Origin of the sequence: Streptococcus suis, from assembly GCF_017601095.1 — a bacterium.
GTDB lineage: Bacteria > Bacillota > Bacilli > Lactobacillales > Streptococcaceae > Streptococcus > Streptococcus suis_Z.
In genome coordinates this window covers 1-57,090 of the sequence record NZ_JAGFUX010000005.1, presented here as the reverse complement: position 1 = coordinate 57,090, position 57,090 = coordinate 1, and the positions used below count along the sequence as shown (strand labels likewise).

Annotated in this window: 57 protein-coding genes, 12 tRNA genes, 1 rRNA gene and 1 riboswitch (1 of these 71 only partly in view); of the genes, 12 read left to right on the top strand and 58 right to left on the bottom strand. The window is 44.7% G+C overall.

Annotated elements, in window-relative coordinates; genetic code table 11:
* Positions 1–778 carry the 3' portion of an L-threonylcarbamoyladenylate synthase gene (locus J5566_RS05685; RefSeq protein ID WP_208562466.1) on the top strand. It extends 8 nt beyond the left edge of the window, so the window shows 778 of its 786 coding nt (coding positions 9–786); the start codon falls outside the window, past its left edge; its stop codon occupies positions 776–778.
* A 29-nt stretch (positions 779–807) separates the two neighbouring features.
* Positions 808–1,362 (top strand): GNAT family N-acetyltransferase, encoded by a 555-nt coding sequence (locus J5566_RS05680; RefSeq protein ID WP_208562465.1) that lies wholly within the window; start codon positions 808–810, stop codon positions 1,360–1,362.
* Positions 1,363–1,588: 226 nt separating this feature from the next.
* Here J5566_RS05680 and J5566_RS05675 read toward each other — a convergent pair whose 3' ends face one another.
* Positions 1,589–2,083, bottom strand: a complete 495-nt coding sequence (locus tag J5566_RS05675; protein ID WP_158456022.1) for a DUF536 domain-containing protein — start codon at positions 2,081–2,083, stop codon at positions 1,589–1,591.
* A gap of 125 nt (positions 2,084–2,208) precedes the next feature.
* Entirely contained in the window at positions 2,209–2,409 is a 201-nt protein-coding gene (locus tag J5566_RS05670; protein WP_105122269.1) for a cold-shock protein, read from the bottom strand.
* Positions 2,410–2,579: 170 nt separating this feature from the next.
* Here J5566_RS05670 and J5566_RS05665 point away from each other — a divergent pair, with 170 nt between their 5' ends.
* From J5566_RS05665 to J5566_RS05650, 4 genes are all read left to right on the top strand, one after another.
* Complete coding sequence (locus J5566_RS05665; RefSeq protein WP_208562464.1) at positions 2,580–3,752, top strand: NAD(P)/FAD-dependent oxidoreductase; 1,173 nt, start codon at positions 2,580–2,582, stop codon at positions 3,750–3,752.
* Between the two features lie 9 nt (positions 3,753–3,761).
* Positions 3,762–4,454 (top strand): GNAT family N-acetyltransferase, encoded by a 693-nt coding sequence (locus J5566_RS05660; protein WP_208562463.1) that lies wholly within the window; start codon positions 3,762–3,764, stop codon positions 4,452–4,454.
* An 82-nt stretch (positions 4,455–4,536) separates the two neighbouring features.
* On the top strand, positions 4,537–5,235 hold the full coding sequence (locus J5566_RS05655) for an ABC transporter ATP-binding protein (RefSeq protein ID WP_208562462.1): 699 nt from the start codon (positions 4,537–4,539) through the stop codon (positions 5,233–5,235).
* 9 nt (positions 5,236–5,244) lie between these two features.
* Positions 5,245–6,867 carry a hypothetical protein gene (locus tag J5566_RS05650; RefSeq protein ID WP_208562461.1) on the top strand — a complete coding sequence of 541 codons (1,623 nt, stop codon included), beginning with the start codon at positions 5,245–5,247 and terminating at the stop codon, positions 6,865–6,867.
* A 35-nt stretch (positions 6,868–6,902) separates the two neighbouring features.
* On the opposite strand, the gene J5566_RS05645 is transcribed toward J5566_RS05650, so the two are convergent.
* The 6 genes from J5566_RS05645 to tsaB all read right to left on the bottom strand — a co-directional run bounded on the left by J5566_RS05645 (position 6,903) and on the right by tsaB (position 11,366).
* A complete protein-coding gene (locus J5566_RS05645; protein WP_208562460.1) occupies positions 6,903–7,925 on the bottom strand; it encodes a YeiH family protein in 1,023 nt (340 codons plus the stop codon).
* Between the two features lie 9 nt (positions 7,926–7,934).
* Positions 7,935–8,258 (bottom strand): AzlD domain-containing protein, encoded by a 324-nt coding sequence (locus J5566_RS05640; RefSeq protein WP_208562459.1) that lies wholly within the window; start codon positions 8,256–8,258, stop codon positions 7,935–7,937.
* On the bottom strand, positions 8,245–8,946 hold the full coding sequence (locus tag J5566_RS05635; protein ID WP_208562458.1) for an AzlC family ABC transporter permease: 702 nt from the start codon (positions 8,944–8,946) through the stop codon (positions 8,245–8,247). The genes J5566_RS05640 and J5566_RS05635 overlap by 14 nt, the downstream gene beginning before the upstream one ends.
* A gap of 302 nt (positions 8,947–9,248) precedes the next feature.
* Complete coding sequence (tsaD, locus tag J5566_RS05630; RefSeq protein ID WP_208562457.1) at positions 9,249–10,256, bottom strand: tRNA (adenosine(37)-N6)-threonylcarbamoyltransferase complex transferase subunit TsaD; 1,008 nt, start codon at positions 10,254–10,256, stop codon at positions 9,249–9,251.
* On the bottom strand, positions 10,246–10,686 hold the full coding sequence (gene rimI, locus J5566_RS05625; RefSeq protein WP_208562456.1) for a ribosomal protein S18-alanine N-acetyltransferase: 441 nt from the start codon (positions 10,684–10,686) through the stop codon (positions 10,246–10,248). Before rimI ends, tsaD begins: the two co-directional genes overlap by 11 nt.
* Positions 10,683–11,366, bottom strand: coding sequence for a tRNA (adenosine(37)-N6)-threonylcarbamoyltransferase complex dimerization subunit type 1 TsaB (gene tsaB / locus J5566_RS05620; RefSeq protein ID WP_208562455.1), 684 nt, complete (start codon positions 11,364–11,366; stop codon positions 10,683–10,685). The genes rimI and tsaB overlap by 4 nt, the downstream gene beginning before the upstream one ends.
* Before the next feature lie 550 nt (positions 11,367–11,916).
* Between tsaB and J5566_RS05615 the strand changes: the two genes are divergently transcribed.
* Positions 11,917–12,147: an RNA polymerase epsilon subunit gene (locus tag J5566_RS05615; protein ID WP_208562454.1), complete on the top strand. Its 231-nt coding sequence runs from the start codon at positions 11,917–11,919 to the stop codon at positions 12,145–12,147.
* Positions 12,148–12,150: 3 nt separating this feature from the next.
* Positions 12,151–13,830 (top strand): ribonuclease J1, encoded by a 1,680-nt coding sequence (gene rnjA / locus J5566_RS05610; protein WP_208562453.1) that lies wholly within the window; start codon positions 12,151–12,153, stop codon positions 13,828–13,830.
* Positions 13,831–13,882: 52 nt separating this feature from the next.
* Here the strand turns inward: rnjA and J5566_RS05605 are convergent, their stop codons facing one another.
* The 16 genes from J5566_RS05605 to J5566_RS05530 form a co-directional block, all read right to left on the bottom strand.
* Positions 13,883–14,281, bottom strand: a complete 399-nt coding sequence (locus J5566_RS05605) for a GNAT family N-acetyltransferase (protein WP_348002278.1) — start codon at positions 14,279–14,281, stop codon at positions 13,883–13,885.
* A gap of 176 nt (positions 14,282–14,457) precedes the next feature.
* On the bottom strand, positions 14,458–15,804 hold the full coding sequence (gene glnA, locus J5566_RS05600) for a type I glutamate--ammonia ligase (RefSeq protein WP_208562451.1): 1,347 nt from the start codon (positions 15,802–15,804) through the stop codon (positions 14,458–14,460).
* A 29-nt stretch (positions 15,805–15,833) separates the two neighbouring features.
* On the bottom strand, positions 15,834–16,199 hold the full coding sequence (locus tag J5566_RS05595) for a MerR family transcriptional regulator (protein WP_205031128.1): 366 nt from the start codon (positions 16,197–16,199) through the stop codon (positions 15,834–15,836).
* Between the two features lie 75 nt (positions 16,200–16,274).
* Complete coding sequence (locus J5566_RS05590; RefSeq protein WP_208562450.1) at positions 16,275–16,790, bottom strand: FUSC family protein; 516 nt, start codon at positions 16,788–16,790, stop codon at positions 16,275–16,277.
* 556 nt (positions 16,791–17,346) lie between these two features.
* Complete coding sequence (locus J5566_RS05585; RefSeq protein WP_208562449.1) at positions 17,347–18,546, bottom strand: phosphoglycerate kinase; 1,200 nt, start codon at positions 18,544–18,546, stop codon at positions 17,347–17,349.
* 149 nt (positions 18,547–18,695) lie between these two features.
* Positions 18,696–19,706, bottom strand: a complete 1,011-nt coding sequence (gene gap, locus J5566_RS05580; RefSeq protein ID WP_172044055.1) for a type I glyceraldehyde-3-phosphate dehydrogenase — start codon at positions 19,704–19,706, stop codon at positions 18,696–18,698.
* A 229-nt stretch (positions 19,707–19,935) separates the two neighbouring features.
* On the bottom strand, positions 19,936–22,017 hold the full coding sequence (gene fusA, locus J5566_RS05575; RefSeq protein ID WP_172074629.1) for an elongation factor G: 2,082 nt from the start codon (positions 22,015–22,017) through the stop codon (positions 19,936–19,938).
* Between the two features lie 556 nt (positions 22,018–22,573).
* Positions 22,574–23,044, bottom strand: coding sequence for a 30S ribosomal protein S7 (gene rpsG, locus J5566_RS05570; protein WP_029178040.1), 471 nt, complete (start codon positions 23,042–23,044; stop codon positions 22,574–22,576).
* A gap of 16 nt (positions 23,045–23,060) precedes the next feature.
* Complete coding sequence (gene rpsL / locus J5566_RS05565) at positions 23,061–23,474, bottom strand: 30S ribosomal protein S12 (protein ID WP_002940030.1); 414 nt, start codon at positions 23,472–23,474, stop codon at positions 23,061–23,063.
* 229 nt (positions 23,475–23,703) lie between these two features.
* Entirely contained in the window at positions 23,704–25,326 is a 1,623-nt protein-coding gene (groL, locus tag J5566_RS05560) for a chaperonin GroEL (protein ID WP_208562448.1), read from the bottom strand.
* 10 nt (positions 25,327–25,336) lie between these two features.
* Positions 25,337–25,618: a co-chaperone GroES gene (gene groES, locus J5566_RS05555; RefSeq protein WP_208562447.1), complete on the bottom strand. Its 282-nt coding sequence runs from the start codon at positions 25,616–25,618 to the stop codon at positions 25,337–25,339.
* Between the two features lie 247 nt (positions 25,619–25,865).
* Positions 25,866–26,261 (bottom strand): single-stranded DNA-binding protein, encoded by a 396-nt coding sequence (locus tag J5566_RS05550; RefSeq protein ID WP_208562446.1) that lies wholly within the window; start codon positions 26,259–26,261, stop codon positions 25,866–25,868.
* Between the two features lie 64 nt (positions 26,262–26,325).
* Positions 26,326–26,949 (bottom strand): YtpR family tRNA-binding protein, encoded by a 624-nt coding sequence (ytpR, locus tag J5566_RS05545; RefSeq protein WP_208562445.1) that lies wholly within the window; start codon positions 26,947–26,949, stop codon positions 26,326–26,328.
* 18 nt (positions 26,950–26,967) lie between these two features.
* On the bottom strand, positions 26,968–27,927 hold the full coding sequence (locus J5566_RS05540) for a DUF1002 domain-containing protein (protein WP_244228961.1): 960 nt from the start codon (positions 27,925–27,927) through the stop codon (positions 26,968–26,970).
* Between the two features lie 22 nt (positions 27,928–27,949).
* Positions 27,950–28,270, bottom strand: a complete 321-nt coding sequence (locus J5566_RS05535) for a thioredoxin family protein (RefSeq protein ID WP_208562443.1) — start codon at positions 28,268–28,270, stop codon at positions 27,950–27,952.
* Positions 28,267–28,548, bottom strand: coding sequence for a DUF4651 domain-containing protein (locus tag J5566_RS05530; protein WP_208562442.1), 282 nt, complete (start codon positions 28,546–28,548; stop codon positions 28,267–28,269). The genes J5566_RS05535 and J5566_RS05530 overlap by 4 nt, the downstream gene beginning before the upstream one ends.
* Before the next feature lie 161 nt (positions 28,549–28,709).
* Here J5566_RS05530 and pepA point away from each other — a divergent pair, with 161 nt between their 5' ends.
* The gene (gene pepA, locus J5566_RS05525) at positions 28,710–29,771 is read left to right on the top strand and encodes a glutamyl aminopeptidase (RefSeq protein WP_208562441.1); all 1,062 of its coding nucleotides are present in this window, start codon (positions 28,710–28,712) and stop codon (positions 29,769–29,771) included.
* 41 nt (positions 29,772–29,812) lie between these two features.
* On the opposite strand, the gene J5566_RS05520 is transcribed toward pepA, so the two are convergent.
* The 11 genes from J5566_RS05520 to comGA all read right to left on the bottom strand — a co-directional run bounded on the left by J5566_RS05520 (position 29,813) and on the right by comGA (position 38,128).
* Entirely contained in the window at positions 29,813–31,069 is a 1,257-nt protein-coding gene (locus J5566_RS05520) for a bifunctional folylpolyglutamate synthase/dihydrofolate synthase (RefSeq protein ID WP_208562440.1), read from the bottom strand.
* A 53-nt stretch (positions 31,070–31,122) separates the two neighbouring features.
* On the bottom strand, positions 31,123–31,674 hold the full coding sequence (locus tag J5566_RS05515) for a folate family ECF transporter S component (protein ID WP_208562439.1): 552 nt from the start codon (positions 31,672–31,674) through the stop codon (positions 31,123–31,125).
* A 43-nt stretch (positions 31,675–31,717) separates the two neighbouring features.
* A riboswitch (THF riboswitch) is annotated at positions 31,718–31,807 on the bottom strand.
* Positions 31,808–32,096: 289 nt separating this feature from the next.
* Positions 32,097–33,284, bottom strand: coding sequence for an acetate kinase (locus tag J5566_RS05510; RefSeq protein WP_208562438.1), 1,188 nt, complete (start codon positions 33,282–33,284; stop codon positions 32,097–32,099).
* 49 nt (positions 33,285–33,333) lie between these two features.
* Positions 33,334–34,296, bottom strand: coding sequence for a class I SAM-dependent methyltransferase (locus J5566_RS05505; protein WP_208562437.1), 963 nt, complete (start codon positions 34,294–34,296; stop codon positions 33,334–33,336).
* A gap of 55 nt (positions 34,297–34,351) precedes the next feature.
* Complete coding sequence (gene comGG / locus J5566_RS05500; RefSeq protein ID WP_208562436.1) at positions 34,352–34,879, bottom strand: competence type IV pilus minor pilin ComGG; 528 nt, start codon at positions 34,877–34,879, stop codon at positions 34,352–34,354.
* The gene (comGF, locus tag J5566_RS05495) at positions 34,857–35,291 is read right to left on the bottom strand and encodes a competence type IV pilus minor pilin ComGF (protein ID WP_208562435.1); all 435 of its coding nucleotides are present in this window, start codon (positions 35,289–35,291) and stop codon (positions 34,857–34,859) included. The genes comGG and comGF overlap by 23 nt, the downstream gene beginning before the upstream one ends.
* A complete protein-coding gene (gene comGE / locus J5566_RS05490; protein WP_208562434.1) occupies positions 35,278–35,571 on the bottom strand; it encodes a competence type IV pilus minor pilin ComGE in 294 nt (97 codons plus the stop codon). The genes comGF and comGE overlap by 14 nt, the downstream gene beginning before the upstream one ends.
* Complete coding sequence (gene comGD, locus J5566_RS05485; RefSeq protein ID WP_208562433.1) at positions 35,543–35,962, bottom strand: competence type IV pilus minor pilin ComGD; 420 nt, start codon at positions 35,960–35,962, stop codon at positions 35,543–35,545. The genes comGE and comGD overlap by 29 nt, the downstream gene beginning before the upstream one ends.
* Positions 35,931–36,227 (bottom strand): competence type IV pilus major pilin ComGC, encoded by a 297-nt coding sequence (comGC, locus tag J5566_RS05480; RefSeq protein WP_208562432.1) that lies wholly within the window; start codon positions 36,225–36,227, stop codon positions 35,931–35,933. Before comGC ends, comGD begins: the two co-directional genes overlap by 32 nt.
* Position 36,228: 1 nt before the next feature.
* The gene (gene comGB, locus J5566_RS05475; RefSeq protein ID WP_244228959.1) at positions 36,229–37,266 is read right to left on the bottom strand and encodes a competence type IV pilus assembly protein ComGB; all 1,038 of its coding nucleotides are present in this window, start codon (positions 37,264–37,266) and stop codon (positions 36,229–36,231) included.
* Entirely contained in the window at positions 37,178–38,128 is a 951-nt protein-coding gene (gene comGA / locus J5566_RS05470) for a competence type IV pilus ATPase ComGA (RefSeq protein ID WP_105117568.1), read from the bottom strand. Before comGA ends, comGB begins: the two co-directional genes overlap by 89 nt.
* 85 nt (positions 38,129–38,213) lie before the next feature.
* Here comGA and J5566_RS05465 point away from each other — a divergent pair, with 85 nt between their 5' ends.
* Positions 38,214–39,182, top strand: coding sequence for a S66 family peptidase (locus J5566_RS05465; protein WP_208562431.1), 969 nt, complete (start codon positions 38,214–38,216; stop codon positions 39,180–39,182).
* A gap of 9 nt (positions 39,183–39,191) precedes the next feature.
* On the opposite strand, the gene J5566_RS05460 is transcribed toward J5566_RS05465, so the two are convergent.
* The 4 genes from J5566_RS05460 to pbp1b form a co-directional block, all read right to left on the bottom strand.
* Positions 39,192–39,551, bottom strand: coding sequence for a DUF1033 family protein (locus J5566_RS05460; protein WP_208562430.1), 360 nt, complete (start codon positions 39,549–39,551; stop codon positions 39,192–39,194).
* A gap of 150 nt (positions 39,552–39,701) precedes the next feature.
* Positions 39,702–43,337 carry a DNA-directed RNA polymerase subunit beta' gene (rpoC, locus tag J5566_RS05455; RefSeq protein ID WP_208562429.1) on the bottom strand — a complete coding sequence of 1,212 codons (3,636 nt, stop codon included), beginning with the start codon at positions 43,335–43,337 and terminating at the stop codon, positions 39,702–39,704.
* A gap of 180 nt (positions 43,338–43,517) precedes the next feature.
* A complete protein-coding gene (gene rpoB, locus J5566_RS05450; protein WP_208562428.1) occupies positions 43,518–47,090 on the bottom strand; it encodes a DNA-directed RNA polymerase subunit beta in 3,573 nt (1,190 codons plus the stop codon).
* Positions 47,091–47,342: 252 nt separating this feature from the next.
* A complete protein-coding gene (gene pbp1b / locus J5566_RS05445; RefSeq protein ID WP_208562427.1) occupies positions 47,343–49,754 on the bottom strand; it encodes a penicillin-binding protein PBP1B in 2,412 nt (803 codons plus the stop codon).
* 121 nt (positions 49,755–49,875) lie between these two features.
* Between pbp1b and tyrS the strand changes: the two genes are divergently transcribed.
* The gene (gene tyrS / locus J5566_RS05440; protein WP_208562426.1) at positions 49,876–51,132 is read left to right on the top strand and encodes a tyrosine--tRNA ligase; all 1,257 of its coding nucleotides are present in this window, start codon (positions 49,876–49,878) and stop codon (positions 51,130–51,132) included.
* 57 nt (positions 51,133–51,189) lie between these two features.
* Complete coding sequence (locus J5566_RS05435; protein WP_208562425.1) at positions 51,190–51,567, top strand: HIT family protein; 378 nt, start codon at positions 51,190–51,192, stop codon at positions 51,565–51,567.
* A gap of 27 nt (positions 51,568–51,594) precedes the next feature.
* Here the strand turns inward: J5566_RS05435 and J5566_RS05430 are convergent, their stop codons facing one another.
* The 19 genes from J5566_RS05430 to rrf form a co-directional block, all read right to left on the bottom strand.
* The gene (locus tag J5566_RS05430; RefSeq protein WP_208562424.1) at positions 51,595–51,804 is read right to left on the bottom strand and encodes a heavy-metal-associated domain-containing protein; all 210 of its coding nucleotides are present in this window, start codon (positions 51,802–51,804) and stop codon (positions 51,595–51,597) included.
* Positions 51,805–51,806: 2 nt separating this feature from the next.
* Positions 51,807–52,247, bottom strand: coding sequence for a CopY/TcrY family copper transport repressor (locus tag J5566_RS05425; RefSeq protein ID WP_208562423.1), 441 nt, complete (start codon positions 52,245–52,247; stop codon positions 51,807–51,809).
* 99 nt (positions 52,248–52,346) lie between these two features.
* Positions 52,347–53,855, bottom strand: coding sequence for a metal ABC transporter solute-binding protein, Zn/Mn family (locus tag J5566_RS05420; RefSeq protein WP_208562422.1), 1,509 nt, complete (start codon positions 53,853–53,855; stop codon positions 52,347–52,349).
* Positions 53,856–53,863: 8 nt separating this feature from the next.
* Positions 53,864–54,676 carry a metal ABC transporter permease gene (locus tag J5566_RS05415; RefSeq protein WP_125266200.1) on the bottom strand — a complete coding sequence of 271 codons (813 nt, stop codon included), beginning with the start codon at positions 54,674–54,676 and terminating at the stop codon, positions 53,864–53,866.
* Positions 54,669–55,379, bottom strand: coding sequence for a metal ABC transporter ATP-binding protein (locus tag J5566_RS05410; RefSeq protein WP_208562421.1), 711 nt, complete (start codon positions 55,377–55,379; stop codon positions 54,669–54,671). The genes J5566_RS05415 and J5566_RS05410 overlap by 8 nt, the downstream gene beginning before the upstream one ends.
* Complete coding sequence (locus J5566_RS05405) at positions 55,379–55,822, bottom strand: zinc-dependent MarR family transcriptional regulator (protein WP_208562420.1); 444 nt, start codon at positions 55,820–55,822, stop codon at positions 55,379–55,381. The genes J5566_RS05410 and J5566_RS05405 overlap by 1 nt, the downstream gene beginning before the upstream one ends.
* A 112-nt stretch (positions 55,823–55,934) precedes the next feature.
* Positions 55,935–56,018: transfer RNA gene (locus tag J5566_RS05400), tRNA-Leu, on the bottom strand.
* A gap of 12 nt (positions 56,019–56,030) precedes the next feature.
* Positions 56,031–56,102 (bottom strand) — tRNA-Gln (locus J5566_RS05395).
* A gap of 11 nt (positions 56,103–56,113) precedes the next feature.
* A tRNA-His gene (locus tag J5566_RS05390) sits at positions 56,114–56,186 on the bottom strand.
* Between the two features lie 6 nt (positions 56,187–56,192).
* Positions 56,193–56,263, bottom strand: a tRNA-Trp gene (locus J5566_RS05385).
* A 7-nt stretch (positions 56,264–56,270) separates the two neighbouring features.
* Positions 56,271–56,351: transfer RNA gene (locus J5566_RS05380), tRNA-Tyr, on the bottom strand.
* Positions 56,352–56,366: 15 nt separating this feature from the next.
* A tRNA-Phe gene (locus J5566_RS05375) sits at positions 56,367–56,439 on the bottom strand.
* Between the two features lie 3 nt (positions 56,440–56,442).
* A tRNA-Met gene (locus J5566_RS05370) sits at positions 56,443–56,516 on the bottom strand.
* Between the two features lie 9 nt (positions 56,517–56,525).
* Positions 56,526–56,615: transfer RNA gene (locus J5566_RS05365), tRNA-Ser, on the bottom strand.
* Between the two features lie 8 nt (positions 56,616–56,623).
* Positions 56,624–56,695: transfer RNA gene (locus tag J5566_RS05360), tRNA-Glu, on the bottom strand.
* Between the two features lie 5 nt (positions 56,696–56,700).
* Positions 56,701–56,774: transfer RNA gene (locus J5566_RS05355), tRNA-Ile, on the bottom strand.
* A gap of 34 nt (positions 56,775–56,808) precedes the next feature.
* A tRNA-Gly gene (locus tag J5566_RS05350) sits at positions 56,809–56,879 on the bottom strand.
* Positions 56,880–56,885: 6 nt separating this feature from the next.
* Positions 56,886–56,958: transfer RNA gene (locus tag J5566_RS05345), tRNA-Val, on the bottom strand.
* Between the two features lie 5 nt (positions 56,959–56,963).
* Positions 56,964–57,079, bottom strand: a 5S ribosomal RNA gene (gene rrf, locus J5566_RS05340).
* Positions 57,080–57,090 lie beyond the last annotated feature (11 nt).

The following is a 57,090-nucleotide window of genomic DNA, read 5'->3' as shown; positions in this document are numbered from 1 at the left end:
ACAAATTCATTGGGATGGCCAACTTTCACAAGAAGGCCTTGATATTATCAAAGGGGAAGGCGGCGTTATTGTTTGCCCAACTAAGGTAGGCTACATCATCATGACCGCAGATAAGGCTGGTTTAGAACGCAAGTTTGACGCAAAAGAGCGCAAGCGCAATAAACCAGGTGTCGTTCTCTGTGGTAGCATGGAAGAGTTGCGTGAATTGGCCCAGTTAACCCCGGAAATCGATGCTTTTTACCAAGCCCACTGGAATCAGGATATCTTGCTTGGTTGCATCCTGCCCTGGAAGCCAGAAGCCTACGAAAAGCTCCAAGCCTATGGAGATGGTCGTGAGGAGTTGATGACCGATACTCGCAAGACCTCTTGCTTTGTCATCAAGTTTGGAGTAGCTGGTGAGCAAATCGCTAAGGAAATGTGGGAAAAAGAGGGACGTATGGTCTATGCTTCTTCTGCCAACCCATCTGGCAAGGGAAACCGTGGCAAGGTAGAAGGAATTGGCGAGCGCATCGCTTCTAAGGTTGACTTGGTGATTGAGGCGGATGACTATGTTGCTTCAATCCAACCTGATAAAACGATTGAAACCCGCTATGAGCAAGGGGTTATGGTGTCCATGGTTGATAAGGAGGGCAAACTTATTCCTGAACAAGGTCCTGCCAGCCGCTCAATCAGCCCATGTCCAGTTGTGATTCGCAAGGGGCTGGACATCGACAAAATCATGATGAATCTTTCTGAACATTTCAATTCTTGGGATTACCGCCAAGGAGAATACTACTAATCCATCTTTTGTTGTGAGGAAAGTACAAGATGCCAACTATCACTCTGCAACCTTTTACAACTGATCGGCTCCATCGCTTGTGGGAAATCGGCTATCGCCAAGCTGCTCCACGCTGGAAGGAATTTGCGGCTCCCTATTTTGATGACTACCATGCTTATGCTCGCTTTGAAGACTTTCAAGCAGCCCCGCTCTACCAGTGGTTACAAAAAGAGTCCGTTAGAGCCATACTTCTGGATGACCAACCGATTGGCTTTGTGAGCTATTACTGGGAATGCCAGCCAACACGCTGGCTAGAAATCGGGATCGAAATCCATGACGACAGTATCTGGGGAAAAGGATATGGGACAGCTGCCCTCAAAATTTGGCTTAATATGATTTTTGACCAATTTCCCGATTTGGAGCACATTGGTCTCACAACCTGGTCCGGCAATCCTGGCATGATGCGTGCCGCTGAGAAGCTAGGCATGACCAAGGAAGCCCAAATTCGAAAAGTCCGCTATTGGCAAGGTCACTACTACGATTCCGTCAAATATGGAATCATACGAGAGGAGTGGCTAGAACAAAAGAAAAAATCAAGTTCCTAATTTGGAACTTGATTTTTTTCGCATTTCCAAGCTCGGGCTGAAACAGTCCCCCAGACTGAGCCTCGCTTTTTCATTTCTTGGCTCGGGCTGAAACAGTCCCCCAGACTGTTTCACTCCCCCGGACCTAATTCGCTTTCTAAATTTCGAGCTCATGATAAAAAGGTCCCCCGGACCTAATTCGCTTTCTATATTTCGAGCTCATGATAAAAAGGTCCCCCGGACCTTTTTATTTACCAAACAATCTTGCGAAAAAGCCTTTCGCTTTGACTTCTTCTACGTGGGCCTTGGCTTCTTCCAATTCTAATTTTAATACGTCCTTGTCCGCCATAGCTTTCAAGGTGAGTTGTTGTTGCTGATCTAGTTGCTTGTCTTTCTCTGCAATCTGGACGTCCTTAATCCGCAACTGCTCATCTTTTTCTGCAATCTGCTTGTCCTTGGCCAAGATTTGATCGTAGAGCCGGATGATTTCATCATTTTTTTCATCAATCCGAATCTCTAAAATCTCGCGTTGGCGGACTTCGTCACTGACTGGCTCATCTTCAAAAATCGTTGTCTTGTAGATTTCTTCAAGTTTCACCAAACCAGCCCGATTGACAACTGTGACACCCTTGTCATTTTTTTCCACGTATTCCTCTGGCAAAGATTTCACACGGTTATTCATGGCCTGTCGGCTAACTCCTAGGATCTCAGCTAATTCGCTGACCGTTTTCTCAATTCCCATAATTTCCTCAATTATATGTTCATTTTCTCATTTGTCTGTATCATTAAAATATTACCACAAGAGGAGTTTGCTGTCAAATTTACCAAAACGAATAAGGAAAAAGCCCTCCAAAGGAGGGCAATTTTTTACAGTTTGACGATGTTGCTTGCCTGAGGGCCACGTTGACCTTCTGTCACATCAAAAGTCACTTTTTGACCTTCATCCAATGATTTAAAACCATTGGTTTGGATTTCTGAAAAGTGTGCAAATACATCTGGTCCGTTTTCCTGAGCGATGAAGCCGAAGCCTTTCTCAGCGTTGAACCATTTTACTGTTCCTTGTGCCATGTCACTACTTCCTTTCTCTAAATTTGTAAAACTAGAAAAGGTAAAGCAGGTGAAACACAAACAGAACTCAAAAACTAATTTACTTCCCTACTCTAACAGGAAAGGTGGGCAAAGTCAAGGCGGAGCCCTCATTTTGAAAAACTTTCCTGAATTTATGATAAAATAAGGACATGAATACAGTAGATACCATTATTATCGGAGCGGGGCCTGCTGGCATGATGGCCGCCATTTCTTCTAGTTTTTATGGCAAGAAGACCCTGCTCCTTGAAAAAAACAAGCGTTTGGGTAAGAAACTATCTGGCACAGGTGGCGGACGTTGCAATGTGACCAACAACGGCACCTTGGAAGACCTACTGGCTGGCATTCCTGGCAACGGCCGCTTTCTTTACAGCGTATTTTCCCAGTTTGACAACCACGACATCATGAATTTCTTTCAGGAAAATGGGGTCAAGCTCAAGGTGGAGGACCATGGCCGTGTCTTTCCGACTACCGACCGCTCCCAGACCATTATCAAGTGCCTGGAGATGAAAATGTTGGAAAACGGCGTCGATATCCGTACAGGAACTGAGGTGGTGTCCGTCCGCAAGATTGATGAACTCTTCCATGTCAAGACCAGCGAGGAAGTCTTTACAGCTCCCCAGCTCATTGTCACCACCGGAGGCAAGACCTATCCTTCCACTGGCTCGACTGGCTTTGGACATGACATTGCCCGCCACTTCAAGCTGGAAGTCACGGAGATTGAGGCTGCTGAAAGTCCTGTCCTGACCGACTTCCCCCACAAGAAACTCCAAGGCATTTCCTTGGACGACGTCACCCTGACCTACGGCAAGCACCTCATCACCCATGACCTGCTCTTTACCCACTTTGGCCTGTCGGGGCCCGCTGCCCTTCGTCTGTCTAGTTTTGTCAAAGGCGGCGAAACCGCGTTTCTCGATGCTCTGCCGACCCATTCTGACCAAGACTTGTTTGAGCATTTAGAAGCCAACAGGGAAAAATCCGTCAAGAATGCCCTGGCTGAACTCATGCCAGACCGCCTAGCAGACTTTTTCTCAGAGAACTACGACTGCAAGGTCAAACAAGTTTCCAAAAAAGATCTGACTGATCTGGTCTCCCTCCTCAAAGCCCTGCCGATTAAGATTACGGGCAAGATGTCCCTGGCCAAGTCCTTTGTTACCAAAGGAGGCGTTGACCTCAAAGAAATCAACCCCAAAACCTTGGAAAGTAAGAAGGTGCCTGGTCTCCACTTTGCAGGTGAGGTCTTGGACATCAACGCCCACACAGGTGGCTTTAACATCACCTACTGTCTTGCAACTGGCTGGGTGGCTGGAAGTTTACATTATTAGGAAGAAACTATGCCTATCAATCCATTCGGCCAAGAGATTGGTTCACCACTACCAAATTATACAGTTGGCAATCTCCCAATCGTTGATATTCTAGAAGGAAAAACAGTCCGCTTAGAAAAGCTTGGTCTCCACCATACAGATGAGCTCTATCAGTTTTATGGACCCAATGCCAAGAAAGCTGACTGGACCTACTTGGCCCTTGAACCCTTTGCAGACCGTGACTCTTTTCAAGCCTATTTCCAGACGATGTTGGATTCTCTTGACCCTTATTATCTAGCTATTGTGGACCAGGAAAGCCAACAAGCCATTGGTAGCTTGGCACTAATGAATATTGTTCCAAATCACCGTAGCATCGAGGTTGGCTGGCTTATCTTTTCTCCTCAACTGCAACGGACCCGACAGGCGACAGAAGCCCACTATCTTCTCATGACCTATGTATTTGAAGAACTGGGCTACCGACGCTACGAATGGAAATGCGACTCACTCAACCAAGCCTCCTGCATGGCCGCCCTTCGCCTGGGCTTTACCTACGAAGGCACCTTCCGTCAGGCTCTAGTCTATAAGGAACGCAACCGCGATACCGCCTGGTTTTCTCTATTAGACCATGAATGGCCTGACCGCAAGCGTTCCCTTGAAAACTGGCTAAAGGATAGTAACTTCGATGCCCAGGGCCAGCAAAAACATTCCTTATCTTCTCTGTAAATTCAAGCAAAAATCTGCTTGAATTTTTTTGCTTATTATTGTATGATAAAACCATAACAATATAACAAAAAGGAGATTGTCCATGCAACTGAAACTGTCTTCTATTTCTAAAAAATTTGACCACAAGATTATTCTGGAGGATACCAGCTTTCAATTTGAACAAGGCAAGATTTACGGCTTGCTAGGGCGAAATGGGGCTGGGAAAACGACCTTGTTCAACTGCATTGCCCGTAATCTGACCTTAGATAGTGGCTCAATTCAGTTTGTAAAGGACGAGGAACCATTTGACTACGATAATACGGACATCGGATTTACCCAAACCTACCCACAACTGCCTGCCTTTATGACAGCCTATGAGTTTGTCCGTTTCTATATGGATATTCACAAGGATAAGCTCAAATCTCCTCGCAGTCCAGAAGAATGGCTGAACTTAGTCGGTATCGGAGAAGAAGACCAGCACCGTCTACTCAAGGACTTTTCCCACGGTATGCAGAACAAGGTCCAGTTACTCCTGTCTTTGATTGTCCAGCCTCCTGTTCTTCTCTTGGATGAGCCACTGACTTCCTTTGACCCTGTGGCTGCCCACAAGTTTAAGCAGCTGATTCGAGAAGCAAAGAAGGATTCTGTTATCATCTTTTCCACCCATATTCTTCAGCTGGCTCAGGATCTCTGCGACGAGATTGTTTTGCTCCATCACCAAGAATTGCAGACTGTTCCGAGCAACAAACTACATGACCCTGATTTTGAACAGGAAGTGGTTACCTTGCTGACAGCAGACTAGGAGGGGCTTATGGACACACTACTACGCTACTATTGGAACCAGGAGAAATTCAAACTCTACCGCAATGTCAATGGCCTGCTTTATTTTATCCGTAAAATACCTGGCCTAGCATCTATCCTTCCTGAGACAGTATATAAGTCTTACAACTTTAAAACTATCCTCTTTCTATTCCTACGAATTTTTTCTCTACCAAGCCGTTTTCTCATAAAAGGTTTCTGGATTCTACTTCACTTTCTTTTCGCCTGCTTTTGGTTAACCCTCCTGTTGACCGGTGAACCATCTTTGGTGGATATCCATCCCGACACCTGGCTTTTGGGTTTCCTGCTCCTTTGCCTCTCCGTCGGTTTTATCAATCGCTTCAGCCGGAGCTTCCAACCCTTCATAAACAAGTCTGATAGAGAGTTCATGCAGCAGTTTAGGCTGTCGCATGGCCAGTTTATCCAAAGCCAACTCTTTGTTGAGCCCATCTTGACTAGTCTTTACTACCTTCCAGCCCTGTTGGTTTATTGTGTGCTCACCAAAAACCCCCTCTATTTACCAGTCGGCCTACTGATTGTCCCTAGTGGTCATTTTAGTGGGCAGGCACTCAATCGTCTTCTCTTCAATCGACATATCTTTTTTAAGCAACATTCCTGGCCAGTTTGGGCTTCCATTGCGATTGGCTTCGGCAGTTTTTTCGTGTTGTTTCTTTTCCGAGACAGCCTCTCAACCAGCCTCTTGATTCCGATTTTTATCAGTCAACTGATATTGACTTGGTTGGGTTATCGGTATATCCAAGGCCAAACCAACCACCTAGACTATCTCCAATATTGTATGGACCAGTCCATGCAGCTGGATCAAAAAATCTTTGAAATGACCAAGGGAAATGAATACACCCGACAAGGGTTGCAGATGCAGGCAAAACTCAATGCGGAAACAGGAAAGGACCTGTCCCACCTGTCTGGCATGACCTACCTAAACGCTCTGCTATTTGACCGCTACAAAAACGTCCTCTATAAGAAGGTACGAAACTGGGTCTTGGCAGTAGGGGTGATTCTGGTCTCTCTGGAGGCCTTCCGCTACTATTTGGAACCTTTTACGTTGACCGATGCCATCCTCCTGCAAGCCTTGCCCTTCTCCTTTATGATTATGTATGTGGCTTCATCGGGCAAGGTAGTTGCTCAGATGGTCTTTGTCAACTGCGACATATCCATGCTTCACTATCCCTTCTATCGGGAGGCCAAGACCATTATCGCTGGTTTTAACTACCGCTTTTTGCAAACGTTCAAGCTTAATCTCATCTTTGCCTTCAGTCTCTTTCTGGCTATCATGGCGCTGGGACGGTTTGCTTTCAGCCTGGAAACCATTCTCCTGACAGCCCTGCTCCTTATCAGCCTGACCGCTCTCTTTTCCTTCCACGACCTTTTTATCTACTATATTCTCCAACCCTTTACCAAGGACATGGAGGTTGTCAACCCAGTCTATAAATTCCTCAGTGGAGCTCTCTACTGGATAGCCTACCTCAATACCCAGCTGGACCTGGGCAGTCACACCTATATCCTGCTGGTTTCCCTTGCCATGATTGCCTATGTCAGCATCGGCTACTGGATTTTGCTGAAAAAAGCTCCGCAGACTTTTAGATTGAAGGGATGAAAAAGCAGCCTCTCGCAAGAGAAGGCTGTTTTACTTTACCAAATTCCCAAGATTGCCTGCCAAACCAGTGTCAGTACAGTCACGCCCAGCCAACAAACAAGTCCGACTAGAAGAGCAGCTCTGCCATTTTTCACCAAAGAAAAGACATTTGTTCGCAAACCAATAGCTGCCATGGCCATACAAATGAGAAACTTGGACAGGGTTTTGAGCGGGGTAAACAAATCCGTCCCCAATCCAAGATGACCTACGATTGTAGTCAGCAAACTGGCTAGAATAAAGTACAGAATGAAAGTCGGAAACCCTGCCAAGAGTGAGGAACTATCTGCCTTAACTCCCTTTCCTCGACTCCGCCAAATCGCCAAAACCGTCGTAATAGGAATAATTGCCAGAGTCCGTGTCAGCTTGACCGTCACTGCCGTGTCCAAGGTCTGACTGCCCAGTCCGTAAAGGCTGTCCCAGGTGGCTGCTGTCGCGGTAACCGACGAGGTGTCATTGACCGCCGTTCCGGCGAAGATCCCAAAGGCCTGACCCGAATCGGTCGAAAACCCAAGCCAAGTTGCCAAAGTCGGAAAAATCAAGGCCGCCAAGACATTAAAGAGAAAGATGACCGAGATAGCCTGTGCCACATCCTCATCATCCGCCTGGATAATGGGAGCTGTCGCCGCAATGGCAGAGCCTCCACAGATAGAGGTCCCAACGCCAATCAAGGTCGCCAGATGAGATGAAATGGGTAAGATTTTCCACATCAGAACTGCCAAAAACAAGGCAAAACTAATGGTCGAAAGAATAATTGGAAGAGATTGACGTCCAACAGCCAAAACAGCAGATAGATTTAGTCCAAATCCCAAACAAATCACCGCATACTGCAAAATCTTCTTAGAGGTAAAGGTCAAGCCTGACTGAAAGGCATTTTCCCTTGAAACATAAGAATGCAGGCTCATCCCGATCAGAAGGGCAAAAACAGGCCCACCCACTACTGAAAACCAACTTCCTAAGCACCAGCTAATTCCAGCCAAGACTAGACACAATCCGATACCTCTGGCATTTTCCTTAACCATAAGTCCCTCCTAGAAAAGCAAGCGGAGAGCAGCTGTCGTCAAGACACCAACGACTACTGCGAGGAGGATATTTTTGGTCCTCAGGACCACCAAAAAGGTCGGAAGGCGGGCTAGGCTTTCGACAGGGAGCAGGTTAGGTAGCGAGCCGACTTCTTCGTCCATGATGCTAGAGAGGGTCAGGGCAAAGATAATGGTAATGGGCAGAAAACTGAGGAACTTGACCATGCGGGACGGTAGGGACTTGTTCTGAGTGAGCACAAAGGGTAGGACACGTGGCAGCCAGGTCACTAGGGCTGACGCCAGAATAATCAGTAAAATACTAGTTTTTATCATCAATTATCACCCCCACAAAACAGCCTAAAAGCGTCGCCAGAAGCACCGCAACATAGGACGACACCAGCACAGACAAGCCGACATAGGCCAGACCCACCGCCAGCAGAATCAAGCCGATCTTTTTCAACGGAATGGTCCGAGCCATAGCCTCTAGCTGACCTGAAAAAATCCCGACGAACATAGCAACCAAGGCAAAATCCAAACCAAACTGCTCTGGATTTGGAATCAGCCCCCCAATCAGATTACCCAAAATAGTAAAAGTTACCCAAGAAGCGTAGCTCGCAAAGTTGTTGCCGTACATCCAGCTTGGTGCAATCTGCTTGTCCTCAATGTACTTACGGAGCAGCACCGCATAGGACTCATCTGTCACAAAAGAGCCAATCAGGATATTGGACCCCAGACTGTTGCCCTGAAAAATGGTCGTCGTATGCAGGCACATGAGGAAATTCCGTAGATTGACAAAGAAAACGGTCACTGCAATGGACAGCAAGGGAGCCCCTGCCAAAATCATAGCACACATGACAAACTGGGCACTTCCTGCATAGACCAAAAGACTCATCAGCCCCATTTCCACCGCAGAAATGCCGGAATTAACCGATACGACACCGCAGGCTAGGCCAATACTGGCATAGCCCAGAGCTGTTGGGATAGCATCCCGCAAGCCTTCGCGAAAAACCTCTTTTTTCATCTTCTCTCCTTTGAATAGCAAGTTATACTCAATGAAAATCAAAATCAGACTAGCTCCAAAGGTTTGGAGAACCTTTGGAGCTTGGAGATAGAGCGAACGTAGTTCGTTTCTACTTAGCAGATAGAACCCTGTTACTATTTTGTTTCAAGGTAACAGGCTGAAAGGCTCCACTGGAGCCTTTCACTCATCAAATCAAGTCAACAACGTCCGATTTTGATTTTCGAAGAGTATTATATCACTCTAGTATAGAGGACCAGCCCCCCTCCGTCAATAGAAAAAGTCGCTCTCGCGACCCTTCCTTCTTACAAATTCTCAAAAGCCAGACTAGGCTTGGCATTGAGGTCCCAGCCAGCAAAATTTTCCTTGTTGTACTCGCTGACCGCTGCCAAGGCAATCATACCTGCATTGTCACCGCAGAGTCGAAGCGGGGGAATGATAACCTCCACATCCGTAATTTCAGCCGCCAACCGCTCTCGCAAGCCCTGATTGGCTGCTACACCACCCGCTACCACCAAGGTCTTGACAGGGTATTGCTCCAAAGCCTTCTTGGTCTTAGCCATAAGGATGTCCATAACACAGGCTTGGAAAGAAGCTGACAGGTCCGCGTTGGACAAGGTTTCCCCTTTCTGCTGGGCATTGTGGTAGAGGTTGATAAAGGCGGATTTCAAACCTGAGAAAGAAAACTCCAGATTATCTTCCTTGATCATAGCCCGTGGGAAGTTATAAATGTCCTGCCCCTCATGTGCCAACTCATCGATGACCCGACCAGCTGGATAGGGCAGACCCATGACCCGTCCTACCTTATCATAGGCCTCGCCGACCGCATCATCTCGCGTTTCACCGACAATCTTGTAGTCGCCCGCTTCTGACACATAGACCAACTCCGTGTGCCCACCGCTGACCAAAAGAGCCAAAAGTGGAAACTCCAACTCCTTGACCGCACGTGCCGCCATCAAATGCCCTGCCATGTGGTTGACAGGAATGAGCGGCAGACCCTTAGCCCAGGCAAAGGCCTTGGCAGCCGAAATCCCGACTAGCAAGGCGCCGACCAAGCCAGGCCCATAGGTCACCGCCACAGCCGTCAGGTCCTCCGCCGTCACCTCCGCCTCCAACAAGGCCTCCTCGATACAGGTCGTAATCACTTCTACATGGTGACGGCTGGCTACTTCAGGCACCACCCCACCAAACCGCTGGTGGCTGGCAATCTGGCTGGCAATGACATTGGACAAAAGCTCCGCGTCATTTCGCAAAACAGCCACCGAGGTCTCATCACAGGAGGTCTCAATCGCCAAAATCAATCTATCTTTCATCACGTTCTCTCTTCATCATCACCGCGTCCTCGACAGGATGGCGGTAGTAGTCTTTTCGTTTTCCTATTTTGGTAAAATGCTGGCGTGTATAGAGGGCCTGAGCTGCACTGTTAGACTCCCTCACTTCGAGGAAGATGTCTCCATCCCAGTCCATCACAGCAGCCATCAGTTGACTGGCGATTCCCAACCTCTGAAAATCAGCCTTGACAGCAATCTGCAAGATTTCCATCTCATCCAGCACCGTCTGAACAGCCAAAAATCCGACCAATTCCTGACCTTTATAGGCCAGATAGTAGTCCTCATCCTGGCTGGTCATGCTTGCAGCAATCTGTTCCAAGGTCCAAGGCGATTGCTCATAGACAGACTGCATAACTGCCAAAACAGCCTCCGCCAGATTTTCCTGACCGTCGTAGTGTTTAATCTCTATCATACACGCTTGATATAACTTTCTGAGCCTGCTTGGTTGTCCTTGAGCCAGTTTTCCTCTGCCTCGACTCGCTTGAGATAGTTGGGCTCAAAGCTAGTGACATCTACTGCTGGCAAGTCTTGACCAATTACCGCCAATTGATAGGCAGACGGCAGACTGGTCTGGTAATGGGCAGCTGGCAAAGCTTGCTCGATTTGATTGATAAAGTTTTCCACTTCTCCGACAAAGGTGATATCTTCCTTGCCAGATAGGCTAGAAAGCAAGTCTTCAAAAGACCAGTACTTGTCTGCCTCAACTGCTCTGCCATTTTCATAAAGACCTGCATAGACACAGTTACGGCGGGCATCGATGAGGGGCACCACCAGACCCATCAGGCTAGGAGGAACGAGGGACTGAAGACTGGATAGCCCCACCAAGTCGATCTTGAGGGTGTAGGCCAGGGTCTTGGCAGTCGCCACCGCCACCCGCAGACCCGTGTAGGATCCAGGCCCCTGAGCGACCACAATCCGCTCCAGGTCTTTGGGCGTCCAGCCCACCTGTGTCATCAAAAAATCGACCACAGGCATGAGGCTGATACTATGATTTTTCTTAACGGCCAGCAGGGTTTCCGCCTGCAAACGACCGTCCTCCACCAAGGCAACCGATAAGGCTTGATTGGAGCTGTCTAAAGCTAGTATTTTCATAAGTTTCTCTTTCTTTACGTCATTCGGTTTGCTTTTATTACTGCGTTAACTCGCTTTGCCGTACTCCAGTACAGCCCGCAGCTCGTTGCCTAGTACTAAAAGCAAACTGAAAGACTTTTCAATGCTACTCCCTATTGTAAGCTATATTGAAGTTTTTTTCAAATAATGAAAAGACTGGTGCGTAATTTCAAGTAGGTTAGTGGAGCGAATCGATTTGTCATTCTAGTAAGTCTCATCACTATCAGGCAATTGACAGACAGTTTTTTTGGCACAATTGAACTTGGTCTCAGTAATTCTAACACACTCGGAATCCTAGCTTACTTCATTGTTTTAGCCCTCTCGGAAATACAGAATTTCTGAAAACCATAACACTTTTCCATTTTCTTATCATCCTCTTTTACCATTAGCCTTTTTTATGATATAATGAAGAGTACATTTAGACTGAATAAATTGACAACTCGAAAAAATTGAATAGACATTACCAGACAGACCCAACTGTTTGAGGCTTTTTTCATAGTTGCCAGTCAAAAAGAAAGGATATACCCAACCTATGATTTATAAAGTATTTTACCAAGAAACGAAAACGAGCCCACGCCGCGAGCAAACCCGCTCTCTTTACTTAAAAGTAGAGGCAGCTAGTGAACTAGAAGGCCGTATCATCGCTCGTGAATTGGTGGAAACCAACCGTCCTGAATACAACATCGAGTTTATCGAATTGCTATCAGACAACCATTTGGAGTACGAAAAAGCCCACGCAGATTTCACATTAACGGAGTTCTAATCCATGTCATCAGTAAATCTAAAACCTCAAGAAGTTGGCGTATTCGCCATCGGTGGTTTGGGAGAAATCGGGAAAAACACTTATGGCATTGAATACCAGGATGAAATTCTCATTGTCGATGCTGGTATCAAGTTCCCAGAAGATGACCTCTTGGGCATTGACTACGTTATCCCAGACTACTCCTACATCGTTGAAAATCTAGACCGCGTTAAAGGTCTGGTTATTACTCACGGGCACGAAGACCACATCGGTGGCATTCCCTTCTTGCTCAAGCAAGCCAATGTCCCAATCTACGCTGGCCCCTTGGCCCTTGCCCTCATTCGTGGCAAACTAGAAGAACACGGACTGCTCCGCGATGCAACCTTGCATGAAATCAACCACAAGACTGAGTTGACTTTCAAGCACCTCAAGGTCAGCTTCTTCCGCACCACCCACTCCATTCCAGAGCCACTCGGTATCGTCATTGATACACCTCAAGGGAAAATCGTCTGTACCGGTGACTTCAAGTTCGACTTCACGCCAGTTGGTGAGCCCGCAGACTTGCACCGTATGGCTGCCCTCGGTGAAGAAGGCGTTCTCTGCCTCCTTTCCGACTCCACCAACGCCGAAGTTCCAACCTTTACCAATTCGGAAAAAGTGGTCGGTCAGTCCATTATGAAGCTGATTGAAGGCATCCACGGACGCATTATCTTCGCCTCCTTCGCCTCCAACATCTTCCGCCTGCAACAAGCAGCTGATGCAGCAGTCAAGACAGGACGAAAAATTGCTGTCTTTGGACGCTCCATGGAGAAAGCCATTGTCAACGGCATTGAGCTCGGCTACATCAAGGTTCCTAAGGACACCTTCATCGAGCCAAACGAGATTAAAGAACACCCAGCCAGCGAAGTTATGATTCTCTGTACAGGTAGCCAAGGCGAGCCTATGGCTGCCCTCTCCCGCATTGCCCACGGCACTCACCGTCAAGTCCAGCTCCAGCCGGGCGATACGGTCATTTTCTCGTCCAGTCCTATTCCGGGAAATACCACAGGTGTCAACAAGCTCATCAATATCTTGATCGAAGCCGGTGTTGATGTCATTCACGGTAAGATTAACAACATCCATACCTCTGGACACGGTGGGCAGCAGGAACAAAAACTCATGCTCCGCCTGATCAAACCAAAATTCTTCATGCCTGTTCATGGTGAATACCGGATGCAAAAAATCCATGCTAGCCTGGCAGTAGATACCGGCGTGCCAAAAGATAACATCTTCATCATGGAAAATGGTGACGTTCTAGCTCTAACCAAGGACTCCGCCCGCCTAGCAGGACACTTCAACGCCCAAGACATCTACGTTGACGGAAACCGCATCGGTGAAATCGGAGCAGCTGTCCTTAAAGACCGCCGCGACCTCTCAGAAGACGGCGTCGTTCTAGCTGTTGCAACTGTTGACTTCAAGTCCAAGATGATTCTGGCAGGTCCTGATATCCTCAGCCGAGGATTTATCTACATGCGTGAATCAGGCGACCTAATCCGCGAAAGCCAACGCATCCTCTTCAACGCGATCCGTATCGCTCTGAAGAACAAGGATGCCAACATCCAAACCGTCAACGGCGCTATCGTCAATGCCCTACGACCATTCCTCTATGAAAAAACAGAGCGTGAACCAATTATCATTCCAATGATTTTAACGCCTGATCACTAAAAAGAAGCCTCGGCAACTGCCGAGGCTTCACTTGTTTTCCAATAGGAATACCTTACAACCACTTGATAAAATGATATTTGGAAATTCCTTTTTTCGGCACATCTGTTAGATGAGCATAAATAGAATATCCAGCCTTCAGATAAAAATCCTTAGCCTGATAGGACTTAGTTGACAGTGTGATACTCTTTGCTCCATTTAGTCTGGCTTCATTTTCCAAACGAATCAGCAAACGCCTCCCCAACCCTTGACCTTGCTTGTGTTTGACAACCACCAAAGCCTTGACATGAATCGTTTCCAAGGTCTGCTGGGCCTGCAAGACAGCGACTAATTGACCTACTTCCTCTTCTACCAAAACAATTTCCTGCTGACTAGGAGCAAGGTCTTTCCCTTCTCCAAAAACCGCTCTATACTGTTCATCAAATACAGCTTTTACAAATTCATCCATCCACATCGTCTCCAATTTTTTTAATCTATATAAGGGTAGTCTTTTTCAAGTTTATGAACAAAGGACCCATCGGGGTCCTACTCGCTCTTCTCTTTTCGAGCTCGTGAAAAAATGATCCACAAGCCCTGACTCGCTTTCCAATTTCTCGGCTCGTGAACAAAGGACCCGTCGGGGTCCTTTGTTTAATACAAATCTAAATAGTTATCAATTTCCCATTGGGAGATAAAGGTTGCATAACTTGCCCATTCGATTTTCTTGGCTTCTACGAAGTTGGTATAGATATGCTCACCCAAGGCTGCCCGAACAACCTTGTCCTTGCGGAGCGCTTTCAAGGCATTGTGCAGGGTCGACGGAAGATCAGAGATCCCTGCTTCACGGCGTTCTTCATCAGACATGGCATAGATGTTTGACTCAATCGGTGCTGGTGCATCAATTTTATTCTCAATCCCTGACAGACCAACTTCTAGGAGCACCGCCATAGCGAGATAGGGGTTAGCTGTTGGGTCAACCGAACGCAATTCCAAACGGGTTCCCATACCACGAGAAGCTGGAACACGGACTAACGGAGAACGGTTTTTTCCTGCCCAAGCAATGTAAACTGGAGCTTCAAAACCTGGCACCAAACGCTTGTAAGAATTGACCGTTGGGTTGGTAATAGCTGTGTAGTTATAGGCATGCTCAATCAAGCCACCAAGGAAGTAGTAAGCTGTTTGAGACAACTGCATACCACGTGGGTCAGCTGGGTCAAAGAAGGCATTGTTGCCATCCTTGTCAAAGAGGGACATATTGCAGTGCATACCTGATCCAGCAATGCCAAACTTAGGTTTGGCCATGAAGGTTGCGTACAAACCGTGCTTGCGGGCAATGGTTTTCACAACCAACTTGAAAATCTGAATATTGTCACATGCTTTCAACACATCTGCATATTTGAAATCAATTTCATGTTGACCAACTGCAACCTCATGGTGGCTGGCTTCTACTTCAAATCCCATTTCCGTCAAGACATTTACGATTTCACGGCGTGTATTATCTGCCAAATCTGTCGGTGCAAGATCGAAATAACCACCCTTGTCATTTACTTCGAGGGTTGGGTTGCCAAAATCGTCCAATTTGAAGAGGAAGAACTCTGGCTCTGGTCCCAAGTTAAAGGAAGAAAATCCTGCAGCTTCCATATGACGAAGTGCTTTTTTCAAGTTTCCTCGCGGATCCCCTGCAAATGGCTCACCTTCTGTAGTGTAAATATCGCAAATCAGGCCAGCCACACGGCCATTCTCATCTCCCCAAGGGAAAATAGTCCATGTATTCAAATCAGGATAAAGGTACATATCTGATTCGTTGATACGGACAAAACCTTCAATAGAAGATCCATCAAACATAGCCTTGTTTGATAAAACCTTATCTACCTGTTCTTCAGTCGCTGGAATTTCAACGTTTTTCATAATACCGAGGATATCGGTAAACATCAATCGAATAAAGGTTACATTTTTTTCTTGAATGTCGCGTTTGATATCCGCTACTGTAATTGCCATTAGAGTCTCCTTTTAAATAGATAACTGAGTTAGGATGAACGAAAAATGCTACTGGGACTTGAAAAACGTCCTTGGTTGCGAAGCTCATCGTGCAGAATACGGCGTACATCTTCATCTGTCAAAGTCTTCTCTTGCTTTTGGACCTTGACCTGACGACTAGCATATTCCTTCTTGATGGCCGCGATATTTAATCCCTCATCCAAGAAATCCTTGATTTCCAACAAGAGGTCCATGTCATTTAAGGAATAGAGACGACGATTGCCTTCGTTACGATCAGGCTGAATCAAGCCTTGCTCTTCATAATAGCGAATCTGTCGAGCTGTCAGGTCCGTCAACTTCATGACACTTCCAATCGGAAAAATTGCTAAAGATCTACGAAATTCCTTTTCTCTCACAAAAAGCTCCTTTCTGCCTTCCATTATAGGGGAATTTAGGGAGATCGTCAACTAAATATGTCAGAAAATCTGACATCATTTTGCTTGAAAACGTTTTTTTAATTTATTTAGGTCATAATTGACCAAAATCGCAATAAAAACCCCTACAAACGTTTCAAAAACACGAATAAACACATATTCAATGGCATTGCCAGATGGAATGGATAAGGTGATAATCAACAAGGCCGATACTCCACCGATAATGCCGGCCTTATTGTTCATGGCAACATTGGTCATGATGGTCAACATGACACAGAGCGGTACCACAAACAGAGTGACCAAGAAGTGACTCTTGAAGAAGGCATCGACGATGAAGAAAAGCAGAGCGTAAAAACCACCGATAGAATTACCTAAAATCCGTGATGTTCCAAAATGAACACTCTGATCAAAATCCTCTCTCAAACTGAAAACCGCTGTTAAGGCCGCAATCTGAATACCTTGCCAACCCAGCAGGCCAAACAAGAGAATCACCAAAAATACAGCAAGGCCAGACTTGATTGTCCGCATACCCAATTTAAATTCCTTCGGATTAAAGCGATATTTCTTAAACATACCTCTATTCTAACATGATTTCAAAAAATAGAATAGCAAATACTTGCTCAGCTTTTCATTTCGCCAAAGATCGATTGGAAAATCCTCCTGTTTGCGCTAGGTTTCGCCAAAAGCAAACAAATGTCTACTCTAAAAAAGTTTCAAGCCAACCATCTGCAAAAGGTCCAAAATAGAATAAAAAAAAATGCTTTAAGAACGTCTTATTCTAGCTTTTGCACTAGAAAAAGAGTTGGTTTCCCAACTCTTTTCGTCGCAAGTTTTTACTTTTCAGTCAATGCCGCACCTAGCCAGTCTTTCTAGGTCACACTTCCCAGAAAGACTAGGCATGGCACTAGGCACTCCGTGCCGTCGCAAGTCCTGGAAGCACTTTTCACCTTGCTAGACTTTCTAACTTGCTTAGCTTCGTAGAAACTCTACGCGATGCACAAAATGCAACGGATTTCCGTTGCATTTTAGTCTTTACCTAGGCTAGATTTTCTAATTCACTACGTTCGCAGAAAATCTAGCCTTTGCACTAGAAAAGAGTTGGAAATCCAACTCTTTTCGTCGCAAGTTTTTACTTTTCAGTCAATGCCGCAAGACCTGGAAGGACTTTACCTTCGAGGAGTTCCATTGATGCACCACCACCAGTTGAGATCCATGAGAACTTGTCTGCACGGCCAAGGTTGATAGCAGCTGCCGCTGAGTCACCACCACCGATGATTGATTTCACGCCTGGTTGTTTCACGATAGCGTCCATTACACCGATTGTACCAGCTTGGAAGTCTGGGTTTTCAAATACACCCATAGGACCATTCCAAACAACTGTTTTGGCACCAGTCAACGCTTCGTCAAACTTAGCGATTGACTTAGGACCGATGTCAAGACCAAGGAAGCCTTCTGAAACTGCTTCGCCTTCTGTGTCGCGAACTTCAGTATATCCAGCAAATGCGTTAGCTTCTTTTGAGTCAACTGGCAAAATCAATTTACCGTTAGCTTTTTCAAGAAGTGCTTTTGCCACATCAAGCTTGTCTTCTTCTACAAGTGAGTTACCGATTTCGATACCTTGAGCTTTGTAGAAGGTATAAGTCATACCACCACCGATAAGAACTTTATCTGCTTTTTCAAGAAGGTTCTCGATAACACCGATCTTATCAGATACTTTTGAACCACCAAGGATTGCCACAAATGGACGCTCTGGAGTTTCAACAGCTTCTTGGATGTAAGCAATTTCGTTTTCCAAAAGGAAACCAGCTACTGCTTTTTCTACGTTTGCTGATATACCAACGTTTGATGCGTGTGCACGGTGTGCAGTACCAAATGCATCGTTAACGAAGATACCATCACCAAGTGAAGCCCAGTATTTACCAAGTTCTTCGTCGTTTTTAGATTCTTTCTTACCATCAACATCTTCGAAACGAGTGTTTTCAACAAGGAGAACTTGTCCATCTTCCAAAGTATTGATAGCTGCTTCCAATTCAGCACCACGAGTAGCACCTGCGATGAAAGCAACGTCTTGACCCAATTTAGCCGCCAAGTCAGCTGCTACAGGAGCCAATGATTTACCTTCTTTGTCAGCTTCTTCTTTCACACGACCAAGGTGAGAGAAAAGAATTGCACGTCCACCTTGCTCAAGAATATACTTGATAGTTGGAAGAGCTGCTGTAATACGGTTATCGTTAGTGATAACGCCATCTTTCAAAGGCACGTTGAAGTCCACACGAACAAGAACTTTTTTGCCTTTCAATTCTACATCTTTAACAGTCAATTTTGCCATTAGATAAGAACTCCTTAATTTATATTTACCCTACCATTGTACCATATTTTCTGTATTTTTTCTCTCATAAAGATAGTTTTTTCACAAATCTACAAAAAGAACGAATGATAGAAAAAAGAGGCCGAAGCCTCTTTGATTTTCACTAAGGATTATTTAGCGATTTTTGCGAAGTACTCAAGAGTACGAACAAGTTGTGAAGTGTAAGACATTTCGTTGTCATACCATGAAACAACTTTAACCAATTGTTTGCCGTCAACGTCAAGAACTTTAGTTTGAGTTGCGTCGAACAATGAACCGAATGAGATACCTACGATATCTGAAGAAACGATTTGATCTTCAGTGTAACCGTAAGATTCGTTAGCTGCAGCTTTCATTGCAGCGTTTACTTCTTCAGCAGTTACGTTTTTGTCAAGTACAGCTACCAATTCAGTTACAGATCCTGTTGGAACTGGAACACGTTGTGCAGCACCGTCCAATTTACCGTTCAATTCTGGGATTACCAAGCCGATAGCTTTAGCAGCACCAGTTGAGTTAGGAACGATGTTTGCAGCAGCAGCACGAGCACGACGAAGGTCACCACCACGGTGTGGACCGTCAAGAACCATTTGGTCACCAGTGTAACCGTGGATTGTAGTCATCAAGCCTTCAACGATACCGAAGTTGTCATGAAGAGCTTTAGCCATTGGAGCCAAACAGTTAGTAGTACATGAAGCACCTGAAATAACTGTTTCAGTACCATCAAGGATGTCGTGGTTAGTGTTGAAAACAACAGTCTTAACATCGTTACCACCAGGAGCAGTAATAACAACTTTCTTAGCACCGTTAGCGTGGATGTGTTGCTCAGCAGCTGATTTAGAAGCAAAGAAACCTGTAGCTTCCAAAACGATATCTACGCCATCAGTAGCCCAGTCGATGTTTCCTGGCTCACGCTCAGCAGAAACTTTAACGAATTTACCGTTAACTTCAAAACCACCGTCTTTAACTTCAACAGTACCGTCAAAACGACCTTGAGTTGTGTCGTATTTCAACAAGTGTGCAAGCATTGCTGGATCAGTAAGGTCGTTGATACGAGTAACTTCAACACCTTCTACGTTTTGGATACGACGGAAAGCAAGACGACCGATACGTCCGAAACCGTTAATACCAACTTTAACTACCATGAATGATTTCCTCCTTATGAAAATCGAGTTCTATATTTTAAAAGGCAAGCCTTTTAATCCTTTTGTGAAAATTTTAACTTGTAAGCCTACAAGTTCCTTTTCAACATCCTCATTATATAACTATTTATGAAAAATAGCAAGTTTTTACGACCCTAGTTCCATATATTTCAACGAATTGTCTGAGTTTTTTTGTAAACAAAAAAGGCAGCCGAAGCTGCCTGGTTAGCAATTATGCATTGCCACCGTTTTTCTTAATGATTTCATCTTGTACAGATTTTGGTACATCTTCGTAGTGGTCAAATACCATCATGAAGGTACCACGACCTTGAGTTGCTGAACGAAGAACAGTTGCGTAACCAAACATTTCAGCAAGTGGCACATAAGCACGAACGATTTGTGTGTTACCACGAGCTTCCATACCGTCAACGCGACCACGACGTGCAGTAACGTGACCCATAACGTCACCAAGGTTATCTTCTGGTGCAGTGATGGTTACAAGCATCATTGGCTCAAGGATAGTTGGTTGAGCTGATTTAGCTGCTTCTTTAAGGGCAAGAGATGCTGCCACTTTGAAGGCTGTTTCAGATGAGTCGACATCGTGGTATGAACCATCGTAAAGCTTCGCTTTAACGTCAACGATTGGGTAACCAGCAAGAACACCGTTCGCCATAGATTCTACGAGACCTTTTTCAACCGCTGGGATGAATTCACGTGGAACCACACCACCGACGATAGCGTTCTCGAACTCGAAACCTTTACCTTCTTCGTTTGGTGTGAATTCGATCCAAACGTCACCGAATTGACCTTTACCACCTGACTGGCGTTTGAAGAAACCACGAGCTTGAGTAGAAGCACGGAATGTTTCACGGTATGATACTTGAGGAGCACCTACGTTTGCTTCAACCTTGAATTCACGACGCATACGGTCAACAAGGACATCCAAGTGCAACTCACCCATACCAGAGATAACTGTTTCACCAGTTTCAACGTTTGTTTCAACGCGGAATGTTGGATCTTCTTCAGCTAATTTAGAAAGGGCGATACCCATCTTGTCTTGGTCAGCTTTAGACTTAGGCTCAACCATCAATTGGATAACTGGTTCTGGAACGTGGATTGACTCAAGGATTACTTTTGCTTTTTCATCTGTCAATGAGTCACCAGTTGTAGTATCTTTCAAACCAACCGCAGCGGCTATGTCACCAGCGTAAACTGTTTCAATTTCTTGACGGCTGTTTGCGTGCATTTGAAGGATACGTCCGATACGCTCACGTTTACCTTTAGAAGTGTTCATTACGTATGAACCACTGTTAAGTACACCTGAGTAAACACGGAAGAATGTCAAACGACCTACGAATGGGTCAGTCATGATCTTGAAGGCAAGAGCTGCAAATGGCTCTTCATCAGAAGCATGACGCTCTTCTTCAGCATCTGTATCTGGGTTGATACCTTTGATAGCAGGGATGTCAACTGGGCTTGGAAGGTAGTCAATAACCGCATCAAGCATCAATTGAACACCTTTGTTCTTGAAGGCTGAACCACACAATACTGGGAAGAATTCAACGTTGATAGTCGCTTTACGGATACCAGCTTTCAATTCTTCGTTAGTGATTTCTTCACCTTCAAGGTATTTCATCATCAATTCTTCATCAGTTTCAGCAACTGCTTCAACCAATTTTTCACGGTATTCTTGAGCTTGCTCAAGGTATTCAGCTGGGATATCTTCTTCAAGAATATCTGTACCAAGGTCGTTAGTATAGATTTCAGCCTTCATCTTGATCAAGTCGATGATACCACGGAACTCATCTTCAGAACCGATTGGCAATTGGATTGGATGCGCATTTGCTTGAAGACGCTCATGAAGTGTGCTTACTGAGTAAAGGAAGTCAGCACCGATTTTATCCATTTTGTTAGCGAAAACGATACGTGGAACACCGTATTCAGTTGCTTGACGCCACACTGTTTCAGTTTGTGGCTCAACACCTGATTGTGAGTCAAGAACGGTTACCGCACCATCAAGAACGCGAAGTGAACGTTGTACTTCGATTGTGAAGTCCACGTGTCCTGGTGTGTCGATGATGTTTACACGATGGTTGTTCCATTGAGCTGTTGTCGCAGCAGATGTGATCGTGATACCACGCTCTTGCTCTTGCTCCATCCAGTCCATTTGTGATGCACCTTCGTGAGTTTCACCGATTTTGTGGATTTTACCAGTGTAGTAAAGAATACGCTCAGTTGTCGTTGTTTTACCCGCGTCAACGTGCGCCATGATACCGATATTACGAGTTTTTTCTAATGAAAATTCGCGTGCCATGAGGTTTGTTCTCCTATATTTTTAGATTTCTATTCTGATTATACCATATTTTAAGAAAAGCGAGTGGGCAAGTCCCACCCGCTTAAGTTCTTACTAATGGTGTGAAATGGATGAGGCAAGCCTCAATCCGGTTTGTGATGATTGAACGAGAAGTTTGTACCATAATCTCAATTGATTTATGTAGAACTGACTTAACGTCCTCACATCCTAATTAGTTGAGTTCGGACTAAAAATTCTGGAAAAAAGATAAATCTTCCTTGGACCTTAAGGTCCATCGTCTGATTTCCTATTTTTCCTTGAATTTTCTTAACGTCCTCACATCCTAATTGAACTCGGGCTACAACTCGCTGACAAAAAGATGAACCTCATTGATTGCACAGCAATCTGCTTCGCTTCCCTATTTGGTCTAGGAGTTGCTTGACGCCCTCGTATCTTAATCTTAGTTGAATTTTAGCTACAAATGTCTGCCAAAAAGATAAAACCTCCTAGAAACCGAAGTTTCTTCGTCGATTTTCCTATTTTGGCTAGCATTTGTTTAACGCTAAAATATCCTATCTTACCAGCGGAAGTGTGCGAATGCGCGGTTTGCTTCTGCCATTTTGTGGGTGTCTTCACGTTTCTTAACAGCTGCACCAGTGTTGTTTGCTGCATCCATAATTTCTTTCGCAAGACGGTCAACCATAGTGTGCTCACCACGGTTACGAGCGATTGTTACCAACCAACGAAGACCAAGTGTTGTACGACGCTCTGGACGAACTTCAACTGGGACTTGGTAGTTAGAACCACCGACACGACGTGCACGTACTTCAAGTACAGGCATGATGTTTTCCATTGCTGTTTCAAATACTTCAAGTGCATCGTTACCAGTTGCTTCTTTGATTTGATCAAAGGCACCGTAAACGATTGATGCAGCAGTACCACGTTTACCGTCCAACATAACACGGTTGATCAAACGAGTTACCAATTTTGAGTTATACAATGGATCTGGCAATACTTCGCGCTTAGGCGCTTGATTTTTACGACTCATTTATATTTCCCCTTTCTTAGCCTTTTGGACGTTTAGTACCGTATTTAGAACGGCCTTGCTTACGATCATTTACACCTGCAGTATCAAGCGCACCACGAACGATATGGTAACGTACCCCTGGAAGGTCCTTTACACGTCCACCACGAAGAAGTACAACACTGTGCTCTTGCAAGTTGTGACCGATACCTGGGATGTAAGCAGTAACTTCGATAAGGTTGCTCAAACGTACACGAGCGAATTTACGAAGGGCTGAGTTAGGTTTTTTAGGTGTCATTGTTCCGACACGAGTTGCAACACCACGTTTTTGTGGTGATGAAACGTTAGTTTGAACTTTTTTACGGCTGTTGTAACCAACGTTCAAAGCTGGTGATTTAGATTTTTCTACTTTAGACTTACGTGGTTTACGTACCAACTGGTTAATTGTAGGCATCTACATTCTCCTGTATATATTTTTTATTTTTGGTGATAGGGCATTGGTGACAACCCCTATCTGTGTGTACTTTTGCAACATTTGTCAGCACGTCCCTGTACACTCTTGAGAGACCAAAAGTAAAAAGTACCGTCTAACATAATACCATAGCTAGTCATCTTTGTCAAACAGATATGATTGAAATTTCCAAGAAAAACACAGCCTTTCAGCTGTGTCATTTCTATATTTTCTAATAGCCCATACCCATTCCATCCATACCTTGTGGCATAGCTGGAGCAGCTGGTTCTGGTTTGTTGGCAACAACTGCTTCCGTTGTCAAAATCAAGCTGGCAACTGATGCTGCATTTTGAAGGGCAGAGCGAGTTACTTTAACAGGATCGATAATCCCTGCCTTAATCATGTTAACCCATTCACCTGTCGCAGCGTTAAAGCCAGTACCAAGTTCTGAATTTTTCAACTTATCGATGATAACTGACCCCTCATAACCTGCGTTATAGGCAATCTGACGCACCGGTTCTTCCAAGGCACGCAGGACAATATTGCGTCCTGTTTCATCATCACCTGTCAACTCCAATTTCGCTACGCTATCAATCACATTGACAAGGGCTGTACCACCACCCGATACGATTCCTTCTTCCACAGCCGCACGTGTTGCGTTGAGGGCGTCTTCGATTCGGAGTTTCATTTCTTTCAACTCAGTCTCAGTAGCAGCACCAACTTTGATAACTGCAACACCACCTGACAATTTGGCCAAACGCTCTTGTAATTTTTCACGGTCAAATTCTGAAGTTGTTCCCTCAATTTGTGACTTGATAACGGCGACACGGTTGACAATGGCTTCTGGATTTCCAGCACCTTCAACAATGGTTGTACCATCTTTGTCGACCACAACCTTGGCAGCTTGACCAAGGGCTTCAATGGTCGCATCTTTCAAGTCCAAACCAAGGTCTTCTGTAATCACTGTACCGCCTGTCAAGATAGCAATGTCTTCCAACATAGCTTTACGACGGTCACCAAAGCCTGGAGCTTTGACTGCAACAACGTTGAATGTACCACGAATCTTGTTGAGAACAAGGGTAGGAAGTGCTTCACCATCCACATCGTCAGCAATAATCAAGAGCGGACGGTTGGTCTGAAGAATGCTTTCCAAGAGTGGCAAAATATCTTGGATATGAGAAATTTTCTTATCTGTAATCAAGATAAATGGATTTTCAAGTTCTGCCACCATTTTCTCATTATCTGTTACCATATATTGTGATAGATAACCACGATCGAACTGCATCCCTTCAACGACATCCAGTTCCGTTTCCATACCACGTGACTCTTCGATAGTAATAACGCCGTCTGTTCCCACGCGCTCCATGGCTTCGGAAATATAGTCACCAACTTTTTCAGAGCGTGAAGACACCGCTGCTACCTGGGCAATTTCAGCTTTATTGGATACTGGACTTGCCTGAGCTTTCAAGGCTTCAACTGCCGTCGCAACCGCAGCTTCGATACCTCGACGAATTCCGATTGGGTTGGCACCCGCTGTTACGTTTTTCAAGCCTTCACGAACAATAGCCTGAGTCAAAACAGTTGCAGTTGTTGTACCATCACCAGCGATATCATTGGTTTTTGACGCCACTTCGGATACCAGCTTGGCACCCATATTTTCAAAGTGGTCTTCCAATTCGATTTCTTTGGCAATGGTTACACCGTCGTTTGTAATGAGTGGTGAACCGTATGCTTTTTCCAAGACAACATTGCGGCCTTTTGGACCCAAGGTTACCTTGACAGTATCCGCCAAAATATCGACACCACGGACCATGCTTTCACGCGCATCTGCTGCAAATTTGATTTCTTTTGCCATTTTTCCACCTCTATTCTACGATTGCCAAAATATCTGCTTCACGGATGATGTAAACGTTCTGATCACCGTCTTTAACTTCTACACCAGCATGCGCATCAATCAATACTGTATCGCCCACTGCAACCGCAGGGGCAACCAAGTCACCATTCAAGGTACGAATCCCTTGACCAACTGCAAGAATACTTGCTTCTTTTGTCTTTTCTTGGCTTGGACCTGCAAGGACAAAGCCACCAACTGTTTGTTCTTTTTCTTCAATTTTTACGACGATACGATCGCCCAATGGTTTCAACATGGTATTACCTCCTGGTCTTTTTAGCACTCTTTGTATGCGAGTGCTAATTCACATCTCCTATTGTATCACTTGGTCAAAAATAGTCAAGAGATTTTTACCAAGTCTGATAAAATCAGTCTTAAGTCGGAATCACAAAAAAACACCAACTGTCGCTGGTGTTTTAAGGAGATTATGAAAAATATTTTGGATTGAATAAAGTATACCCTACTTTTCAAAACTCTCCATCGGTCTTGGGACTGATTTCACTTTAAAACGGCAATTCTTCCTCTTCCAAAATCACATCCCCCAAATCATCATTCGCATTATTTTCACGCATTGCGCGTTGTGCACGACTTTCAAGCAATTGGAATGTTTGGCCTAGAATCTCTGTCACATAGTGATTGCTGCCGTCTTTTTCGTATTTACGGGTCCGCAATTCACCGTCAATAGAAATCAGACTGCCCTTGCTACCATAGGAAACAAGTGTTTCCGCCAGCTTGCCCCAGAAAATAACAGTAAGAAAATCTGCTTCACGTTCCCCATTTTCAGTTTTGAAACGACGGTTGACTGCGATAGTGACACGGGTCAGGTTTTTCCCGTTAGGGGTTTGAGTCAGTTCAGGTTGAGCCGTCAAGCGACCGATTGCAATAACTTTATTGTACATTTTATATCCTCCTACTTATCTATTCGTAGGAAAATACAAAAAAAGTGGGAATCCCCACTTTTTTCTATTCCTTCCAGTGTTTTGCTGGATCAAAGGCTTCTCCGACCACTGCGAAGTCGTCTAATTCAATAATACCACGCACTTGCGGTGCGTTTGGCAGAGCCAGTTCACGCGGACTACACATCATACCAAAGCTATCTTCACCGCGTAATTTCCCTGGGAAAATCAGGCTACCGCTCGGCATCATTGCCCCCGGAAGAGCCACAATGGTTTTCAAGCCTTGGGCAGCATTTGGCGCACCGGCTACAATTTGTACTGTTTTGTCACCGACATTGACCTGGCAGATATTGAGGTGGTCGCTGTCTGGATGAGGAATCAATTCCTCAATCTGACCGACAACAAACTTCGGAGCATTGTCGTTGACCAAGCTTTTAGCATAGCCTTCTTTTGCTAATGCTGCATTCAAGGTCGCAACTTGCTCGTCTGTCAAGAAAACTTGACCATTTCCAGTAAGCTCAATCAAACTTGATGCTTCAAAGATATTCCAAGCGACTGTTTTTCCTGTTTCTGCTAGGAAAACACGGGCCACCTTTCCCTTGCGTTCAAACTGTACAGCTTGTCCCTTGTCCTCAGCCACAATCACCATCAGAACATCGCCGACCTGTTCCTTATTATATGTAAAAATCATTTCTTTTTCACTTCTCCTTTATGCAAATAGACCGGTCAAGCCTTTCCAAAGATTTTCAAAGAAGGCACCGATTTTTTCTAAAATCCCTGAATCTTGTAGATTCTTGAATGCAGAAGAGATTTGCGCTTCTGCTTGCGTTTTCAACTGATTGAGTTGCTCAGCAACTTCAGCCGAATCAATTGCAGAGGTTTCTTGATAAACCTTAGCAAAGGTGACTAACTTGGAAATCTCATCTGCTGTGATGACATTTTCCAAACCGTTATTGGCCAAAACATCATTGATGATGGTGTTGATGTCCGTCTCGGAAGCCACTTGCCCATTGGTTGTCTTGTAATCCGCAAGAGCAGTCTTGATTTCTGCAATTGCCTTGTCCAAAGCAGAGCTGTCAAACTGTTCATCACTGGCATGGGCAGTTGCTACTTCATTAACAGTTGTTAATTCTTGCTGGGCTACTTCAGTTCGAGCTGTATCAACTGTCTCACCATTGGCCGCAAGTGCCTTATAAACACCTGTTAGAGCGGACTCTCCTGTCACCTGAATCGGTGCCGCAACGTCAATCAAAACATCTGTCGCACCGGCAGTAATGGCCGCATTGGCATATTGCGTTTCGGTTATCAATGTGATATTGTTTGGAGTCTTGATGTCCACCACAACTCCTGTCCCTGCATCCTGTTTTTGTACCAGAACGGATGAGAATAAAGAGGAGGTCGCAGCTCCGGATGTTCCCAAATACAGGTCCATATCACTGCCTTCGACAATTTGACGATTTACATTTTCAATATTTGAAATCCCAAAGAGTTGATTAACCTCTGTCGCTTGGGTATCTGACAAACCACCACCATAAACTAAGGTTGGTTTGCCCCATTTTTCATTGATGACATCTGTCTGGATCGCTGCCTGAGCTTCAGGTGCTAAGCTTAAGCCCAAACTAAGAACCAGAGGGGTTAATAGGATTTTTCCAATATTTGCTGATTTCATCATTCTTTCCTTTCTCTGCACCTTATGCTTCCAAACCTTGTAAAAATGCCATGATTTGTTCCTTTGTCTTGCGGTTTTTATCCACAAAACGTCCAATTTCCTTGCCACCTTTGACCACCACAAAACTAGGAATTCCTAAGATGGCCCACTCCTGAGCTAGTGGCATAAAGTCATCTCGGTCCAACTCGACAAAGCGATAAGCTGGAAATGCCTCTTCAATCGCTGGCAAATGCGGCTTGATGTAGTGGCAATCCCCACACCAGCTGGCTGTAAAAAGAAAGACTGTCGCTTGTCCATCTTCCAATAAGGTTGCTACTTCTTGGTACTCTTTAGGGTAAATCATTTTTCCCCTCCTTCAACTTGTAGTTGGCCATGGCAATAATCAAATTGGAACTGACGCCCATCCTCCATGACCACTCCTCCTATCAAATGGTCTGGGCTGGACTTGGTTTGATCAACATAGACCGTTCCAATTGGACCCATAGCTTCAAATTGTTCCCTTACCTCTTTCAAGGCCTGGGCTTCTTTTTTATCCCTTGCTCGATTGTAGAATTTGGTCGCAGTCAACACACTAGCCAAACTAACCACACCTGCAATCCAAGCCATACTTTTCTTTTTCATAGTAACGATTTTATCATATTTCACCAGTTTTTTCTTAAAAAGACCTTTGAAGCCTGTGACTGCTGAAAAAACGACAAGCTCCCCACGCCTCCTAACTTTTTCAGGACAAGTTTTAAACTTCGTGTTACAATAAACAGTAGCAAGTTCAAAGGAGAAAAACGATGACATTATTTGAAAAAATCAAAGAAGTAACCGAATTACAAAGTCTACCGGGATTTGAAGGCCAAGTCCGCAACCATATCCGCCAAAAAATCACGCCACATGTGGATCGCATTGAAACAGATGGGCTAGGCGGAATTTTTGGCATCAAGGATACGGCTGTTGAAAATGCTCCTCGTATCCTAGTGGCCGCCCACATGGATGAGGTTGGCTTTATGATTAGCCAAATCAAGCCAGACGGTACTTTCCGTGTTGTCGAGCTAGGTGGCTGGAATCCTCTGGTTGTTTCTAGCCAAGCTTTCACTCTTCAGTTGCAGGACGGTCGTACCATTCCAGCCATCTCAGGCTCAGTACCACCTCATCTCTCACGGGGGGCTAACGTTCCTGGCATGCCTGCCATTGCTGATATTATTTTCGATGCTGGTTTTGCCAATTATGACGAAGCGTGGGCTTTCGGTGTTCGTCCAGGGGATGTCCTTGTTCCCAAAAATGAAACTATCCTTACTGCCAACAGAAAAAATGTTATTTCTAAGGCTTGGGACAACCGCTTCGGTGTCCTTATGGTGACTGAATTACTGGAAAGCCTATCCGGTCAAGCCTTGCCAAATCAGTTGATTGCTGGGGCAAATGTGCAAGAAGAAGTTGGCCTACGTGGAGCTCATGCTTCTACAACCAAGTTCAATCCAGACATTTTCCTTGCTGTTGATTGCTCACCAGCTGGCGACATCTATGGTGGCCAAGGAAAAATCGGAGACGGTACCCTACTTCGTTTCTATGACCCAGGCCACATCATGTTAAAAAATATGAAAGACTTCCTCCTCACAACTGCCGAAGAAGCAGGTGTCAAATTTCAATACTACTGTGGTAAAGGTGGAACAGATGCCGGTGCAGCCCACTTGAAAAACCATGGTGTTCCATCAACAACCATCGGTGTCTGCGCTCGCTACATCCATTCACATCAAACTCTCTACAATATGGATGACTTCTTAGAAGCTCAAGCCTTCCTGCAGGCTATCGTTAAAAAACTAGACCGCTCAACGGTTGATTTAATCAAGAACTATTAAAAAGAAACTTGGCTAGGATGCTTCTAGCCAAGTCTTTTTTGTTATTCAAGCTCTTCTAAAATATACTTTCTAACATAAGTAATAAAGTAAAGCGACCCCGTAATCAGGTAGAATTTTTTCGGATTGTTCAAGTCCGCCTGCTCCAACCACTCCTGATAGGTCTGAACCCGTTCATAACCTGCTGGATAGTCCTCCAGCTTCACCGCCCGAAAATCATCAAAGGTCGTCACGCTGACAGGCCCAAATTGGCTGAGTCGAGACAGCATCTGGTCTACAGGCTTGGTATTGATGGCTGCAAAAAGGATTTCAATATCTCTGTCAGCATACTTATCTTCCAAGAGTTCTGTCAGGACGGCGATACTTTCATTATTGTGGGCACCGTCAATCATGAGATTAGGCCTAATCAACTCTAAACGGCCTGGCCAGATGGCTTGGGACAAGCCCTGGCGGATGGTTTCATTGGTAATTGTTGGAAAATGGGTGCTGATGAGCTGGGCTGTTGTCACCGCCAAGGCTGCGTTGACCTCCTGGTGACGGCCCTGCATAAGCAGCCTTAAATCCTCTACACGGCCGAGAGGGCTTGAAACTGCAAAGCCTGCTCTGCTATTTTCCAAAAGTATCTCCCGTCCCACCGCATAGATCGGACTCTGAAGCAGTCGAGCCTGCTCCTCAAAAACTGCCTCCACTTCTGGCAAATCGGTCGCATAAATGAGAGGAACCCTCTCACGCAAGACGGCAACCTTGTGACGGGCTATGGCTGCATGGGTCTCTCCCAAAAAAGTCTGATGGTCCAAGCTGATGGAGGGACAAACCACCGCCAAGGGGGCAAGGACATTGGTCGCATCCTGCAAACCACCCATACCCGCCTCCACCAAGAGAATATCGGGGCGTTGATAGTGGGCAAAATAGACAAACATGGCCACCACTACAATCTCAAACTCCGAGATGGCATCCAGTCCTGCAGTCTGGTCCAAGTCCTCAATCAAGGGCTGCAAGTCTGTCACAATCCTCGCAAAATCTTCCTCCGAAATCATCTCCTGCTGGTAGACAATCTGCTCTCGGAAATCGATAATGGACGGTGATGTAAAACGACCAACCGTGTAGCCAGAAGTCTGTAAGATAGACTGTAGGGCATTGAGGGTTGAGCCTTTACCGTTTGTGCCCACAAAGTGAATGGTCGGCACTTGAAGTTGGGGATTGTCCAAGCCTTCCAATAGCCATTTGACACGCGCAACCCCATGTTCTAAATCAGAGGCTGGGCGACTAGACAACCACTGCCTCATTTCTAAATAATTCATGTTTCCCTCTCTATAAAAAGCAACAGGGGGATGACCTGTTGCTAGATAGTTTCTTATTTAAGGCCCATTAACCTAGCCAATTCAGGTATTTTTTGTAAACTTGGCAAGACAAGCATGGTCACGACAATGCGTAATGGAATTTCAAAAATAGCTTTTATAAAACGACTGCTATACAAGGCAATCCAAGGTGTTCCAAAATGGAAATGAAGAGCAACCGGTGTCATGATAAATGAAATCACAAGTTGAATGAAGACAACAACCCCAGCAACATAGAGCCAATCAGCCTTCTTCTTGCTATCGAGTGGTTTCTGATAGAAAAACCAGCCATAGAGAAAAGCCGATACCGCTTCAATCAAGATAAAGCTGAATAGCATGGTCTGTCCACTAAACAAGACAAAGACTGGGTCTGAAATCGCCACAAATACAGCAGCCCAAACAGGACCGGCAATAGCTCCCAAAATAGCATTTGGGATAAAGGTAAACTGGACCTGCAAGGTATCCGAAAGACGAATGGAGAAATAGTTCTCTACAATCATGACCAAGGCAAGAGTTACTGCAACAGCAGCCAACAGCTGCACCGTTAGTTTTGGAATTTTCTTTTCCATAAAAACGCTCCTTTTTCAAAAAATGGAGCTGTCGTATGTATTCGACAGCGGATGCAATGGTTTACCGCGCTGACGCTTCGTTATGTGGCAACATCCCATCCACATACACTTAACGCAAACCACCTACTCTGTGCAAATTTCTTTGCTTCACTATTGTACCATAATTCTTCTAGACTGACCAATCGCTTCTAACAATGACAGGCTATGTGAAACAACTATAGATATAGTCTTTTAGTTTACTTTTAGTACTAGGCAACGAGCCGCAGGCATAACTGGAGTTAGGCAAGGCGAGTTCAAATACTCCAGTGGAGTGTTTGAAGTTGGAAATAAGGAAACAAAGTTTCCTCATTCGTCGAAGTAATAAAAGAAAAACTAAATGACGATAAAAGGCCAGTAACTAGCACTGACCTCTCTCAATTTTCTTATTTCAACCGCTCTACATCACGCGCGATAACCAATTCTTCATCAGTTGGAATCACCAAGACTTTCACTCGCGAATCAGCTGTTGAAATATCTCCGCTGTTACCAAAGACATTCTTCTCTGGATCCAACTCCAGACCGAACCAGGTCAGACCAGATACAACTGCTTCACGGACTTTAACAGAGTTTTCACCAATACCTGCTGTAAAGACGAGAGCATCTGCACCATTCAAAACAGCAAAATACTGACCGATGAATTTTTGCAGACGATTAACCAGCATATTAAAGGCCAAGGTACATTTTTCATCACCAGCTTCAACACCAGCTTCAACCTCACGCATATCGCTTGAGACTTCTGCAATCCCAAGAATGCCAGACTGCTTGTTCAAGACATTGATCACATCTGCCGCGTCTTTTAAGTCATCCACATTTTCAATCAAGTAAGGGATGATGGCTGGATCAATATCACCTGAACGAGTTCCCATCATCGGACCTGCGAGCGGAGTGAAGCCCATTGAAGTATCAACAGATTTTCCACCTTCAATCGCTGAAATCGAAATACCGTTTCCAATGTGAGCAGTAATCACTTTTGTTTCTTCCAGTGGCTTGCCTAGCAATTTGGCTGCTTCACGTGAAACATAGAAATGAGATGTTCCATGGGCACCATACTTACGAACTTGGTTCTCTTCATAGTATTTGTTTGGGACTGGGTAACGGTAAGCTACCTCTGGCATTGTCGAATGGAAGGCCGTATCAAATACTGCTACGCTAGTAACGTCTGGCAAGATATCTTTAAAAGCTCTGATACCTGCTGCATTAGCTGGGTTATGCAGTGGAGCAAGACTAGAAAGATCTTCAATCTGTTTCAATACTTCATCTGTGATCACAACTGAATCTTTGAAGACTTCACCACCTGCAACCACACGGTGACCAACACCAGTGATTTCTGTGAAATCAGCAATAATATTGTGCTTGAGCAAGTCTTCCAACAAGATTTTTACTGCTTGGACATGGTCAGCGATATCCAAAACTTGTTCAGCTTTTTGATCACCAAATTTTACTGTGACAATTGAATCCTTCAAGCCGATACGCTCAACAATCCCTTTTGCTAAGACAATTTCTTCTGGCATTTGGTACAGTTGCCATTTTAAACTTGAGCTACCTGCGTTAATCGCAATTGTTTTTGACATAGTATTCCCCTTTAAAAGCGTTTTCCTATTTAGTATAACAGATTTTTACTTAGATTGCATTCTCTTGCTTCCATTTTTTAAAATTGACCATGAACTTCTGAATAGCTTCTGGTTCTTGCAAACTCTGCAAGGGATAGACAAACGGCGCCAATTGTCTCGCAGCTTTTTTTTGCAAGACAAAAATTGACTTGGACATGGCAGATTTCCCAAACAGACTTGGTGGCAGGGCAATCATGGCAACGATATTGGCTTGTTCCTGTAACCACCCTTTTAACAAATCACTCTGAGGACTGGTCAATAAATCATTTGGAGCCAATAAAATAGCAAAACCATCTTTTGCCAGATATTTGAGAGACTGTTCCATCAGCAAATGGTGGGCGTAGGTATGCTCTGTCTGGCTCGCCACCTGATAGCGACTGGCAACCTGGTCATCTGGATAAAAACCAATCGGCAGGTCCGCAATAATGACTTGGCTTTCCTTCAAAATCTGCGGACGAACCGCATCTCCCTGGGCAAATGAAATCTCCGCCTGTATAACCTCTGCCATACTGGCCGACAAATCAATCAACAAGTCGTCAATTTCAATTCCTAGATAGTCTAGATTCTTTTGGCTGGCATTGAGAATAGTTTGCGCCAAGTTCCCAGTCCCAGAACCAATTTCCAAGACTGTCACAGAGTCTTGTGGCACCAACTGGTCCATAAGAAAGGTCAAAATAAACCCAATGCTGTCTGGAGTGAACTGGTGGTTGTACTGCATTGGTTCTGTCTGGTTAGACTTAATCAGCAAGAATTGGAAGGCACGGCGCCATTCTTCCTTTGTTAAATTTAACGTTTTCAAGGCTTGATTATTATCAACAACAAGGTCGGTCTCATGCTGACCAGCTACATAAGCTGCATAAGCTGCATTCTGCTCAATCATGGCATCATAGATATTGGTGCCCAGTTGATTTTGGATAGTCTGTACGTTTTCTAATAACAGGTCGTAAGCCTGTTCAATTTTTTCAAAATTCATACTCCTATCTTATCAAAAATTCACTAACTTTGCACCAAAAAGGAGAGCCAACTGCTTACTCTCCTTCAAACGCTAATAGAACCGGAAATCGATAGTGATAGGATCCTCCCTTACCTAGTGCTACAATAATTATTACGTGCTTGTTTTGGACATGATAGCTAGCCTGCCCCTCTTGAAAAGTGACCGTTCCCTTATCTTCTATTGATTTGCTTTCCACATTTTGAGTAGATGATGTGTCAACTGATTTTGTAGCTGGTCCTGGCTTAGTGTTAGTCGTTTCTTGTACCTCTTCTTCCTCTCTTCTTGCTATCTCACCACTGATGACAGTTTCATGTCTCTTCTTTTCGTTTGTTTGAAGAGCTACCTCCTCGGCAACTGCTTGATTCTCCTGCAAGTCTCCTTCAACCTGGTCCAAGACCATCTGAGCCATGATATAGGCCGTCGCTTCTTGCTTCGTAACATGATTTAATTGACTTTCGGCTTCTTGACGATGGAGATAAAACTGAAGCAATAGACTAAAAACCGCCAGCATCAAAAGGGCATAGACTAGGATGCCAGCCTTAACTTTTTTCTTTAAAAGCATAGATAAAGGTCCGCTCCTCTCCATTTTTAAAGCTAAAGTCGATACGCACCAGCTGGTTTTCTTGGGAAATAGCTGCGCTATCTACCTGATAAAGCATGGGCTGGTAGCCCTGTCCCTTATCATTGGTTTTCCGAAAATCATCCGAACGTGACTTGCCAAATGCTAATGCTTGCCCACCCTTATTGACATAGACCTTGCCATTTTCAACCTTGACCAGGTCCGACTGGTCCCATTCCGACCGCAATTGACTAGAGAAGACCAACCATTCCTTCTGGATGCTATTTCTTTGATAATGCGATTCCTGGACCAGTAATTTGGATAAGCCTTCAAAAACCAACAAACTACCTGATAGGATGACTAAGGCCACCAAGCATTCCAAGAGAGTAAAAGCAGGAACCTTACTTTTTAACAACCGATAAAACCTCCTTTCCCTCGTGGAAAACCGCAATCCTGTCCGCTGTTCGTTGAACCTGAACTGTAACACCGTTTAAGGCTAGCTTATCTTGGTCGGTCTGAACAGCCATCTGCGCTAGATTGAGAACCTCCTGTTGTTCCAATTCCCAAGCCTGTCGCCTACGACCTGCATCCACCGCTGACAAAATCAAACTGCAAATAGTCACTAGGGTCGCAAGGGCAACCAAACTTTCTAGCAAAATATAAGCCTTATTCTTCTGTTTTCTTATAGCGACCACTCCCTATATATAATTGATACGTGACTATTTTTTGACTAAGCCGAAAACGAATCTTGGTCAGAGAAGAATTACCTCCGTTTTCTTCAAATTGGATGGTCTTCTCTTCCAATACTTTTACGTTTCTGGGTACCTGGACTGCCTGATGACCATTGGTCACTTCCTGTCCACCGATAGAAAGACTGACTGCTTGGTGGGAACTGGCTGCCAACTTCTGACTATCTTTGTAGATGGCTTCATATTCCCAGAGAAAAATCTCTTCCTCGACAGACCGAAAGGCTGTCTGCACCGTACCTGACAAGGAAACAGCTAAGAAACTGATGACAAATAGAGTTAACAGACTTTCAAACAAGGTGAAAGCTTTATTGGTTTGCTTTAAGCGCCTTGTATTCATTGTAAGATTGTGCTTGTTTTTCAGTAATATAACCTGCCTGTTGCAAGTCTGCCACCGTTGCTTCCTTGTCATGTGCCAGTTCATAGAGCTCCATCTGACTTTCTACAACTTTGACAACGGCCGCATCCCCCTTCTCCTGAATGGCATCCTTCTGCTTGCTCAAATTAGGCACAAAGAGGAGCAAGAGCAGGCTAATGATCCCCAAAACGACTAACATTTCCACCAGAGTGAACCCTTTTACCTTCATTTCAATTAATTTTTTCATTTTATAACTCCATATTTTGATAAATCGGCAGCAACATGGCTGCGTAGATGAGAACGACCATTAAGGCCACAAAGAGAAAGACCAGCGGTTGGATCAGTTGCATGGCTCTATTGACCCGAGAGAAAAATTCCTCCCAACACTCAGCAGCATAGACTATCAACTCGCTCCCCAATTTGGACTTGACCTGACCGTACTCGACAATCAAACTCAACTCTCGCTTAAAAAAAGCGTAATTCTTAATGTGATCGTGAAAATCCTGACCATTTGATAGCGACTGCTCCAGGTCCTGGCCAATCTCCCGAAAGAGCTGCGATTGTTGCTCCTGCATCAGGCCCACAATCTGCGGCAGGTCCAGACCTTGCCCAATCAAACTCCCCCACTCCCTGGCGTAATAGGCCGTCAGGTAGGTTTGGATGAGTTTTCCGAAAAATGGCAGAGCTGCCAAACGGGAAAATGCCTTGATTTTGTTTGATTTACGAAACCAAACCAGACTAGCCATGATAGCCACCAAATTCAGACCACAGAGGGATAAAAAAATGGTCGGTAGATGATTAATCAGCGTGGTCGCTACATTACCTTCCTCCAACTGGGGCAGAAGATAGTTTTTCAAGCCAAGCATAATCAAAAGCAGAAAACCAAGCAAGATAACTGGATAGGTCGCCACCTCAATCAATTTTTTACGAACCTTGCTGACATTTTCCAGATAGGACTGGATATGGCTCAAACTCAGGCTGGTATTACCATGAACTTCTGCCAGAGCCACCTGTGTGACCACCGCATCTGAAAACCGCAAATCCGCCAGCAAACTTGAAAAAGGTTTGCCTGCAAGAAGACCATCGGATAAAACTTGTGTATATGGGTCTGCCAAAAGCTGACTACGCTTAAGAAAATCGACAATCTCTCCCAGATGAAAACCACTGGCAAAGAGATTATTAAACAGTTCAATGACCTTACGCTGGCGAACTAAGGGCAATTTTTTCTGTTTCTGCCTGCCGAAGACTGATATGTCCTGCTGCAAAAAGGCGATCAATTTGTTCATTCCACTGGTCTGCGGAATGGTTTTGGTAGTTTTCGTTTGCAAAATCCACTACACCTCCTCCCCCGATCAAACGTTGATAGGCAATGCCTTGAAGGGCATTGTTTAGCTCCTCAGGACTGACCCCCAGTTCCAACATACGGGCATAGACACCTGAAATAGACCTTGCATGAACTGTTGAGAAAACGGTAGCTCCCGTCAAGCTGGCTCGAATGACTGCTCGAGCGGTTTCCGCATCCCGAATTTCACCGATAATAAGCAGGTCCGGTCGATGACGGAGGGACAGTTTAATCAGATTGTCGTAGGTGGCTCCGATGGCTTCATTGAGCTGGAGTTGCAGCATATCCACCTGTTTGATTTCGACAGGATCCTCGATGGTCAAAATCTGCTTATCTGGGAATTTCAGCCTGGCAAGATGGTACATAAGTGTGGTCTTACCAGAGCCGACTGGACCCGAAAAAAGATAGAGCCCTCGTCCCTTGATTTCTTCTGCAAGCCGCTCGGCCGCCTCAAACCAGAACTTGAGTTCCTTGTCATTGTCATAGAGCAGGCGGATAACCAAGCTTTCCTTACCACGATAATCTCCGACAGTTGATAGGCGCAGGGAAATCTCGCCGTTCCCATAATCATAGTCACAGGAACCCTGCTGGCTACGGCGTTTTTCACCGACATTTAAACCTGCTAAGAACTTGAAATGGCTGATGATGGCTGTTACTTCCACCTCAGCCAGGTCTTGCACAAATTCCCGTTCGTCCATGATACGATGATAGACTTGGTAGTCCTGACCACGAGGAACCAGATAAATATCACTGACCCTATCCGCCACCGCCTTTTCAATCAACTTTCTTGCTTTTTCTTGAATCATAAAACCTCCTCACCCTATCTATTCGCAAGGAAACTTGATTTTCCATGCTTTTTTGTTAAAATAATAAAAAAGCTTGGAGGTTACTATGAAAAGATTAAAAAAAGGCGACCACATACGCGTAGTCAGCCCGTCATCTTCCATCGAAAGAATTGGTGGCTTCGAGGCCAATCTAACTGCCAAGGAAAAATTGGAAGACCTAGGCTTCAAGCTATCCTTTTCGGAGCATTATTTTGAAAATGATCTGTTTTACTCCGCTCCGATTGCCAGTCGTGTTGCGGACTTGGAAGCAGCCTTTGCGGATGAATCAGTTGATGCCATTCTGACAACCATTGGCGGTTTCAACTGCAATGAACTTTTGCCCTATCTGGATTTTGACCTCATTTCTCGTCATCCAAAGATTTTCTGTGGCTATTCAGATACGACTGCCCTGCTCAATGCTATCTACGCCAAGACAGGTATGCAAACCTACATGGGTCCAGCTTATTCAAGCTTCAAAATGGATTTGGGGCAAGAGTACCAAACAGAAGCCTGGCTCAAGGCTGTGACACAAGACTCCTTTGACTTGACCCCGAGTCCTGAATGGTCTAGTGACGCTTGGTACCTACCAGACGGCCCTCGCACCTTTTACCCAACTGACTGGAAAGTCTACAATCCAGGCCGGGCCTCTGGTATTGCCATCGGCGGAAATATCTCAACCCTCAACCTGCTGACAGGGACAGAGTTTGCACCCAGACCAGACAACTATATTCTATTTTTAGAGGAGGCGGAAGACGACGATTATCTCATTATCGCTCGTCACTTGACTGCCCTGTTGCAAGCCTATCCCAATCCTCAGGCGGTCGTCTTTGGACGTTTTCCAAAAGAAACCAAAATGACAGAGAAAATTTTGCTGGCAATTCTGGACAAACATCCTATTCTCAAGACTATTCCTGTTCTCTACGATTTGGACTTTGCCCATACCCAACCTCTTTTTACCATCACAATCGGAGGTCAAGTGGAAATCGACAGCCAGACCATGAGTCTACATTTTAAGACAAGAAAAAGCTCGGACTAATCCGAGCTTTTATGCTAATTTATCTTGCTTCATGCGACAGATTCGTTGACAGCTTTCTCCCGAATGGCTCAACTCTTTTTTCAAATGCGGCTCTTCTACTTCAAGCAAGAGCAGGGAATGATAGCGTTGCAATTCTTCATCACATTCTTCGCACCAATACCTGTCATCTTCATCCCAGAATGCCACCAAATGATCTTCTTTTTGCTTTGTTTTTGCATATTTTTCAGAAAAATGGTCACATTCTTTCCGAAAATATCTCTCAGCATCCTGCAAATCGTCAAAAGTTTCTTGGCTAACAATATCTTTTTCCCAGCCATCTACAAACCACCAGGGCTCAAAGTCCCCATACATTTTAATTACTTGATACATACTCTTACTTCCTTTAATGGATTTATTATAACGAAAAAAAAGAAGAGATGAAAAGATTTGGCTTGTAAATTATTTTACAAAGTATGGTCTTTTGCCGACAATCCCGAAATAATAGGAAAACACAGCCCAAATCGAGCTGTGTTTTGTTGATTATTCTGTTACCATTTCTTCGGCAAGTTCTTGTGCTACTGTGTCTTCAATGATTTCAACTTCATTGACTGCTTGTGGTTCAAGATTACGGTAGCGGGCCATACCTGTACCTGCTGGGATAATCTTACCGATAATAACGTTCTCTTTCAGACCGAGAAGGTTATCACGTTTACCACGAATGGCTGCATCTGTAAGGACACGTGTTGTTTCCTGGAAGGATGCGGCTGACAAGAATGAGTTGGTTTCAAGGGAAGCCTTAGTGATACCCATTAGGACTGGACGAGCTGTTGCAGGAATGCCACCAGCAATAACCACGTCAGCATTGGCATCTGTAAAGTCAGTGATATCCATGAGGGTACCCATGAGAAGATCTGTGTCGCCTGGATCCATGACACGAACTTTACGAAGCATTTGACGAACCATTACCTCGATGTGCTTGTCGCCGATTTCTACACCCTGGCTACGGTAAACTTTTTGAACTTCAGAAAGAAGGTAAGTTTCAACCGCCAAGACATCACGGACTTCAAGCAAGCGTTTTGGTTGGATAGAACCTTCGGTAAGAGCTGCTCCACGTGCAACTTGGTCACCAACTTCAACCTTCATACGGGCTGTAAATGGAACCACATATTCGCCTTCGCCAGTTTTACCTTTAACAAAGACTTTCTTGGTACGAGTTGCTGCATCTTCTTCGATGGCTGTAACTTCACCTTTGACCTCAGTGATAACCGCTTCCCCTTTCGGATTGCGGGCTTCAAAGATCTCTTGGACACGAGGAAGACCCTGCGTGATATCGCTGTTTGAGGCTACACCACCCGTGTGGAAGGTACGCATTGTAAGCTGTGTACCAGGCTCACCGATCGATTGGGCAGCGATTGTACCAACTGCTTCACCCACTTCAACCGCATCACCTGTTGCCAAGTTGATACCATAACAATGACGGCAGACACCGTGACGGGTGTTACATGTAAATACGCTACGGATAGTGACTTGTTCCACACCTGCATTGACAATTTCACGAGCAATGTCTTCGGTAATCAATTGGTTTGGACCAATGATAACGGCACCAGTTTCAGGGTGTTTAACAGTTTTCTTGCTGTAACGACCTTGTAAACGCTCTTCAAGTGGCTCGATCATTTCCTTGCCATCTGTGATTGAACGGATGTCAAGACCACGGTCTGTTCCACAGTCATCTTCACGAATGATGACATCTTGGGCAACGTCAACCAAACGACGAGTCAAGTAACCTGAATCGGCTGTCTTCAAGGCCGTATCCGTCATACCCTTACGGGCACCGTGAGTTGAGAAGAACATTTCCAATACCGAAAGACCTTCACGGAAGTTAGACAAGATTGGCAATTCCATGATACGTCCGTTCGGAGCTGACATCAGACCACGCATACCGGCCAACTGGGAGAAGTTAGAGATGTTACCACGGGCACCAGAGTCCATCATCATAACGATTGGGTTCTTAGGATCTTGTTTTTCAACTAGGCGTTTCTCCAATTTTTCCTTAGCGGAACGCCACTCATCTGTAACAGCTGCGTAACGCTCATCATCGGTAATCATACCACGACGGAATTGTTTCTTGATTTGTTCGACACGCTCGTGAGATTCTTCAATGATTTCAGCCTTGTTGTCGATAACTGGGATATCGGCAATCCCCACTGTCAAACCAGCAAGTGTTGAGTGATAGTAACCCAAGTCTTTCAAACGGTCAAGGAGGGCTGATGTTTCAGTTGTACGGAAACGCTTGAAGATTTCAGCGATGATGTTACCAAGATTTTTCTTCTTGAATGGTGGGTTGATTGGCAATGCTGCAATAGCAGCCTTGATATCTGAACCTGGTTCCAAGAAGTATTTATCAGGAGTTCCTTCTGTCAAGTTAGCGTTGTTGGGCTCTTGCAAGTAAGGAAGTCCTTCAGGCATAATCGCGTTAAACAAGATTTTTCCGACAGTTGTCATCATAATCTTGTGTTTTTGGTTGTCTTTCCAAGGTTTGTCCAGGCTATCTGTTGCGATACCTACACGAGTATGCAAGTGAACATAGCCATTTCGGTAAGCCATAACAGCCTCATCCGCATCCTTGAAGACCATACCTTCACCTTCACGACCAGCATCTTCCATGGTCAAGTAGTAGTTACCCAAAACCATATCCTGAGATGGTGTTACGACTGGCTTACCATCTTTAGGGTTCAAGATATGCTCTGCAGCAAGCATAAGGATACGTGCTTCTGCTTGTGCTTCTTCTGACAATGGAACGTGAATGGCCATCTGGTCACCGTCAAAGTCGGCGTTGTAGGCTTCACAGACAAGCGGGTGCAAACGAAGGGCTTTACCGTCAATCAGAACTGGCTCAAAAGCCTGGATCCCCAAACGGTGAAGGGTAGGTGCGCGGTTCAAAAGAACTGGGTGTTCTTTGATCACTTCTTCCAAGATATCCCAAATACGGTCATCACCACGCTCAATCAAACGTTTTGCAGCTTTTACGTTACCAGCAATATCACGGGCAACGATTTCACGCATGACAAACGGTTTGAAGAGCTCGATTGCCATTTCACGTGGCACACCACATTGGTACATTTTCAATGTTGGACCGACAGCGATAACGGAACGTCCTGAGAAGTCAACACGCTTACCCAGCAAGTTTTGACGGAAACGCCCTTGCTTACCTTTGAGCATGTGGCTGAGTGATTTGAGCGGACGGCTACCTGGTCCTGTAATTGGACGACCACGGCGACCGTTGTCAATCAAAGCATCCACAGCTTCTTGCAACATCCGTTTTTCGTTTTGTACGATGATACCTGGAGCGTTAAGTTCCAAGAGACGAGCCAAACGGTTGTTACGGTTGATTACACGGCGGTAGAGTTCGTTCAAGTCAGATGCGGCAAAACGACCACCATCCAACTGAACCATCGGACGCAAATCTGGTGGAATAACAGGAAGGATGTTGAGAATCATCCACTCAGGCTTGTTACCAGATTTGTAGAAGGCATCGAGTACATCCAAGCGACGAACTGCTTTAATCCGTTTTTGCCCAGTTGCAGTTTTTAACTCTTCTTTAAGAGCTGCGATTTCTTTTGGAAGATCTACCTGCTTCAAGAGGTCTTGAATAGCTTCAGCACCCATTTTGGCAACAAATGAACCATGACCGTATTCACGCAAACGCTCACGGTATTCACGTTCTGTCATGATGGATTTGTGCTCAAGTGGCGTTTCTTTTGGATCGATGACCACATAAGCGGCGAAGTAAATAACTTCCTCAAGAGCACGTGGGCTCATATCCAAGGTCAAGCCCATACGGCTTGGAATACCTTTAAAATACCAGATATGTGAGATTGGAGCTTTCAACTCAATGTGGCCCATACGCTCACGGCGTACCTTGGCACGAGTTACTTCAACACCACAGCGGTCACAAACGATACCTTTGTAACGGATTCGCTTGTATTTTCCACATGAACACTCCCAGTCTTTTGTTGGACCAAAAATCACTTCATCAAAAAGTCCATCTCGTTCTGGCTTAAGTGTACGATAGTTGATTGTTTCAGGTTTTTTAACCTCACCATAAGACCATGAGCGGACCTTATTGGGTGAAGCTAACGTGATTTGCATACTTTTAAATCGATTTACGTCAACCACTAATAATCCCTTTCTTTTCTTGTGAGAGGTGGATGAGTCACACCTCAAATTCTTGAATCATTGACATCAGGTCGCTGGAAGCAGAACTCTGTTCTCCTCCCAGTCATCAAACCGAAGTCCTCAGTTGGTCCTTCTTTCCTCTTAAAAAGGGAATAGGACCAACCGATTCCTTCATTTTGATTATTCTTTTCCTGCTGCCTCTTCTGCTGCAAAGGCTGCCGCTGCGTCAGCTGCTGCTTTTGCACGTGCTTTTTCAAGATCATCTACGTGGATGATATCATCATCTTCACCTTCATCTAGGTCACGCAATTCTACTTCATTATCATCTTCATCAAGGACACGCATATCCAAACCAAGTGATTGCAATTCTTTGACAAGAACGCGGAATGATTCTGGAACACCTGGTTTTGGAATTGGTTTACCTTTTGTGATGGCTTCATAAGCTTTAAGACGGCCTGTCACATCATCTGACTTGTAAGTCAAGATTTCTTGGAGGACGTTTGAAGCACCATAGGCTTCAAGGGCCCAAACCTCCATCTCACCGAAACGCTGTCCACCAAACTGAGCCTTACCTCCGAGTGGCTGTTGGGTAACGAGTGAGTATGGTCCGACTGAGCGGGCATGAAGTTTATCATCAACCATGTGGTGAAGCTTGATCATGTACATGACACCGACAGACACACGGTTGTCAAATGGCTCACCTGTACGACCATCGTAAAGAATGGTCTTAGCATCTGAGTCCATACCTGCTTCTTTAACAGTTGACCAGAGGTCTTCTGAACTTGCACCATCGAAAACTGGTGTTGCGATATGAATGCCCAAGTTGCGAGCCGCCATACCCAAGTGAAGTTCCATAACCTGACCGATGTTCATACGTGATGGCACCCCGAGTGGGTTCAACATGATGTCAACTGGTGTTCCGTCTGGAAGATATGGCATATCCTCAACAGGTACAATACGTGAAACGACACCCTTGTTACCGTGACGACCGGCCATCTTATCTCCGACCTTGATCTTACGTTTTTGAGCGATGTAAACACGAACCAACATGTTAACACCTGATTGCAATTCATCACCGTTGGCACGGGTAAAGATTTTCACATCACGAACGACACCATCGGCACCGTGAGGCACACGAAGAGAAGTATCCCGTACTTCACGTGACTTGTCACCGAAGATTGCGTGCAAGAGGCGCTCTTCAGCAGAAAGATCTTTTTCACCTTTTGGTGTGACTTTACCAACAAGAATGTCGCCTTCTTTAACTTCAGCACCGATACGGATAATACCCATTTCATCCAAGTTGCGAAGAGCATCTTCACCAACGTTTGGAATTTCACGAGTAATTTCTTCAGGGCCTAACTTGGTATCGCGTGTTTCTGATTCGTATTCTTCTAAGTGAACAGATGTATAGACATCATCTTTCACAAGGCGTTCAGACATGATAACCGCATCCTCGAAGTTATAACCTTCCCACGTCATGTAGGCAACGATAGGGTTTTGACCAAGAGCCATTTCCCCATTTTCCATAGAAGGTCCATCTGCGATGAAGTCGCCTTTTTCTACGATGTCGCCCACTTTTACAAGGGTACGTTGGTTGTAGGCCGTACCTGAGTTTGAACGACGGAATTTAGAAATGTGGTAGACATCAAGCGATCCATCTTCACGACGCACTTCTACCTTGTCCGCATCTGCGTAAACAACCTTACCATCGTGTTGAGCGATAATTGCCGCACCTGAGTCGTGAGCAGCCTGGTATTCCATTCCAGTACCAACGTAAGGTGCTTTTGGATCAATCAATGGAACAGCCTGACGTTGCATGTTGGCACCCATGAGGGCACGGTTGGAGTCATCGTTTTCCAAGAAAGGAATACATGCTGTCGCAACGGCAACTACCTGTTTCGGTGAAACGTCCATGAAGTCCGCTGAATCTGCTGGGAATTCCTGGTTGTTACCTTGATGACGTCCCATAACAATCTTATCAACGAAACGGTTGTGTTCATCAAGTGGTGAAGTCGATTGAGCTACGATATAGGCATCTTCTTCATCTGCTGTCAACCAAACGATTTCGTTCGTTACTGTACCAGTTGCACGATCGATCTTGCGGTATGGTGTTTGAATGAAACCATACTTGTTGAGGTGACCATAGGAAGACAAGTTGTTAATCAAACCGATGTTTGGTCCCTCAGGCGTTTCAATCGGACACATACGGCCATAATGGGTGTAGTGAACGTCTCGCACCTCATAACCAGCGCGGTCACGGGTCAAACCACCAGGTCCCAAGGCTGACAAACGGCGTTTGTGAGACAACTCAGAAAGTGGGTTGTGTTGGTCCATGAACTGTGACAACTGTGATGAACCAAAGAATTCTTTAATCGCAGCTGTAACAGGACGGATATTGATGATTTGTTGTGGAGTCAATACTTCATTGTCTTGAACAGACATACGCTCACGCAAGTTCCGTTCCATACGAGTCAAACCGATACGTACTTGGTTGGCAAGCAATTCACCAACGGCACGAATACGACGGTTACCCAAGTGGTCAATATCATCTACACGACCAAGACCCTCAGCCAAGTTGAGGAAGTAGCTCATTTCAGCCAAGATATCCGCAGGTGTTACTGTACGTACGTTTTCTGCTGGATTAGCATTACCAATCACAGTGACTACACGATCTGGATCTTTTGGTGCCACAATCTTGAATTTCTGCAAGAGAACCGGCTCAGTTAAAACAGCTGAGTCATTTGGAATATATTCCACCAAGTTGAGCTCATCAAACTGGTCTTCGATACGGTCCAAAACATCCCGGTTCAAGATAGTACCAGCTTCCAAGACGATTTCGCCTGTTTCACCGTTAATGACATGTTCTGCCAGCGTTTGATTGAGCAAGCGAGTACGGAGGTTGAGTTTTTTATTAATCTTGTAACGACCAACAGGCGCCAAGTCGTAACGACGTGGATCAAAGAAACGAGCTGTCAAAAGGCTACGAGAGCTTTCAGCTGTCTTTGGTTCACCTGGACGAAGACGCTCATAGATTTCCTTGAGGGCTTCATCTGTACGAGAATCCGCTGGATTTTTATGAATATCTTTCTCGATAGTGTTGCGTACCAATTCGCTATCACCAAAGATATCGAAGATTTCATCATCACCTGAGAAACCAAGAGCACGCACCAGCGTTGTAAATGGAATCTTACGCGTACGGTCGATACGAGTGTAGGCAATATCTTTTGAATCTGTTTCCAATTCCAACCAAGCACCACGGTTAGGGATAACCGTTGAACCATAACCTACTTTACCGTTCTTATCTACTTTATCATTGAAGTAGACACCTGGTGAACGAACCAACTGAGAAACGATAATCCGCTCTGCACCGTTGATGATGAAGGTACCCATCTCAGTCATGATTGGGAATTCACCGAAGAAGACCTCTTGGGTTTTAATTTCACCTGTTTCCTTGTTGATCAAACGGAAGGTAACGAAAATTGGTGCAGAATAGTTAGCATCGTGTGCACGCGCCTCTTCCAAGCTATATTTTGGTTCCTTTAATTCGTAACCAACAAATTCCAATTCCATGGTTTCTGTAAAGTTAGAAACCGGAAGCACATCTTCAAAGACTTCCTTCAAGCCATGGTCAAGAAAATCCTGGAAAGAATCCGTTTGGATTTCAATCAAATTTGGTAAATCAAGAACTTCCTTGATTCTTGAAAAACTACGACGGGTACGATGTTTCCCGTATTGAACGTCATGTCCTGCCAAGTTAATTCTCCTCTATTTTTCTATTGATTTTTTGCAAAATCAAACACATTTGCCTTTTGTTAGAATTTTTAGAATCTTTAAGAATGCATTACAATTCCTAAAAATCCATCAAATAGACACAAAAAGAGCAGTTAAATCTTCCTTGTTCAAGTATGATTTAACTGCTGTAAGCCTTGATTGGACAATATTTCAACCAAGACACACGACAAATAATTTAATCTATTTTACCATATTTTCTGCAAACTTGCAAGATTATTCGTCATCATTCGCCGTTGAAGTTTCTGTGTCAGAAGATGTGGATGTCTCTGACGAAGAACTATTTCTGGAGGCACCTGATGAAGAAGAGCGACTCGATGAAGAACTACTGTTTCTTCTTGTCTGCGAGCCAAAGAGGGAATTCCAAGCTGTTGCATAGTCGCTATCTGTTCCGCCAATCATAAACTTATAGCTCGCTGTAGGCGCTCCATTCTTAGCCCAGTAACTCGTTGTCATAGCTCCTGAAACATTGTAGGTAAAACCATTGACCTGAACACTTCCTGGACGTTGACCTGTCGAAGCCACCACACTAGAGGAGATTACGGAGTCATCCATTTCAAAGCGTCCTTGGAACAAACTAGCGTCCGCATTATAGATGGCATTTGTTAAATAAGCAACAAAATGTGGATTATCATTATAACTAGCGAAATCAGCCATTCTTGTATTATCGTCATATCCAGCCCATGTTCCCAATGTAATTTGGGGTGTTGCTAACATCAACCAAGCATCTGCTGCACCACTACTAGTACCTGTCTTTCCAACGATATCTGTCCCTGCCATAATTTGAGGATTTATTGACTTCATCCAACTAGCATAGTTTGTTGTCACTCCAGACGAAATAACCCCTTTTAACAAATGCATCATAATGCTAGACGTAGCTTTAGAGTAAACCTGAACTGGTGCGGCTGTATGTTGATAAATAACTGTACCATCTGGGGCTGTGATGCTTTCAACTATATACTGTTCGTTGTATACACCTCCATTTGCTAAGGTTTGATATGCATTTGTATTTGTCGCCACAGAGACTTCTACACCACCCCCAAGTGGAAGGCTTTCAATATCATAAGTAGAAATTTGATAGTTCATTTTTTCCATATAACTTTGGACATCTACACCTGATTGTTGCAACAACTTATACGTCCAAAATACTGGTATATTCACAGACCGATTAAGCGCAGTCTGTAAATCTATTTTCCCAGTACCAACACTATTGACGTGCATAATTTGTTCACCGCTTGAAAAAGTTGTTGGATAATCTGACAACACACTTGCAGACCCCATCAACCCCTGATCAATTGCAATACCATAAGCAAGAATAGGTTTTATCGTAGAAGCTGGTGAGCGCAATGTATTAAAGGCATGGTTATTTTGATTTTGTGAATAGTCTCTGCCACCAATAAAACCTAAAACTGCACCAGTTTTATTGTCCAGGAGAACTGACCCGGTTTCAACCAAAGCTCCTCCATCGTCAAGTATATACCCATAATTCGCAACTGCTGCTTGCATGGCGTCATAGATGGTTTTATTGACAGTACTTTTTATGACGTAACCACCTAGACTCAACTCTTCTACAGCCATTTCTCTATAAGCTGCAATCGTTTCGTCATTTTTCAAATCTGACTCTGATACCTTGTCACGCGTCACCAAGTAGTCATACATCCGCTCCTTGGCCTCATCCATAACAGCGTAATACAAGAAGTCCTTGGTATCAGTCGTGACAGGGTTCGGAGCAAGGAAATCCTGCGTAATGTCATAGGCTTGATAAGTTTCGTATTCTTCCTTGGTCAGATATTCCGCACGGTACATGTTGTACAAAACATCCTTGTAACGGGCGAGTCCATAGCTCATATTTTCAGCGGATTTCAGGCTACCATCAGATGAGTAAGGTGAGTAAACAATCGGACTCTGTGGCAGACCAGCAATAAAGGCCGCTTGCGGTACTGTCAACTCACTTGCAGGTTTTCCAAAAATCCCTTGGGCCGCCTCTTCTACCCCTGCGATGTTCTTCCCTTGGTTATTACGACCGAAAGGCGAGACATTGAGATAGGTTGTTAAGATTTCGTCCTTGGTCATGGTTCGTTCTAAAGCAAGGGCTGATACAATCTCATTTGCCTTTCGAGTGAAGGTCGGCGCATCCCCTACTAGCTGCTGTTTAATCAACTGCTGGGTCAAGGTCGAACCACCACTTGTAGAACCAAATCCAATTGAACCCAGGGCAGCCCGAATCACAGCCTTAGGTACGACACCATTGTGGCTCTCAAAGGTCTCATCTTCTGTTGCAATGACCGCTTGCTTGAGGTAATCCGAAATTTGAGCACTCTCAACTGGTGTACGCAGCAAATCCGAATTGACCTCCGACACCAAGGTCCCATCTTGATAGGTGACCGTTGAAATCCTTGTCAATTGTGTCACTTCCGAAACCAATTCCGTTGATTCCGGTACTTCAACTGAATCAAAAAGACTGCCGATGTAACCTAAACCAACCCCCACACCAAATACCCCGATTAAGCCAAGGATAACGGTGATGGAATTGACCATCAATTTCATACTTCTCAAAAGAACACTTATCCAGTCACGTCCTGTAAAGTTCAAAGGCTCTTTTGGACTGTTTTTCTTGTTTTTAGACATAAAAAACTCCTTATCCTATCCATTATACCAAAAAGTCTGTATTTTCAGCAATTTCATGGTATAATAGGGATAATTTTTATTGGTTAGATGTGATTTCGCATCGACATTTAAGGAGAAACACATGAACATTTTTGAAGAACTAAAAGCTCGTGGCTTGGTCTTTCAAACGACAGACGAAGAAGCCTTGGTAAAAGCATTGACAGAAGGACGGGTTTCTTATTACACAGGATACGACCCAACAGCTGACAGCTTGCACTTGGGTCACTTGGTAGCGATTTTAACTAGTCGTCGTTTGCAGTTGGCTGGTCACAAGCCTTACGCCCTCGTCGGCGGTGCGACTGGTCTGATTGGCGATCCTTCCTTCAAGGATGCGGAGCGCAGCTTGCAAACCAAAGACACCGTGGACGGTTGGGTAACAAAAATCCAAGGTCAGCTCTCTCGCTTCTTGGATTTTGAAAATGGTGACAACAAGGCTGAAATGGTCAACAACTACGACTGGTTCTCAGGCATCAGCTTTATTGACTTCCTTCGTGATGTCGGTAAATACTACACAGTCAACTACATGATGAGCAAAGACTCTGTGAAAAAACGGATTGAAACAGGGATTTCCTACACCGAGTTTGCCTACCAAATCATGCAGGGTTATGACTTCTACGAACTCAATGACAAGCACAATGTGACCCTGCAAATCGGTGGTTCTGACCAGTGGGGCAACATGACAGCAGGTACCGAGTTGCTTCGCCGCAAGGCTGACAAGTCTGGCCACGTGATGACTGTTCCGCTTATCACCGACTCGACAGGTAAGAAATTTGGTAAGTCAGAAGGCAACGCCGTTTGGTTGGATGCCGACAAGACTTCCCCTTACGAAATGTACCAATTCTGGCTCAATGTCATGGATGACGATGCCGTTCGTTTCTTGAAAATCTTTACTTTCTTGTCATTAGATGAGATTTCTAAGATTGAAGAAGAATTTGACGCTGCCCGTCATGAACGTCTGGCTCAGAAAATTTTGGCTAAGGAAGTCGTGACATTGGTTCACGGTGAAGAGGCTTATAACCAAGCCCTTAACATTACCGAGCAATTGTTCGCAGGCAACATCAAAAACCTGTCCGCAAAAGAGCTCAAGCAGGGTCTCAGCAACGTTCCAAACTACGCTGTTCAGGCTGAAGACAACCTTAACATCGTTGAACTCTTGGTTACCTCTGGTATTGTCAACTCAAAACGCCAAGCTCGTGAAGATGTGCAAAATGGTGCCATCTATGTCAATGGTGAACGTGTACAAGACTTGGACTATACCCTTTCTGACAGCGACAAGATTGACGGCGAGCTGACCGTTATCCGTCGTGGTAAGAAGAAATATTCTGTGTTGACTTATTAGTGTTTTTCAAGGAAATCCTATGTGATTTCCTTTTGTTCTATCAATAGGAGAACAGCCATGACCTGCATTTTTTGCCACCAACTCAAAGAAGAAGATATTCTCTACCAGACGGAGCATTTCAAGGTCGTCTGGGATATTGACCCTGTTCAAACGGGGCATCTACTGATTATCAGCAAAGACCACTATGACACGCTCAGCCAAGTCCCACCTGTTGTTCGCTACGAATTATCGGACTTGGAAGTCTTTTTGACTGAAAAACTCTGTCAGGAATTAGCGATTGACGGTGTGACCATAGCTTGCAATGACCGCTTGTTTGATGTCGGCACCCATTTCCATGTCCACCTCATTCCACGCTTTCAAGAAGATGGTTTCTGGGATCAGATTTCCCTTGCACAAGTGCAACTGGACCTGCATAGATTTCTCAAAGCATTATAAAAAGCAGCCCGACGGCTGCTTTTTCGCTTATATCAACTCTTCAACTCCGTAGATAGTATCATCCAACACCTCTTGGTAGGCCTCCAAATCGTAGGCCACTGAAGTTTCCACTTCCGCCAACTGCTGATCCAGCTGGATTTTCACTTCTACCACTCCGTCCAAATCTAAGAGATGATTGGTCACGTGTTTGACACAATTTTGACAAGATAAATTTTTCAATTTCAAAGTTTGCTTCATATTCAATCTCCTTTTGCATGATGACCACAGGTACATTGTCCCGCCAAGCACTGACAAGCGATTCGCTCAGGTGCAGTCTTTTGTAGCTGAGAAATTTTGCTAGCTAGATTTTCTAGGCTTTTTTGGGAAAATGTCCCTGTGTCTAGCAAGTTTTCAACCAACTGCCCCTGTTTTGTGGAACAGATGGTAGCTAGTAAGAGTTCCACCTGCCCCTGCAAATGCTCCTCTTCACTGATTCGCGGATAATAGTGGTACTTGCTGGTTTCCTTATCCATTCTCAGATAGTTTTTCTTCCGCAAACGACCTAAAAGTGTCTTAATGGTCGTCGCCTGCCAATCAAAGCCTTCCTGCAAGGCCTGAATAATTTCCTGGGAAGTCGCACCAGGATAGGCCCACAGAACTCGCATGACCTGCCACTCCGCAGCAGAAATTGTCTGTTCCACACATTCACCTCCAATCACATTTCTACAATAAGTCTACATTTGTAGTCAAAAAATGTCAAGAAGAAAGACCGAGCAAGATACTCGGTCGATTTTCCTATGTTAGTGAGCCAGCATTTCCTGACCAATTTCCAAACCAGTCAAACCAACTGGATAGTAGGTCGGCCAGTTTTCCAATTCTTCCAATAGTTTTTCTTGGCTCTCTCCACCAAAATAGATATGGAAGTGACCTGTCTTAACAGGAGCAATATTGTGGTCACTGAATTGCACATACTTGTAATCACCAGCATTTGGATCCGTTGCTTCAAATAAGAAACGAACACCACGGTTACCTTTTTTATAAGTCAAAATTTCATAACCCACGTACTTATAAGTATACTTGTAAGACTTGTCTCCAACTAGAAACTCCATGGTATTATCTGTAATGTTGATTTGATCAACGTCTGTCTTGTAACCTGTGTCGTAGTATGCCTTATACTCTTCAGCTGTCATATCACCTTTAATTTTCGCCTTGTAATCCCAAACTTGATCAAGCGTACCATCGAGCAAATATGGGTAAACAGACTGCCACTCCCCGGCATAATCTGACAAAGTGCGGTCTTTTACCGCAGAATCTTCAAAATAACCATTGTAAACCGTCTGAGCCGTTTCCGCACCCTCTTCTGGCAAGATCTCTACACCAGCTTGGCTGGTTGTTTTTTCCAAAGCCGCCAAGTTTGCTTCCATGATGGAAATATAATCCTCACCACTATCCATAGCTTCTGTCGTTACACTCTCAAGCGTATCCAAAACGTCCAGTTCCACGCCAGTTTCTTTTGCCAAGGTTTCTGCTACTGCTGAAGATGCATTCTCTTCAAAATAGATGTACTTGATGCCATAGGTCTTGATGTATTCGGTCAATTCCGCCAAACGAGTTGCCGTAGGCTCTTGGTCTGCAGAGACACCTGTGATCGACACTTGGTGCAAACCATAATCCAAAGCCAAATAAGCAAAGGCAGTATGCTGGGTGACAAAATATTTTTGCTTAGCAGCTGACAAAGTTTCTGTATATTGAGAATGCAGAGCTTCTAGCTTTTCAATATAGGCTGCTGCATTTTCTTCAAAAACAGCTTTTTTCTCAGGATACTGGGCAATCAAACCATCCCGAATGGTTTCTACCAAGGTAATGGAACGTTCCGGCGACAACCAAACGTGTGGGTCATATGCATGGTTATGTTCTTCCCCTTCAGCATGGTCATGTTCTTCTTCCTCGCTACCAGGCAAGAGCAACATTCCCTCCGTCGCCTTTATGAAACTAACCTCATCTGTATCAATAGTATTCAGTACATCTGGAACCCAGGTTTCCATGTTTTCATTTTCATAGACAAAGGTATCCGCTTCTTGAATAACGGCAATGTCCTTGGCAGACGGCTCAAAGTCATGAACTTCTGTACCCGCTTCAATCAAAAGGTCAACGGTTCCTTCCTCACCCACAACCTGTTTGGTAAACTCATAGACAGGATAAAAGGTGGTCACGATGTTCAACTCATCATTTTGAGAAGCTGTGCTATTACCACAGGCAGACAAGGCGAAGAACGATAATCCCAAACCTAAAAGAGCTAATTTTTTCATAATTCCTCCTATTTTTTAAACTTGGCTACTAGATTCACCAATAAGAAAATACTAATAAAAATCAAGGTAATGCTGGCACTTGCAGGTGTTTCAGCATAGTAAGATGTCAACAAACCAGTGACCATTCCAAAGAAACCAATCGACATTCCGATTACAATCACCGACTTAAAATTTTTCCCTAGACGAAGCGCAATGGCTGCAGGCAAGACCATGATGGTCGATACCAAGAGGGCACCAGCCGCAGGAATCATCAGGGCAATGGCGACACCTGTCACCACATTAAAGGCAATAGACATGGCACGTACTGGTAAACCGTCCACAAAAGCTGTATCCTCATCAAAAGTCAAGATATACATAGGACGTAGGAAGAGAAGGGTCAACAAGATAACCGCAACTGCAATGCCAAACAAAGCCCAGACCTGTTCCTGGCTAATAGTGACAATCGATCCAAATAGATATTGATCTAAACTCAAACTCGACTTGCCGCCAGACTTATTCATGACAATAAGGGAAATAGCCAGACCTGTAGACATCAAGATTGCCGTACCGATTTCCATAAAGTTTTTATAGATCGTCCGCAAGTACTCAAGAAAGACTGCTGCCACAACCACAACAAGTAATGTTGACACAGTCGGAGAAATCCCCAAAACCAAACCAAACGCTACACCTGCTAAGGAAACGTGACTAAGGGTATCTGACATCAAACTCTGTCTTCTAAGAATGAGAAAAACACCCAGGATTGGCGAAAACAAACTCATGGCAATAATTGCCAAAAAAGCCCGCTGCATGAAATCATACTGGAAAATAGACAGATCAAACATGGCCTACCTCCGATTCTAATTCCGCATCATGAACATTGAAACAGCGCCAAGGAGAAGCCTGATCACGAACCAAATGAATATTGCGATCTGCATATCGACTCAACTCATCAGGATCATGAGTAATCATCAAAACAGCCTTTCCATGCTTCTTAGCAGAATGGTGCATTAACTTATAAAAAGCATCCTTGGTACCGCTGTCCATGCCAGTAGTCGGCTCATCCAGAATGAAAATATCCGGATCAGATGCAAACATCCGAGCAATGACAGCCCGTTGCTTTTGTCCACCGCTCAGTGAACCCAGTTTTTTATCTCGATGATCCCACATACCAACCGATTCCAAACTCTTCTTCACATGTTCCTCATCGTGAGCCGTCAACCGTCTAAACCAACCCTGCCTTGGGTAACGCCCCGAACGAACAAATTCCAAAACAGTACTTGGAAAACCAGCATTAAAGCTAGCAATCTGCTGTGGAAGATAGGCCATCCGCAATTTCTTACCCGAAATACGCTTATCAGAAATCACAACAGAGCCAGACAAGGGATTCAAAATTCCCAGCGTCGCACGAATCAAAGTCGACTTTGCTGCTCCATTCTCCCCAGTAAGTGTTACAAATTCTCCACTATCCAAATGATAATGGATGTGCTCTAAGACCGGTTCTTGTTCATATGAAAAAGATAAGTCTTCAACAGTGATATATCTCATTACTTTTTAATTTTCCCAACTAAATCAGTCAAAAAACGACCAATAATCTCTTGTTCCTCTTGGCTATATGCAGCCAATACTTCGTCATAAGTAGCAATCGTCAATTCATGATGGTGCGCATGTTCTAAAGCAATTGGCTTGGCCTTATCAGTCAACTGATACCGAATGATACGTGCATCCTTTTCATCCCGCATCCCCATCAACATATCTTTTGCCAACAAAGATTTAACAGCCTTGGTAATAGCAGCCTGGCTAACCCCTAATTCCTTAGCAATCTCAGAACTAGTATACGACTTATTCTCAATCAACATCAAGATATGTTCCTGTGTATTAGTCAGCGTTTCTTGACTCTGGCAAGACCCAACCAAAATTTCCAAATGATTTTCAGAACTCAGGATAATCTCCTGTAATTTGATCTCTATTAAATGTGCAAGCTTACTCATAAGTATTTCCTTAATCAATTAATTGTTAACTTGTTAAGTATATCATAAAAAAATGAAAATGCAAGCAAAAAGAAAGAACTTTCAAGAAAAACTTGAAAGTTCTTTTCAACTATACCGGCGGCCGGGGTCGAACCGGCACGTCCTTGCGGACACTGGATTTTGAGTCCAGCGCGTCTGCCAATTCCGCCACGCCGGCATATAGTTGTAACTGGGGTAGCTGGATTCGAACCAACGAATGAGGGAGTCAAAGTCCCTTGCCTTACCGCTTGGCGATACCCCATCAATAAAATAGGCGAGTGAGGGGAATCGAACCCCCGAATGTCAGAGCCACAATCTGATGTGTTAACCACTTCACCACACCCGCCATCTACACGGGCAGTAGGAATTGAACCCACACTGAAGGTTTTGGAGACCTTAGTTCTACCTTTAAACTATGCCCGTAAAGGTATGGAGAGAGAGGGATTCGAACCCCCGAACCCGAAGGAGCGGATTTACAGTCCGCCGCGTTTAGCCTCTTCGCTATCTCTCCAAAATATTAAATTAATGGCGCGAGACGGAATCGAACCGCCGACACATGGAGCTTCAATCCATTGCTCTACCAACTGAGCTACCGAGCCAAATTGCGGGAGCAGGATTTGAACCTACGACCTTCGGGTTATGAGCCCGACGAGCTACCTAGCTGCTCCATCCCGCGTTAGTAATAAGGAGGATGTGGGATTCGAACCCACGCACGCTTTTACACGCCTGACGGTTTTCAAGACCGTTCCCTTCAGCCGGACTTGGGTAATCCTCCAAAAAATATAGTCCGTACGGGATTCGAACCCGTGTTACCGCCGTGAAAAGGCGGTGTCTTAACCCCTTGACCAACGGACCATATATGGGCACGAGTGGAATCGAACCACCGACCTCACGCTTATCAGGCGTGCGCTCTAACCATCTGAGCTACGCGCCCAAACAAAAGTTTGGGTAGAACCTATTTAGTTCAAAGCGGGTGACGAGAATCGAACTCGCGACAACAGCTTGGAAGGCTGTAGTTTTACCACTAAACTACACCCGCTTAAAATGGGAGTTAACGGGATCGAACCGCTGACCCTCTGCTTGTAAGGCAGATGCTCTCCCAGCTGAGCTAAACTCCCTATTTGCTAAGCGACTACCGTATCTCACAGGGGGCAACCCCCAACTACTTCAGGCGTTCTAGGGCTTAACTGCTGTGTTCGGCATGGGAACAGGTGTATCTCCTAGGCTATCGTCACTTAACTACTGAGTCT

What these genes read in the sequence shown, in the direction of transcription:
- J5566_RS05680 (WP_208562465.1), top strand. Translation starts at nt 808, where the DNA reads ATGCCAACTATCACTCTGCAACCTTTTACAACTGATCGGCTCCATCGC.
- J5566_RS05675 (WP_158456022.1), bottom strand. Translation starts at nt 2,083, where the DNA reads ATGGGAATTGAGAAAACGGTCAGCGAATTAGCTGAGATCCTAGGAGTT.
- J5566_RS05670 (WP_105122269.1), bottom strand. Translation starts at nt 2,409, where the DNA reads ATGGCACAAGGAACAGTAAAATGGTTCAACGCTGAGAAAGGCTTCGGC.
- J5566_RS05665 (WP_208562464.1), top strand. Translation starts at nt 2,580, where the DNA reads ATGAATACAGTAGATACCATTATTATCGGAGCGGGGCCTGCTGGCATG.
- J5566_RS05660 (WP_208562463.1), top strand. Translation starts at nt 3,762, where the DNA reads ATGCCTATCAATCCATTCGGCCAAGAGATTGGTTCACCACTACCAAAT.
- J5566_RS05655 (WP_208562462.1), top strand. Translation starts at nt 4,537, where the DNA reads ATGCAACTGAAACTGTCTTCTATTTCTAAAAAATTTGACCACAAGATT.
- J5566_RS05650 (WP_208562461.1), top strand. Translation starts at nt 5,245, where the DNA reads ATGGACACACTACTACGCTACTATTGGAACCAGGAGAAATTCAAACTC.
- J5566_RS05645 (WP_208562460.1), bottom strand. Translation starts at nt 7,925, where the DNA reads ATGGTTAAGGAAAATGCCAGAGGTATCGGATTGTGTCTAGTCTTGGCT.
- J5566_RS05640 (WP_208562459.1), bottom strand. Translation starts at nt 8,258, where the DNA reads ATGATAAAAACTAGTATTTTACTGATTATTCTGGCGTCAGCCCTAGTG.
- J5566_RS05635 (WP_208562458.1), bottom strand. Translation starts at nt 8,946, where the DNA reads ATGAAAAAAGAGGTTTTTCGCGAAGGCTTGCGGGATGCTATCCCAACA.
- tsaD (WP_208562457.1), bottom strand. Translation starts at nt 10,256, where the DNA reads ATGAAAGATAGATTGATTTTGGCGATTGAGACCTCCTGTGATGAGACC.
- rimI (WP_208562456.1), bottom strand. Translation starts at nt 10,686, where the DNA reads ATGATAGAGATTAAACACTACGACGGTCAGGAAAATCTGGCGGAGGCT.
- tsaB (WP_208562455.1), bottom strand. Translation starts at nt 11,366, where the DNA reads ATGAAAATACTAGCTTTAGACAGCTCCAATCAAGCCTTATCGGTTGCC.
- J5566_RS05615 (WP_208562454.1), top strand. Translation starts at nt 11,917, where the DNA reads ATGATTTATAAAGTATTTTACCAAGAAACGAAAACGAGCCCACGCCGC.
- rnjA (WP_208562453.1), top strand. Translation starts at nt 12,151, where the DNA reads ATGTCATCAGTAAATCTAAAACCTCAAGAAGTTGGCGTATTCGCCATC.
- J5566_RS05605 (WP_348002278.1), bottom strand. Translation starts at nt 14,281, where the DNA reads ATGTGGATGGATGAATTTGTAAAAGCTGTATTTGATGAACAGTATAGA.
- glnA (WP_208562451.1), bottom strand. Translation starts at nt 15,804, where the DNA reads ATGGCAATTACAGTAGCGGATATCAAACGCGACATTCAAGAAAAAAAT.
- J5566_RS05590 (WP_208562450.1), bottom strand. Translation starts at nt 16,790, where the DNA reads ATGTTTAAGAAATATCGCTTTAATCCGAAGGAATTTAAATTGGGTATG.
- J5566_RS05585 (WP_208562449.1), bottom strand. Translation starts at nt 18,546, where the DNA reads ATGGCAAAATTGACTGTTAAAGATGTAGAATTGAAAGGCAAAAAAGTT.
- gap (WP_172044055.1), bottom strand. Translation starts at nt 19,706, where the DNA reads ATGGTAGTTAAAGTTGGTATTAACGGTTTCGGACGTATCGGTCGTCTT.
- fusA (WP_172074629.1), bottom strand. Translation starts at nt 22,017, where the DNA reads ATGGCACGCGAATTTTCATTAGAAAAAACTCGTAATATCGGTATCATG.
- rpsG (WP_029178040.1), bottom strand. Translation starts at nt 23,044, where the DNA reads ATGAGTCGTAAAAATCAAGCGCCTAAGCGCGAAGTATTGCCAGATCCA.
- rpsL (WP_002940030.1), bottom strand. Translation starts at nt 23,474, where the DNA reads ATGCCTACAATTAACCAGTTGGTACGTAAACCACGTAAGTCTAAAGTA.
- groL (WP_208562448.1), bottom strand. Translation starts at nt 25,326, where the DNA reads ATGGCAAAAGAAATCAAATTTGCAGCAGATGCGCGTGAAAGCATGGTC.
- groES (WP_208562447.1), bottom strand. Translation starts at nt 25,618, where the DNA reads ATGTTGAAACCATTGGGCGATCGTATCGTCGTAAAAATTGAAGAAAAA.
- J5566_RS05550 (WP_208562446.1), bottom strand. Translation starts at nt 26,261, where the DNA reads ATGTACAATAAAGTTATTGCAATCGGTCGCTTGACGGCTCAACCTGAA.
- ytpR (WP_208562445.1), bottom strand. Translation starts at nt 26,949, where the DNA reads ATGATTTTTACATATAATAAGGAACAGGTCGGCGATGTTCTGATGGTG.
- J5566_RS05540 (WP_244228961.1), bottom strand. Translation starts at nt 27,927, where the DNA reads ATGAAATCAGCAAATATTGGAAAAATCCTATTAACCCCTCTGGTTCTT.
- J5566_RS05535 (WP_208562443.1), bottom strand. Translation starts at nt 28,270, where the DNA reads ATGATTTACCCTAAAGAGTACCAAGAAGTAGCAACCTTATTGGAAGAT.
- J5566_RS05530 (WP_208562442.1), bottom strand. Translation starts at nt 28,548, where the DNA reads ATGAAAAAGAAAAGTATGGCTTGGATTGCAGGTGTGGTTAGTTTGGCT.
- pepA (WP_208562441.1), top strand. Translation starts at nt 28,710, where the DNA reads ATGACATTATTTGAAAAAATCAAAGAAGTAACCGAATTACAAAGTCTA.
- J5566_RS05520 (WP_208562440.1), bottom strand. Translation starts at nt 31,069, where the DNA reads ATGAATTATTTAGAAATGAGGCAGTGGTTGTCTAGTCGCCCAGCCTCT.
- J5566_RS05515 (WP_208562439.1), bottom strand. Translation starts at nt 31,674, where the DNA reads ATGGAAAAGAAAATTCCAAAACTAACGGTGCAGCTGTTGGCTGCTGTT.
- J5566_RS05510 (WP_208562438.1), bottom strand. Translation starts at nt 33,284, where the DNA reads ATGTCAAAAACAATTGCGATTAACGCAGGTAGCTCAAGTTTAAAATGG.
- J5566_RS05505 (WP_208562437.1), bottom strand. Translation starts at nt 34,296, where the DNA reads ATGAATTTTGAAAAAATTGAACAGGCTTACGACCTGTTATTAGAAAAC.
- comGG (WP_208562436.1), bottom strand. Translation starts at nt 34,879, where the DNA reads ATGCTTTTAAAGAAAAAAGTTAAGGCTGGCATCCTAGTCTATGCCCTT.
- comGD (WP_208562433.1), bottom strand. Translation starts at nt 35,962, where the DNA reads ATGAATACAAGGCGCTTAAAGCAAACCAATAAAGCTTTCACCTTGTTT.
- comGC (WP_208562432.1), bottom strand. Translation starts at nt 36,227, where the DNA reads ATGAAAAAATTAATTGAAATGAAGGTAAAAGGGTTCACTCTGGTGGAA.
- comGB (WP_244228959.1), bottom strand. Translation starts at nt 37,266, where the DNA reads ATGAACAAATTGATCGCCTTTTTGCAGCAGGACATATCAGTCTTCGGC.
- comGA (WP_105117568.1), bottom strand. Translation starts at nt 38,128, where the DNA reads ATGATTCAAGAAAAAGCAAGAAAGTTGATTGAAAAGGCGGTGGCGGAT.
- J5566_RS05465 (WP_208562431.1), top strand. Translation starts at nt 38,214, where the DNA reads ATGAAAAGATTAAAAAAAGGCGACCACATACGCGTAGTCAGCCCGTCA.
- J5566_RS05460 (WP_208562430.1), bottom strand. Translation starts at nt 39,551, where the DNA reads ATGTATCAAGTAATTAAAATGTATGGGGACTTTGAGCCCTGGTGGTTT.
- pbp1b (WP_208562427.1), bottom strand. Translation starts at nt 49,754, where the DNA reads ATGTCTAAAAACAAGAAAAACAGTCCAAAAGAGCCTTTGAACTTTACA.
- tyrS (WP_208562426.1), top strand. Translation starts at nt 49,876, where the DNA reads ATGAACATTTTTGAAGAACTAAAAGCTCGTGGCTTGGTCTTTCAAACG.
- J5566_RS05435 (WP_208562425.1), top strand. Translation starts at nt 51,190, where the DNA reads ATGACCTGCATTTTTTGCCACCAACTCAAAGAAGAAGATATTCTCTAC.
- J5566_RS05430 (WP_208562424.1), bottom strand. Translation starts at nt 51,804, where the DNA reads ATGAAGCAAACTTTGAAATTGAAAAATTTATCTTGTCAAAATTGTGTC.
- J5566_RS05420 (WP_208562422.1), bottom strand. Translation starts at nt 53,855, where the DNA reads ATGAAAAAATTAGCTCTTTTAGGTTTGGGATTATCGTTCTTCGCCTTG.
- J5566_RS05415 (WP_125266200.1), bottom strand. Translation starts at nt 54,676, where the DNA reads ATGTTTGATCTGTCTATTTTCCAGTATGATTTCATGCAGCGGGCTTTT.
- J5566_RS05410 (WP_208562421.1), bottom strand. Translation starts at nt 55,379, where the DNA reads ATGAGATATATCACTGTTGAAGACTTATCTTTTTCATATGAACAAGAA.
- J5566_RS05405 (WP_208562420.1), bottom strand. Translation starts at nt 55,822, where the DNA reads ATGAGTAAGCTTGCACATTTAATAGAGATCAAATTACAGGAGATTATC.